A 41,987-nucleotide genomic window follows, 5' to 3' on the forward strand; every position below is an offset into this window, starting at 1 on the left:
CGGGCTTCCGGGAGCGACGGTGGGCCGCCAACTGCTCCCGGGCGGTCTGCCACCTCAGACGCGCGTGCGCGATCACCTCGTCCCATTCCCGGCGGACCTCGTCGTCGGCGGGGCGTTCCCCCCGCTTGATGCGGTCCAGCTCGTCCCGCACCTCCCGCCCGACCGCCGCCGAGCCGACCAGGACGAACATCACGCCGAAGAGGGCGGAGACCAGCGCGAAGACCGCGCCCATCGCGCCGTACTGGTTGGCGGACGAGCTGAACAGCCGGGGCAGGTAGACGGTGGCGCCCACCGAGTACGCGGCCTCCCCGACCGCCCCGACCAGACCGAACGGCAACAGCTCCCACCAGCTGACCCTTCCCGCGGAGAGGACCCGGCCGCTCCACATCAGGAAGACCGCGGTCACGGGAGTCTGGACGGCTACCGCTCCCAGGGACAGCCGCCCCTGCCCGAGGACGGCGGACAGCCAGGCCGTCACGGTGAGGTAGACCAGCAGCCCGGCGCTCCACCGCAGGCCGTTGAGCGTGTTGCGGACGCTCAACGGCGGCAGCTCCCAGGTCTGTTCGAACAGTCGTTGGACGGCGCGCGAGAAGCTCAGCAGCGACACCGCCAGGAACAGCAGCCCGAACACGCCCACCCCGGTGTCCACCCCGGCACTCGGCGAGAAGACGTACAGCACGGCCTCCGCGCCGCCTCCGGTGAGGCCGTACCGGTCGATGATCCGGTGGGCGGTGTCCTTGGAGCCGAGGTGGGCCAGGACGACGCCGGAGACGATCACCAGCGGGATCACGGCCGAGAACGCGCTGGAGGCCAGGGCCATCGAACGGTCGAAGCCCACGAGCCGCTGGAACCGGTTGACCAGGCGCAGCGCGAAGGCCGGCCGCAGCCAGAAGGTCAGGGCGCGCAGCAGACTCTCTCGGGTGACCAGCGCCTTGCCGCCCTCTCCGTCGTCCGGCCCGGCTGATTCGCGACTTAGCGCTAACCGCTGCCACCGCGCGGGAAACCCGCTTCACCCGTGCGGTGCAGCGACGTGCCGGCTCCCGGCCCGGCTGCCGTCAGGCCTTCGGCCAGTTGCGCAGCAGGGCGTCGAGGGCGTCCAGGATCCGCGACCAGGTCTGTTCGGTGGTGCGCGGGGTGTGCTGGAAGCTCCCCGCGCGCTCCAGGGCCACATAGCCGTGGAAGGTGCTGCCGAGCAGGCGGACGGCGTCGGTCTCGTCGGGTTCGGCGAGGTCGTAGCCGCGCAGGATCGCGCGGGTCATCTGCGAGTGCCGGACGGCCGCGCTGTTGAGCGCGGTCTCGTAGTCGAGTTCGAGCTGTGCGGCGGCGTAGCGGCCCGGGTGTTCGCGGGCGTAGTCGCGGTAGGCGTTGGCGAAGGCCGCCAGGGCGTCCTTGCCGGCGCGTCCGGCCAGGGCGGCGGCGACCCGGTCGGCGAGTTCCTCGAGGGCGAGCAGGGCGATCCTGGTCTTGAGGTCCTGCGAGTTCCTGACGTGCGAGTAGAGGCTCGCGTCCTTGACGCCGAAGTGCCGCGCCAGCGCCGAGACCGTGACCTTGTCGAAGCCGACCTCGTCGGCCAGGTCCGCTCCCGCCCTGGTGAGTCGTTCCGCGTTCAGTCCTACGCGTGCCATGCCCTGCCCTTCGATCGACTGAGGCCATTATACGTTTGCCTAATCCTCCTAGGTAATTTACGTTGCTCCCTATGAAGCCGATGACCGAACAAGAGATCCGCGCCGCCTTCGTCAACTGCAGCAAGGGCGAGGCCAAGCGCCTGCACGTGCCCCGCGACCTGGCCCAACAGCCCTGGGACGACCTGGACTTCCTCGGCTGGCGCGACCCGCAGGCCCCCGACCGCGGCTACCTCGCCGCCGAGGTCGACGGCCGCACGGTGGCGATCGCGCTGCGCTCCTCCGGCGCCGCCTCCTGGCAGGCCCGACGCAGCATCTGCTCACTCTGCGTGACCACCCACACCGGGGGCATCTCGCTGCTGGTCGCACCGCTCGCCGGGAAGGCCGGCAAGCAGGGCAACTCCGTCGGCGCGTACATGTGCACCGACCTCGCCTGCTCCCTCTACGTGCGCGGCAAGCGGGAGGTCGGCACCCGGCTCCACGAGTCGCTCACCGTCGAGGAGAAGATCGAGCGGATAGCGGCCAACCTGACCGCCTTCGTCGCCAAGGTCACCGCCTGAACGGGGACGCGCGACGGGGAGCCGCGGAGCCGCGAGAGCCCGCACTCGACGCGATCGACGGGCCGCTGCGCCGTTCGCCCGCCGGTCGCGGCGGCCGGCGGGCCACCTGTGACTCGGTGCCGGACACGCTCCGGAGGGCGAATCCGGCAGCCCCGCCCGAGCGCCTTGCCGATCACCTTCCGGCCATGAGGTCATCACCGTCGGTTCGGTTACCGCGGGTGACCGCGGCGTCGCTCGGGCGGCCGTCCCCCGTTCGGCCGACATACGCTGACCCTGACCACCCCGTCCCCCACGCCGCCGGAGGGTCGATGAGCCGACGCCGCCCCACCGATCGCCCGAGCGCGGACGACCTGCTGACCGAGCTCGGCCGGCTCACCGCGTCCGCGCTGGAGCAGGCCGAGCTCCAGCGGGCCCGGGTGGAGCTGGCCGAGGCGTTGCAGCGCGAGCTGCTGCCGGCCGCGCTCCCGCAGCCGCCCGGGCTCCGGGCAGCCGCCCGGTACGCGCCGGCCCGGCACGGGCTGAGCATCGGCGGTGACTGGTACGACGGCTTCCGGCTGCCGGACGACTCGGTGGCCTTCTCGCTCGGCGACGTCCAGGGCCATGACGTGGAGGCGGCGGCGATCATGGGCCAGGTGCGGGTCGGCCTGCGCGCCGTGGCAAGGACGGCCACGGACCCCGGCGAGGTCCTCGGCCGCGCCAATGACCTGCTGATCTCCATGGACAGTCGCCGCTTCGCCACCTGCAGCTTCCTGCGCTACGACCCGGCCACCGGGGACCTCTCGCACGCTCGGGCCGGGCACGTCCCGCCGGTCTGGGCGAACGCCGACGGCCGCTGGGGGCACTGCCCCGACGATGACGGCGGCCCGCCGCTGGGCGTGCTGCCCGGCCAGACGTACCCGGTGAGCCACCACCGCTTCTCCGGGACGGAGGTCATCGCGCTGGTCACGGACGGGGTGGTCGAGGGCCCGGAGTTCCCGATCGAAGCCGGACTGGCCCGGGTGGCGGCCGTGCTGCGGGAGCGGGTCGCGGACGACCCGGACGCCCTGGCCGCCGAACTGCTGGAAGTCGCCGACCTGACCGGCCACACCGACGACGCGGCGGTGCTGGTGCTGCGCCACGACGACTGAGCTACGACCCGGTCGACCGGGAGCCCGCGCGTGTCACGCCCGCACCGAGGTGCCCGAACGTAGTCAGATGACTACCATGCCGCCGACGACCGAGCCCCGTTCCCGCGACCCCCGCCAGCTGGCCGTGGCCGCCGCGCGCCTGCTCGCGGTCACCGCGGTCTACCTCGCGGCCGGCCGGATCGGCCTGCTGCAACAGGTGGTGGTCGGCGGGGCCAAGGTCACCCCGCTCTGGCCGCCGACCGGGATCGCGCTCACCTGTCTGCTCCTGTTCGGGCTCCGCGTCTGGCCCGGGGTGGCCCTGGGGGCCTTCCTGGTGATCCTCGTCACCGGGCCGCCGCGCTGGGGGTCGATCGGCATCGTCACCGGGAACACCCTGGCCCCGGTCGCCGCGTACCTGATGCTGCGCCGGGCCCGGTTCCGGATCGAGCTGGACCGGCTCCGGGACGGCATGGCCCTGGTCTTCCTGGGAGCGTTCACCGGGATGCTGATCAGCTCCGGCACCGGCACCGCCGTCCTGGTCCTGAACGGGACCCTGCCGGTCGACGGGTTCTGGTCCACCTGGTCGGCCTGGTGGACCGGCGACGCGATGGGCGTCCTCGTGGTCACCCCGCTGCTGCTGGCGCTGCGCACGGCTCGGCTGCCCGCCGGTCTCCGCGCGTTCGACTGGGTCGAGCCGGTCCTGCTGCTGGCCGGCACCGCCGCCGTGACCGTGATCGCCACCTCCACCACGCTGGGTCTGCTCTTCCTGGTCTTCCCGTTCCTGATCTGGGCGGCGCTGCGCTTCCAGTTGCCCGGCGCCGCGCCCTGCGTGCTCCTGGTCTCGGTGCTCACCATCACGGCGGCCACCCACCACTCCGGTCCGTTCGCCGGGCACGGGCTGGTCGCCGACATGGTGATCCTCCAGGCACTCAACGGCTGCGCGGCGCTCACCGGACTGCTGCTGTCCGCGATCGTCGCCGAGCAGCGCAACACCTACCGGCGGATCGAGCAGGCCTGCGTCGAACTCGCCGAGGTCGTGCACCGACTGGCCCCCGGCAAGATCGACACCAACCGGTGGCTGCCGCCGGACGGCGAGTGACGGGGGCGCTCACACGCCCGAACTCGGCACCGCCGTGCCCGCTTTCGGTGAACCGCCAGATCCCGCACGGAACGTACTCAGCGTCGCCGGGGCGGGCCGCGTTCAGCGCCGGAACAGACCGCGTCGCTTCGCCTTCACCGGCGGCGGAGGCGGCGGGTCGAGAAGGGCCACGACAGCCTCGATGAAGGGACGGGCCTCGGCGGTCATGCCCGTCCGGTGCAGCCGGTGACGGCTCGCCGTCTCCCACTCGCCCAGCACCGCCCCGCGCTCGCCCGTGATCGGGTCGACCGCGTACTCCAGGGCGAAGGCCCGTTGCCCGGAGCCGTCGCCCGGCCAGGCCAGCACGACCGCGAAGGCCTCCGTCGCCGCCCGCGGCACCGGGAGCGCGACCAGGAGCATCCGGTGCCGGCCCGCCTGGACGAATCCGCCCTGGAGGCCGTCCGGTGCCAGCCGCTGGTCCGCGGGCAGCGTCGCGCCGTGCTCCTCCCAGAGCCGCAGCAGCTCGGCGCCGATCCGCTCCCCCGGCACCGACCCCAGGTGGGTGAGCGAGGGCAGCAGGCGGTGCGCGAAGCCGTAGTGGTGCGGGCGCCGTCCGGACACCTCCCCTTCCCCGCCGGCCAGCCGGGTGACGGCGGCGATGACCTCGTCCGCGTTCACCAGCTCCAGCTGTCCACCCCCCGCCACCGCGGTGAGCGGGGTCAGCTCGCCGCCCCGCCACCAGTAGGTGTGCGGGGACAGCGGCGCACCGGACGCGTCGAACTCCCGGGCCGCCGTCTCGATCAGGACCTGCAGCACCTCCGGCACCCGCAGGTCGAACGGCGCGAACAGCAGGGAGAACGGCGTGGGGAACGCCACCACCGCGCCGTCCGGCGGCAGTTCCCGCCCCGTCAGCTCGCGGTGGATGGCGTCCAGGACGAGCACCCGGCTCCCGGTCAGCGCCGAACTCCCGGTGACGACATGGAGGTTGCCGCCCTGCCCGGTCGGCCGGACCTCGTGCCGCTCGACGGGCAGCCGGGCCAGCCGCGCCCGCGCGCCCCGGCGCAGGTACGACGCGTCGGCGAGTTCGGCGACGGCCTCGGAGGTCAGCACCTGCCAGCCGACGGGCGACTCCAGTGCGAGGAACTCCAGCATCCCGGGCGCGACTTCGAGCGCGTGCGGGTACTGCGCGGGGTCGGCCAGGGTCGCGGCGTCCAGGAGCAGCGGGTAGAGCCGGGCGACCGTCTCCTCCGGCGAACCGGCCCTGCCCGCCCCCGGGCCCTGGACGGCGGCGACCAGTTCGAGGACATGGGCGCGGACCAGCTCCGGCAACGGTGCGTCCGACCGCCGTTCCACCAGTTCGAGCAGCCCGCCGAGCCCGTAGTCGCGCCCCTGGGCGTCCCGGGCGACGTCCCCGTGCAGGGTCACCTCGCTCCCCGCCTCCGCGAACACCGCCCGCACCAGCGCGGCCAGTTCCGGCTCCAGCTCCCGACGTCCCATCGTCCCCTCCCGGCTCACGGTTCCCCTCCGTCCGTACCAAGACGCCCCCGGCCTGCGCCCGGTTGCCCCGCGCGGCGCTCCCGGTCCTCACCGTCGCCGCGACCGGCGGGTCCGGCCGGCGCCTGGGTTCGTACACATGACGGTCCGAAGGGGCCATCCTCGCCCGCGCACCGCGTCGTGTCCATGCGCCCGAGGTGCCGATGATGCGCGCGACGTGCCCGGATCATGACGGCCTCGTGACGGACCGGGGCAGGGTGGTGACCGCGCCGGACGGTGGCGTCGACCGCCGTCGTCCTCACCGCCGCCACCTCGCTCAGCCCGGCCGGCACCACCTCCGGCTCACTGATCGTTTCGGGTGTGAGGTTCGCGGACGGCGGAGCCGGACGAGGCCGCAGGCCGGCTCGGCCTCGGGGCTTTCGAGCCCCGCGACCGGCAGTACGAGCCGCCCGCCGCCACCGGCCGCGCGCCGCCCCGCGCTCAGGAACGCGGGACCCTTCACGGGCCGCTGCCGGCTCACGAGGCGAGAACCGCGGCGAGCTCGCCCGGCCGGGCTGCGAACGGGCTGTGGCTGCCGGGCAGGGTACGCACGGTGAACGGGCTACCGGGGAAGGCCCGGTCGGCTTCCGCGATCATCAGGTCCTGCGCGGCGGGTGCCAGCGCCCGGTCCTCGGCGCAGCGCAGGAAGGTTCGTGGAAGGCGTCCCCACCGTGCCGCGGTCAGGGTGACCGGAGCCGTCGGGAGCGCCAGCGGCAGATCAGGGCTCAGCGCGGACCGCCACCGGTCGAAGCGGTCCAGCGGGGTGTCGTGGTAATGGGTTTCCCGCAGTTCGTCGAGGTAGGCGGGATCCGTTGAGAGCGGATTGATCCGTACGGCGCCCAGGGCCTCGGGGTCGCCGAGGTTCAGGTTCCGGCCCAGCGCGGTGGCGTTCTCGGGTGAGCCCAGGTAGTCGAGGAACCGCGGCCGCCCGCCCGGGACGAACGCGGACAGGTAGACGATCCGGTCCACCAGCTCGGGCGCCCACTCCGCGGCCAGGGACGCGGGGCCGCCGCCCGCGCTGTGGGCGACGAGCACGACCGTGCGATGGTGACGCACCTGGCGCAGGACGCTCAGTACGGCCTCGGCGCAGTCGTCCATCGTCACGGGGGCCAGCCGTGACCTCTCGGTCAGTAGGCCCGGCTGGCCGGGCAGCAGGTATCCGGTGGGCAGGGGTGCGTCGAAGCCGTGCCCCGGCAGGTCGACGGCCACGCTCGCAGCGCCCAGTCCGGCCAGCGCGCGCTGCGTCGCCGCCCACTGTCCGGAGCTGTGCCAGGCGCCGTGTACGAGAACGAAGACGGTGCCGGTCAGAGATGCGTTCTTCATGGCTCCATTCCAGACAGGAACCACAGCGCCATCCATTCCTAGATCTGGTAAGTGGCGTGGCGATATCTTTGAGGTCTTGTCGGCGGCCGACGGGATCGATGGGATGGAGGGCGAGCCGTGGAAGCGCGACACCTGCGGTACGCGGTTGCTCTCGCCGAGCACGAACACTTCGGCCGGGCGGCCGGCGAGCTGGGCATCGCGCAGCCGCCGCTGTCCAAGCAGATCGCCGACCTGGAGCGCGAGGTCGGGGCCCGGCTGTTCGACCGCACACGTCAGGGGGTGTTCCCGACCGCCGCCGGTGAGGCGTTCCTCGCGCGGGCACGCCGGGCGCTCGACGAGATCGCGGCGGCCACGGTCGATGCGGGCCGGGCCGCGCGCGGCGAGACGGGACGTCTGCGCCTCGGCTTCATCGCCTCGGCACTGCTCGGCCCGCTGCCGGGCGTCCTGAGCCGGTTCGGCCGTGAACGGCCCGATGTGAGACTGGAACTGCACGAGATGGCGACCAGCCGCAGCAGCTCAGCTCTCGTCGCCGGGGAGCTGGACGTGGCCCTCACCCTCGGCCCGCCACGGGGCGCCGGAGCCGAGCATCTCGTGTCCGTCCCGATCGGACGCGACCACGTGATCGCCGTGGTGAGCACGGTGCACCCGTACGCGGGTCAACAGTCGGTAACGGCGGACCAGTTGCGGCGACAGCCACTGATCGTGTCGGCCGGCGAGGACGAGCCCGCCGTGGTCGCCGGACTGCGCACCCTGCTGGGCGCGGACTCATCGGCTCTCGGCGGCGCGACCGTCGCGAGGGACGTGCACACCATCATCGGCCTCGCCGCCTCCGGCGTGGGCGTCGGCCTGGGGCCGTCCCGCATGAGGGCGGTCCCGCGTCCGGGAGTGCGGTTCTGCGAAGTGACCCCGCGCACGCCCCTGCCCGATCTCGTCCTGTCCTTCGCGGGCCGCGATCACTCCCCGGTGCTGCGCGCCTTCCTCGACACCATCCGGGAGACCTGCCCCGACGTCGGTGCCGCACTCAACGACCGCCTCCGGCACCACACTTGATCCGGGCCGGTCCTCCCTTCGCATGCGGGTGTCCAGGGCGACGCGACCGTCCGCCGGCTCGGTTCCGTCCATGTGCTCGTGGGGTGCGTGGGCGGTATCGGCCCCCGCCCCCGGGTCCCGTCCCGGCGGACGGGACCCGGGGGCGGACCGCTCAGGTCAGCTTCACCGACGCGTCGTCGATCAGGAACGCCGTCTTTCCGCTCGTCGAGTGCGCGACCAGTTTGATGCCGACCGTCGAGCCGAACTCGGCCGCCACGTACGGGGTCAGGTCGAAGGACTGCTGCCGGTAGCCGTCGGTGGCGTCCAGGTTGGTCCAGGTCTTCACGGTCGCCAGGTAGTTGCCGCTCCACTGGTCGTACAGCTCCAGCGAGAGCGTGTCCGCCGCCGTGCCCCCGAGCGCGGATGCCCCCTGGGCGCTGCCCGTGATGTTCAGCCAGAAGGAGAGCTGCTCCTTCGAGTACCCCGGGGTCGTCTCCACCCACTGGGTGATGGATTCGTCGTTCGCGGTGTTCTGCCCGAGCCAGGCATAGGTCGCGCCGCCGTGCGCCTGGTGGGCGGTGGACGGCGTGATGACGTTGTAGCCGGACGCGTTCCAGACGCCGTGGTCGGCGGTGCCGTTCTCGAAGCCCGGGTCGTTGAGCTGCTCGATCGGGGTGCAGCCGCTCTGCGGGCCGTGGAAGAACCCGGCCTTGAAGGTCTGGCTCTGGCTGTTGCCCTGGTCGTCCCGGCCGACGACGGTGATCGTCTTCCAGCCGGTCGCGTGCGTGGTGCCGGTGATGCGGCCGGTCGTCGGGGCGATCCGCAGGCCGGCGGGCAGGCCCTTGGCGCTGTACGTGACCGGGCGCCCGGCGCGGTCGGAGGCGAGCACCGGGATGTCGACGGGCTTTCCGCTCTGGACCGTCTGCTCACACGGCTGGGTGACGAGCAGCGGCGCGTTCGCGAAGACCGGGTCGTCGCCCGTGCACAGGTGGTCGTAGTTGGACCAGGTGGTCTGCACCGGGAAACTGCCGGTGGACAGCTGGAGGTTGAACATCCCGCCGTTGCGGCCGACCGGGATCCAGGAGCACTTGTCGCCGTTCTCCTGGCCGGTCGCGTCCGTCCAGGCGCCGGAGGGGTTCTGGTCGGTGATGGTCTCGGCGTACTCGTGGCCGCCGATGATGCCGTAGCCGTCGAGGCGGCCGCGCGCGCCGGGGTTGATCCAGTTGGTGCCGCAGGCGGGCACGTCGGTCAGGTACGGCATCAGGGTGTAGGCGAGGGTGCCGGCCGAGCTGCGCATGAAGGTGTGCCAGGCGCAGTAGCCGAGTTCCTTCCACTTGTCGGAGTCCAGGCCCTGGCCGGTGTTGATGACGTACTGGACGTCCCGGTTCTGGGTCGGGTCGCCGTTGCCGAAGTGCTGGGCGGCGGCGATGACTTCGGCCGCGATCTCCGGCTCGGTGGCGGCCTTCGGCGCGGGCTTCGCGTTGTCCACCCAGACGCCCGCCAGGGTCTGGCCGGCCACCGGCATACCGACGTGGTTGGCCTCCGGCGGGCAGTAGGACGTGCCGGGGGTGATGCCCTCGCAGTACTGGGTCATCACCTTCGACCAGGTGTCGGTGGTGCTGCCCAGGCCCTTGAAGAAGTCCTGCTGGTAGGGCGCGGCGGCGTCCGGGTCGCCGGAGAGTGTGACGTTGCCGGTGGCCGGGTCGGTGCCCGGGGTGCCCCACTGGCTGCCCCAGTAGATCAGGTAGACCTTCGGCTGGCCGGTGGTGACGCCGATGGAGTCCTGGCCTCCCCGGTAGGTCATCTGGAGGTCGTAGTTGTTGCGCGGGGACGCGGTGACGCCGTGGGTCTTCGCGGCCTGCCGTTGGGCGAAGGTGTCGGCGTTGGGCATCACGTGCGGGCGGGTCGCCCCGACCTGCACCCAGGTGCCGTCGATCTGCTGCCAGCCTTCGGCGGCGGGGTGCGGGTCCTTGGGGGCCGGAGCCGTGGGCGAGGACGACGGCACCTGTGGCCGGTCCTGGGCGGAGGCGGTGCCGGTGCTGCCGGCGGCGGCGAGGCCGAGGGCGAGGGCGCCGAGCAGGAGCCGACGTAAGGCTCCACGGTGGCGTGGGCGTGCTGCGGGCACGGGCTGGTCCTGACTCTCTGTCGGGGAACGGCGAAGTGACAGCCGCCCGTGCGCCTTCCATTGACGGACGCCCGGTGCGGCATGTGAAATGACACATGTCACCGGTCACATGGGTCAAGAGTCATGGCCCGAGGTTCGTGTCCGCACCTACCGGCCCACGACTTTGAACGTTCAAATCCAGCCGTTCAGATCACCCGTCCCGTCCCGAGTTTGCCCCCGCCCGAGCCCGCTACCGCGCCGGACCGCCACGGTCCCGTTCCTGCTCCACACCGACCCGGCCACCGGTCGCCGACGCGTGCGCTACCGCCGCTTCGGCGGTCAGCGGCAGCCGCAGGGTGAAGACCGCGCCCCCACCCGGTTCGCTGGCCGCGGCGACCGTTCCGCCGTGGGCGTCGGCGAGCTGGCGCACGATGGCCAGCCCCAGACCGCTGCCACCGGTCTGCCGGCTGCGGGACTTCTCGGCGCGCCAGAACCGGTCGAAGACATGGGGGAGCTCATCGGGCCCGATGCCCGTGCCGGTGTCCGCCACCTCGATGACCAGCTCGTCGCCCACCGGGCGGGCTCCCACCGTGACGCTTCCGCCGCTCGGTGTATGCCGCACGGCGTTGTCCACCAGGTTCCCGACGGCCTGGCGCAGCCGCACCGGGTCGGCCACCAACTCGGCCTCCCCGGCCGCGGGCAGCACGCTCAACCGCACGCCGGCGGCCTCGGCCCGGGCCCGGTGGGCCTCGGCGACCTGGTCGAGGAGCTCGACGATCCGCACGGGACCGCGGTGCAGCCGGAAGCTGCCCGCGTCGGCCGCCGCCAGGTCCCGCAGGTCGTCGATGATGTGCTGCAGCAGCAGCGCCTCCTCCAGCAACGAGGCGATCAACGACTCGTCGGGCACGGCCACGCCGTCCTGGGTGGCCTCCAGCCATCCCCGGATGTTGCTGAGCGGCGTGCGCAGTTCGTGCGCGACATCGCTGACCATCGCTTTGCGCTGCTCCTCGATCCGCTCCCGGCGTTCGGAGAGGTCGTTGAACGCGGCGGCCAGGTAGCCGATCTCGTCGTCGCCGGTCACCGGGACGCGGGCGTGCGGTTCGGTGGGGTGCTGGGCGGCGTCGGTCAGCGCGCGCAGCGGCCGGACCAGGCGGGTGGCGAGGAGGACGGAGAGCGCCACGGTCAGGGCCAGGACCAGGCCGGTGACGCCGGCGATGCGCAGGGCGCCGGCCCGGGTCAGGTGGAAGGCGGGCGTGGTGGTCCCGTTGCTGTCGCTGATGAACAGCAGTGCGGCGGGGGCGACATAGGGGGCGAGCTGCTGGCGGCGGCTGGTGTCGATGCAGCTGACCACGGCCTGATCGGCGCTGCCGGCGTTCGGCTTCGGCACCGGGGCGGGCGTGACAGCCGGGGAGGTCGCGGGGCCGGGCGGGACGACCGCCGGCCCCGGGGAGTGCCCCGGGCTCCGCACCTGAGGGCCCTGGGGGCTCGGGCTCGGCACCACCCCGACGGGGCCGATGCCGAGCTTGACCGGCCCCAGCCCCGCGGGCGACAGACAGGCGTCGACCAGCTCGCCGAGCCCGCTCAGCGCCTTCTGCTCGCTCGGGGTGGGAGCGGACAGCTGTGGGAGGGCACAGGAGGTGGCGCTGCCGTCGTCGGGGGCGAGTCCGGCGACGGTCACGTTCGGCCGGCCGCTCAGGTCGGTGCCGGTCTCGGCGGCGAATCCGCGCGTACGCAGGCAGTCGGCGGTCGCGGCGGCCTCCGCACGCAGCTGAGCGCGCTCCTCAGGGGTGAGGGCGAACGGTCCCACCGCGCGCGGGTCGATCCGGGTGGTGCCACCGCCCGGGGCCAGGGTCCGGTCGACGGCGAGCGGGTCGATCACCGCCGACGCCTTGGGCGGGTCCGGCGAGGCGGGCGGGGCGGCGGATCCGGCCAGGGGCTGGCGGCCCTGGTCGGTCAGGGCGATGTGACGGCCCGTCCGCTTCGCCAGGTCCGCCAGTACGGGGCCGGCATCGTCCCAGGCCTGGTGGGTCGCCGCGTAGCCGAGCAGGGTCTCGTAGATGCCGGCGTCCTCGGAGAGGGTCTGGACCCGTTCCTGCTGGATCTCCTGTGACGTGGTGTTCACCGCCAGCCAGGCGGTGGCCGCCACCGAGCACACGGCGACCAGGATCGAGGCGGCCAGCAGCCGGACCAGCAGGCTCTTGCGCAGCGGTACCCTACGGCGCATGGCGGCGTCCGCCCGTGCCGTCGGTGAGCTTGTAGCCGACGCCGAAGACGGTCAGCAGGCGCACCGGGCTCCGGGGGTCGGGTTCGATCTTCCTGCGCAGGTTCATGACGTGCACGTCGATGGTGCGTTCGGATACGTAGTGGCCGAACCCGCCTGCACCACCCAGCAGTTGTGCCCGGCTGAAGACCTGTTCGGGGTGCGCGGCCAGGGTGCCGAGCAACTCGAACTCCCCTGGCGTGCAGGGCACCAGGGCGCCGGCGACCCGGACCTCGTGGCGGTCCGGGTCCACCGTGAGCTCGCCGACCCGCAGCACCCGGTCCTGCGCCTCCCGGACCTGCGACCGCTGCGAGCGCCGGAGCAGGACGCGCACCCGGGCCATCAGTTCCCGGGGGCTGAAGGGCTTGGTCATGTAGTCGTCGGCGCCCAGGTCGAGCCCGAGCAGCAGGTCGTCCTCGGCGGACCGGGCGGTCAGCACCAGGATGGGGAGTTCGGACTCACGGCGCAGGATGCGGCACACGTCGAGGCCGTCCACCCGGGGCATCATCACATCGACGATCAGCAGGTCCGGCTCACGCCGCCGGACTTCGTCGATCGCCGCGCGTCCGTCGTGGACGACGGCGGCGGTGTGGCCCTCCAGCTCCAGGTAGCGACGGATCAGTTCGGCCTGCTTCGGGTCGTCCTCGGCCACCAGGACATAGGTACTCACGTCTTCGATCATAGGTGGGCCCGTCCGGTGCTCCTTCCGGTGGCGTGAGCCCCCATCAGCCAGCGGATTCCACGGTCGTGGACCGAGCGGCAGGCCACGCCATCGGAATCGAAGAACATCCTGACAACTTCCGAACATCCGTTGGTGATCATCGCAGCCATGCCGAAGTCAACTGATGATCGTTCCCAGCGTCCGGACCGCTTGCCACTGAGGACCGCGGTCCTCTCCGCCGCGCTGCTGGTCCCGCTGGCCGCGCTGACGGCGTGCGGTTCCGGCCCGGGCGCGCAGAGCGGCGCACCCGGCGCGGCGGTGGCCTCGCTGGCGAGCAGCGCGCCTCCGGGCAGCCCCACCGAACCCCCCGCCGCGGGTGCCGCTGAGGCCGCGGGCGCGGGTACCACTCCGGCCGCGGGCGCGGCTTCCGGTACCCCGTCCCCCGGGTCCACCGCCGATCGCCCCCAGCAGCGGCTGGACGACACTCAAGAGCACGACGCCCAGCTCTGGACCGGCTACTACAACTGCCTGGGCGACAACGGAGTCCCCCTGACGGGCGGGATCGCCCCGGCCGGACAGCCCATGCAGAAGCAGCCGCCGCCGGGGACGTCCATCCCCCAGTCCGCCCTCACGGCCTGCCAGTCCAGGATGCCGCTGATGCCGCCGGAGATGGATCCGAAGCTCAACCCGAACTACAGCACCGATTTCAGCGCCTGGGTCAACTGCATCAACGGCAAGGGGCTGAAGGTCAAGGCCTACGGCACCCCGGGCAGCGGGAACAGCGGGTGGAGCTACGACGGGCAGCCGACGATGCCCCAGGCGCAGCAGACCCAGGTGATCGCGGCCTGCAAGACGGAGGCGTTCCGTGGCAACGGGCACTGACGCCGGCCACGTCGGCATCGACGACGTGGCCGCCACCGATCCGCCCCCGCGGCGCAGCCGCAAGCGGCGCGTGACCGTGATCGTCGCTCTCGTCGTGGCGGTCGGCGGGATCGGAGCGGGCGCGGTGGCGCTCCGCGGCCACCCGAAGCCGGCCGGGGCCGCGAGCAGCGGCGCACCGGTCCAGACGGTCGCCGTGGTCAGGACGGACCTGTCGAACTCCCAGACCCTGAGCGGCACCCTGGGTTTCGGCACGCCCCAGACCCTGATGGGCGCCAAGCAGGGCATCGTCACCGCACTCCCCGCCGTGGGAACCACCGTGACCAGGGGTCAGCAGCTGTACCGGGTGAACGACCAGCCGGTGCCGCTCTTCTACGGCGGGACCCCGCTGTTCCGGTCCCTCGACAAGCCCAACCTGGTGGGCCGGGACGTCCAGGTGGTCGCGAGCAACCTGCAGGCGCTCGGCTACGACGTGGGAGCGCAGCCGAAGGTCGGAACGGTGATCACCCAGCCCGTGCCCGACCCGGCACCCGGCGGCAGCACGCCGCCGCCGAAGGACGGGACGGGACCGGCGGTGCCGGCCGCCGGGACCGGCCCGGGACCGTCCGGCGGGGCGAGCACGAGGCCGACTTCGGGCAGCACGGGTGCGCCCGGCAGCGAGCCGGCCGCCCCCACCGCCCCGAGCGCCGGCGGCAGCACGCCGGCGGCGCCGACCAAGGTCACGGTGGGATCGGGCGACGGGGTCGTCACCGCCTCCCTGATCGCCGCCGTCAAGCACTGGCAGAAGGACGCCGGCCTGCCCCCGACCGGAAGTCTCGGCATCGGCGACGTGGTGGTGCTGCCGGGCGCGATCCGGGTCGGCGCCCTGCAGGCGCAGCTCGGCGGGCAGGGGGCCGGGGCGCTGATGTCGGTCACGCCGACCGACAAGGCGGTGACCGTGCCGGTGGATCCGGTCAATGTCGGTTCGATCAAGCAGGGCGACAAGGTCACCGTCAGCCTGCCCGACAGCTCGACGGCACCGGGCACCGTCGCCGGCATCGGCACGGCCGTCCAGGGCAGCCCCAAGGGCGCCTCCGGCGCGGGCGCCGGGCTGAACACCCCGCCCACGGTCGATGTGACCGTGGCCGTCGACGACCCCTCGAAGGTGAAGGACTTCGACTCGGCCACCGTCCAGGTGGCCTTCGTGTCGGCGACCGCGACCGGGGTGCTGGCCGTTCCGGTCGGCGCGCTGCTCGCGCTCAGCGGTGGCGGATACGCCGTGCAGCTCCAGGACGGCGGGCTGGCGGGGGTCCAGACCGGCATGTTCGCGAAGGGCATGGTGGCCATCACCGGCGACGGCATCGCGGCGGGCACCCGGGTGGTGACCACCTCATGACTCCGGTGCTGGTGGTGCGCGGGGCCGGGATGGCCTATCCGGGCGGAGTCAAGGCCCTGGACGACGTCTCGCTGACCATCGACGAGGGCGAACTGCTGGCGATCCTCGGACCGTCCGGCTCGGGCAAGTCCACCCTGCTCAACATCATGGGCACCCTGGACCGGCCGACCAGCGGCACGGTGGAGATCGGCGGCCACGACATCGCCCGGCTCTCCGACCGCCGGCTGTCCGCGCTGCGCGGACGCTGGCTGGGCTTCGTGTTCCAGCAGTTCCACCTCACCGACGGGCTCAGCGCCGTGGAGAACGTCGCCACCGGACTGCTCTACGCGGGAGTGCCCCGCCGCCGACGGGCCCCGCTCGCACTGGAGGCGCTGGGCCGGGTCGGTCTGGCCCACCGCGTCGGGCACCGCCCGCACCAGCTCTCCGGCGGCGAGCGGCAGCGGGTGGCGATCGCCCGCGCGCTGGTCAACGAGCCCGCGCTGGTGCTCGCGGACGAGCCCACCGGCGCCCTGGACACGGCCAACGGCAGAGCGGTCCTGGCCCTGCTGACCAAGCTGAACGACGAGGGAACCACCATCGCGATCATCACCCACGACCGGGGCATCGCCGAACTGATGCCGCGTCGGATCGAAATCCTGGACGGGCACCTGGTGTCCGACAGCCGGACGGGGGCCGGTGCATGAGCAGCGGCGGCACTCACCGATCCGTCGCGGACCGGACGAAACCGGTCCGGCTGGCCCCGGCCGACGTGCTCGGCCTCGGACTGCTGGGCATCCGCACCCGTAAGGCACGTGCGGCACTGTCGGCCCTGGGCATCTCCATCGGCATCGCCACGATGATCATCGTCATGGGCATCCCGGCCTCCAGCCAGCAGGCCCTGCTGGCGCGGCTCTCGGCGCTGGGCACCAACATGCTGCAGGCCACGGCCAACCCGGGCCAGAATCCTCCGGTGGTCTTCCCGCCCGAATCGCCCGACATGGTCGCCCGGATCGGCCCGGTGACCATCGCCAGCGCGGTCGCCAACACGCAGACCAGCGTCGCGCGTTCCGACCGGATCGACCCCGACCACGCCAACGGCCTCGCCGTCCTGGCCGGCCGGCTGAACCTGCTGCAGGCCGTCAACGGCAAGGTCCGGACGGGCCGCTTCCTCGACGCGGCCACCGAGAAGTTCCCCACCACGGTGCTGGGCGCCGCGGCCGCGACCCGGCTCGGCATCACCACGCTGCCGCCCGGTGCGCCCGGCCCGCAGGTCTACATCGACCACCACTGGTTCACCGTCATCGGGATCCTCGCCCCGGTGCCGCTGGCGCCGGACATCGACCGCGCGGTCCTGGTCGGCTGGGACGCCGCCAGGACCCAGCTGGGCTTCGACGGCAACCCGACGGTGATCTACGTCCAGGCCCGGGAATCACAGATCGAAGCCGTCCGCGCGGTGATGCCCGCCACCATCGATCCACAGCAGCCGGGCCTGGTGCAGGTCAGCCGCCCCTCCGACGCGCTGGCCGCGAAACGGGAGACCCAGACGGCCTTCTCCGCGCTGTTCATCGGCCTCGCGGGCGTGGCCCTGCTGGTCGGCGGGATCGGCGTCGCCAACACCATGGTCATCTCGGTGCTGGAGCGGCGCAGGGAGATCGGACTGCGCCGGGCGCTGGGCGCCAACCGAGGGCAGATCCGGGGCCAGTTCCTCGCCGAGTCGGTGGCGCTGTCCGGGCTCGGCGGCCTCGCCGGCACCGCCCTCGGCGCCCTGGTGACCTTCGGCTACACCACCTACCAGGGCTGGCCCCTGGTCATCCCGCTCCAGGTCCTGCTCGGCGGCATCGGCGGGGCCGTCCTGGTCGGCGTGGTGGCGGGCGTCTACCCGTCGATCCGCGCCTCCCGGCTCACCCCCACCAAGGCCCTGGCCTCCACCTGATCGGGCGGCCACGGGGGTCGGCGGCCACTTCCACCGCTCGGGTGGGGCGGCCCGCGGACGGCGCTCGGGCCCGTACGCCCCGTACGGCGCTCCGCGGCCCTCGCCGACCGGCGACACCCGATCAGCCTCCCGGAGCGGCCGGTCCCCCGGAGTGCGGAGACACTGGCCGGGTGGAAGCGGTGACCGTCGACGCCGTCGCCGACCACGGCCCGGCCGCCACCGCGGCCGGTGGTGGCCGGAACAACGCGTGAGCGGGCCCGTGAACCCTCCTGGAGGTGCCGTGAACCGGTGGAAGCCGCTGTACGTCCTCGGGCTGGCGCAGTTCCTCATGGTGCTGGACGCCTCGGTGATGAACGTGTCGATCAGCCAACTGGTCAGCGACTTCGACACCGAGGTCACGGCGATCCAGGCGGTCATCACCCTCTACACGCTGGTCATGGCCGCCTTCATGATCACCGGCGGGAAACTCGGCGACATGTTCGGGCGCCGCCGCGTGTTCGGCCTCGGGCTCGTCGTCTACGGCGTCGGATCGGCGCTGACCGCCGCCGCGCCCACGCTGTGGGTGCTGGCACTCGGCTGGTCCATCATCGAGGGCTTCGGGGCCGCCCTGGTCCTCCCAGCGCTCGCCGCCCTTGCGGCCGGCACCTACCGGGGCCGGGACCGGGCCATCGCCTACGGCGTCATCGGAGGCCTCGCCGGTGCGGGGATCGCCGTGGGCCCCCTGCTCGGCGGGTGGGTGACCACCTACCTGACCTGGCGCCTGGTGTTCGCGGGCGAGGTCGTGCTCGTCGTGGTCATCCTGCTCCTCATGCGGTGGATCGAGCCGCAGCCCGTGCCGGAGCACCGGCCTCGGCTGGACCTCGGCGGCGTGGTCCTGTCGGTCGCGGGACTGGCCCTGGTGGTGCTCGCCGTCCTGCAGAGCAGTTCCTGGGGGTGGCTCCGTCCCCGCAACCCTCCTTTCACGGTGTTCGGGTTCTCCCCCACGCTCTTCGTCATCGCACTGGGCATGACCCTGCTCGTCCTCTTCCACGCCTGGGAGGTACGCCGGGCGGAGCCGCTGGTGCGGTTCAGCCTGTTCGGCATCCCGAGCCTGCGCTCGGGCCTGTTCATGCTGTTCAGTCAGAACGTCATCCTGCTCGGCCTGTTCTTCGCCATTCCGCTCTACCTCCAGGTTGTCCATGGCCTGGACGCCTTCCAGACCGGACTGAGGCTGTTGCCCGTGTCGGTCACGATGCTCGTCGCGGCGATGAGCGGTCCCCTGCTGGGCAGGTTCGCGTCCCCGCGCACCGTGGTGCGGGCCGGCCTGCTGGTGCTCCTCGCCGCGACGCTGTGGCTGCTCGGCACGATCGAGCCCGAACTCAACGGCCTCTCCTTCGCACTGTCGATGGCACTCCTGGGCCTCGGCATGGGCCTGCTCGCCTCCCAGTTGGGCAACGTGGTGCAGTCGAGCGTCGGCGAGGCCGATCGCAGCGAGGTCGGCGGACTGCAGTACACCGCCCAGAACCTCGGATCGTCCCTGGGCACCGCACTGATCGGCGCCATCCTGATCGGTGCCCTGGCGAGCGCCTTCACGGCCGCGCTCGCGAAGGACCCGGCGGTCTCGGAGGCGGTCCGTCAACAGGCCGGCATCAGGATCGAGTCGGGGCTCAACTTCGTACCGGCCGACCAGGTCGCCGCCGCCCTCGCCCAGACCCCGATCCCCCCGGAGGAAGCGGACGCGGTGGTCTCGGCGTACCGGACGGCGCAGCTCGACGGTCTCAAGGCCGGCGTCCTGGCCGCCGCCGGAATCACACTGGCCGGCTTCCCCTTCACCCGCCGGCTGCCGGCCGACCGCACCGGCGGCGGACCGGCTCCCTCGACCCGCTCCTCCTCGCCCGGCGAGTGACACGGCTCCGAGCCGACAGGAAGCGACCTGTCCGGCGGCCGGCGGCAACGCCTCGTACCCCCGCTGCCGTCCGCCCTCGACGGGATGTGCCGCACCCTCGCCACCGGCCCGTCCTGACGGTCCCCGCCCCGGCCGGGCACCTGTGCCGTCACCCGGGTGCCGGGCCGTGCTGGCGGCGACGGCGGACGGCACCGACCGTGGTGGGAGGGGCGACGACCTACAGGACAGTGCACCTACAGGACGGTGCACCTACAGGACGGTGAAGTACAGATGGACGCGAATGACTCCGCTCCCCGCATCGTGGTCGGCGTCGACGGCTCTCCGTCGTCGTATGCCGCACTGCGCTGGGCGATCCGACACGCGACGCTCATCGGCGGGGTCGTGGACGCGGTGGGCGCCTGGGAACCGCCGAGCCGCTACGGCTGGTCCGCGCCGGTGGTCGACACGTCCTTCGACGAGAATCTCGCCCAGCAGCGGTTCGCCGACGAACTCGACGAGGTGCTCGGACCGGACCGACCGGTAGAGGTACGGGAACGCCTGGTGCTGGGCGACCCCTCCGACGTCCTCCTGCAAGCAGCCCGGGGAGCCGAGGTACTGGTGGTGGGCAGTCACGGGCGCAGCGGTTTCACCCGCGCGCTGATCGGTTCGGTGAGCATGCGCTGCGCTCAGCACGCCACCTGCCCGGTGGTCATCATCCGCCCGCAGTGACGCTCATCCCCGACCGGGAAGAGCGGTGGCTGCCTCGATGTCGACGTCGACAAGCGGGTGTTCCTCCATGCTTCCTGCACTTGCTCGCCTTCCCAGACCTGGCAGGCGGGTGGCGGGCAGATCAGCAACGACCGCTTCGGGGACTGCCTGGACGGGAACGTGAAGGCCGGCGAGCCGGTCTACCTCGACCCCTGCAACCAGACCCGGTTCCAACACTGGCGCATCCAAGGCCTTGCACGCTGAAAGAGCCGGGGAACCCGACGGCCGTACGGCTCTGTCCAGCGACCGGCGTGTCTCCCGTGGTGTCGTGGCCCGGCGCGGCGGCTCGGGTCGAGGGCGCGCCCGCTACCGCTCGTACACCATCTCGGGGAAGCGCCCGGACGGGCCGTCCAGGAGGTGGTCGTCATGGCCGCGCAGCCAGCGGTCGAAGAAGGAGGCGACGTACGAGCGGGTGGCGAGCACCGCGCGGTCGGGGCGGACGTCGCCGACGTCCTCGGTCAGCTGCGTCCGGCTGATCGCGCCCTGGCGGGCGAGCTGGGGCAGCAGCGATTCGGAGTCGGTGTAGGAGCCGTGGCGCGAGCCGGTGAGGGTGAGGTCGGCGTGCCAGCCGGTGCTGTGCTGCCAGAGGGCGGCCCAGCCGGGCTGCTGGTGGTAGCTGCCGGAGTCGGGTTCCTGGGTGCCCATGAGCAGGAACGGCCGGTCGAGGCCGTCCGCGGCCACGCTGGTCAGCTCGACGCCGGTCTGCCCGTCCGGGCCGGAGAAGTGCAGCGGGCCGTCGAGGTTGACGGCGGCCTTGAGGCGCGGGTCGTCGTGCATGGTCTGGAGGGCGGCCGAACCGCCCCCGGAGTGGCCGACCATGCCGATCCGGTCGAGGTCGAGGGAGGCGCCGAGACCCGCCGGCAGCCGCCCGTCGCACCGCAGCCCGGCCACCTGGTCCAGCACGAAGCGGGTGTCGTCGACCCGGTTCTGCAGCATCTTGCGCAGGAGGGCGCCCATGTCGGCGCCGGGGACGAACAGCGCGGGCATCACCGAGGTGGCCAGGCTGCCGTCGGGAAAGGCGACCTCGGAGGCCTCGTAGGTGTGGTCGACGGTGACGACGACGTAGCCGCGGGAGGCGAGGTCCTCGACCAGTTCGGTGTTCCAGGTCCGCGGGTCGCCGAAGCCCGCCTCGTACAGCAGGACGGGCCGCTTGCCCCCTGGCAGGGCGGGCGCGTCGGCGCGGGCATGGGTCCGGATCCCCGCCCAGTCGGTACGGCCGGGCTCGAAACGGTGCTCGGTCTGGGCGAGGCTGCCGGCGCTGCCGAAGTGCTCGGCGGCGGCGGGCACCATGTACGGCGCCCGGTCGGAGCCGGTGGCGGGCCGAGTGGTCGGGTACCAGAAGCTGATCATCAGCTCGCGGTGCCGCCCGGGCTGCCAGGGGTCGTCCCGGTGGTCGTCGGTGAGCCGCAGGGCCGTCGTACCGACCGGGTAGGGCCCGGTGGGCCCCGGCAGCGCGGCGCGGGCCTGCTGCCCGTTGCCCTGACCCGCCTCCGCTGCCACCGCCACCGCGCCCGGTGCGCCGGCCACGCCCAGGGTCACCGTCGCCGCCAGCAGCACCGCCGCCACGACGCGTCCGCGCCTGCTCATCGCTGATCCTCCTCGTTCCGGCGCCGTCCGGCGCCACGGGCACCGACGGTACGGGCGAGAAGCGGCCCGAGCCGTCATACCGGGGAGCCAAGTCAGGCTGTGGTACCCAGGTATGACGTTGCCTCGGCCCTTGGCCACTGCGGCGATGGCGGCCAGGGGTCTGTCGGTCCGGAGGGTGTTCTTCACGGGGACGCCTCCCGTGGCGAGCGGTCGGCGCTCGGCGCCGACTCGGACAGCATCTCTGGGTGGCCAAATTCACCTGACGGATCGTCGGTCGGTTCCGCCTGGACGGTGGTCGGCTGGGCCCGCCGCTCGAACGGGCGCCAGAACGGGGCCGTGGGGGCGGGTATTCGGCCGTGGTCAGCAGGGTGCGCCGGGCGGGTGCGGCCGGTGCGAGCGTTCGTAGGCTCCGGCAACGGGCCCGCGCGAGCAGCGGGCCCGGCCACGGCCGGGGCGCGAGGGGTGCTACGCCCGCGAGAGTTCCGCGATCTCGCCCACGGGCCGTCCGGTGTGCAGGGCGAGCGTCTGCGCGATGAGTTCGGTGAGGTCGGGCCAGGGCATGTTCCCGTGCGCGTTGTACAGCGCGACCAGGCCGTGCAGGGCGGTCCAGAGCAGCAGGCCCGCCTGCCACTCCTGCTCGGGACTGCGACGGTCCTCGTCTTCCTGACCCTCCGGCCGACCCCGGTGCTGCGGGTGCTCCGGCCGGTCCTGCCTGGCGGCGGCCAGCGCGGCGACGACGGAACCGAGCAGTTCCTCTCCCGCGCCGTGCGCGTTCGTCGGCACCAGCGCGGCGGGCATCCCGCCGCCGAAGAGCGTGCGGTACTCCCCGGGGTGATCGACCCCCCAGTGCACGTAGGCGGCGCACCGGCCCACCAGGTCGGCCAGCGGCCCGTCGGCGTCCTCCGCCGCCGCCCGCATCACGGCCGCGAGTTCGTCGTAGCGCTGCCGTAGCACGTGCTGGACGAGCGCGCCGAGGTCCGGGAAGTGCCCGTAGATGCTCGCGGGGGCGACGCCGACCTCGCGGGCGACCTGCCGGAGGGTGAGCGTCTCGGGGCGTTCGAGCGTGGCGAGCAGCCGCGCTGCGGCGGCCACCAGTTCGGCCCTGAGGGCCTGCCCCTGTCCCCGCGGGTTCCGTCGGCGGGGGGCGGCGTCTTCGCTGCTCACAGGCGTCCTCCCGGCGTTCGGCAACGGTCGCCCACTCTACCGCCGGCCCCGCACGCACCTCCAACACGCCCTTCCCGCTGCTCTCTTCGCGCCTTGACAGCAGTTACCAACACTTGTTCACTTAAGTAGCCAACAGGTGTTCAGTCATCGGGAGGAAGCATGCGCATCGCCGTACTCGGGGCGACCGGTAGGGTCGGACGCCTCGCCGTCGAGCAGGCCCTCGGACGCGGGCACGAGGTCGTCGCCCTGGTCCGCCGCCCCCAAGCCCACCCGCAGAACCGTCCGCAGACCCACCCGGTACCCGGACAGCGGCAGCCGGCCGTCGAGGTCCGCCGAGCCGACGTCACCGAGCCCGCCGCGTTCCCCGACCTGTGGGCCGGCGGCGTCAGCACCGGCCGCCGCACCGTCCCGCTGGAGGACTACGCCACCCCCCTCCTACCGCCGCACGCCTCCCGCGCCACCGTCGCCGCGCCGATGCTCGACGAGGCCGAACGCCCGGCCCACGGCGCGCGCATCCTCGTCCCGGTAGGACACGCCTGATGCGCGGCTACATCGCCGTCGAGGAGGCCATCGCGATCCCCGGCCTCGCCGACCGACGGCCGCCGTTCCCGGTCCCCGACAACCTCCAGCCCGCCTTCCTCGCCGACATGGCCGCACGGCTGCCCGACGTCACCCGGTTCCGGCTGCCCGACATGGACGCCAACGGCATCGCCCTGCAGGTGCTCTCCCTCACCGTCCCCGGCATCGAAGCCGACCCCGACCCGACCCGCGCGGTGGACAACGCCCGCTACGTCAACGACCACCTCGCCGAACTCGTCGACACCCACCCCGGCCGGTTCGCCGCCTTCGCCGCGCTCCCGCTTCAGGACCCGGCCGCCGCCGTCACCGAACTGCGCCGCAGCGTCGAACAGCTCGGCTTCAAGGGCGCGCTCGTCAACGACCACATCCAGGGCCGCTACCTCGACGACCCCGCCTTCGACCCCGTCTGGGCCACGCTCGGCGAACTCGGCGTCCCGCTCTACCTGCACCCCGGAATGCCGCCCGCGGACCGCTGGCACGTGCTCGACGCCCACCCCGAACTCGACGGCGCCCTGTGGAGCTGGCAGGCGGCCACCGGGGGCCACGCCATGCGCGTGATCATGTCCGGGGTGTTCGACCGGCACCCGGACACCACGATGATCCTCGGCCACGCCGGCGAGTTCCTCCCCTTCCAGCTCTCCCGCTTCGACTCGCGCTACGCGACCGTCACCGTCCCCCGGCCGCTGCGCCGCAAGCCCTCCCAGTACTTCGGGACGAACGTGCTCGCCACCACCAGCGGCGTGCTCTCCCCGGCCGCGATCGAAGCACTCGTGCACGTGCTCGGCGCCGACAACGTGCTGTTCGCCGTCGACTACCCCTACGAGCGGACCGACGCAGCCGTCAGCGCCCTCGAACGCACCCGCCTCCCGGACGCCGACAAGCAGAAGATCGCCTCCGGCAACGCCCGCCGCCTGCTGCGCCTGTGACCGCGACCCTCCACCCGCGACCGCCCGCTCCGGCAGCAACTGGCGGCTGAAGCAACGGAACCGGGAGAGTGAGGGGAGCGGGACGGGGAAGGGCTGCCGGAGCGTCGTCGGTCCGGTAGTGGGGTTGCGTGATGCGCGGTGGGCGCGCATCGAACCGTTGCTGCCGGACCGCTCGCCGCGCTTCGGACGGTCAGTTCGCGAGCGTGCGCGGTCAGGTGGTCCCGATGCGGACCTGCGCCGCCGGCACGGTCCTGCCGATCACGCCGGCGAGCACTGCGCCGAGGGCGCTGACGCCGATCAGCGCCAGCCAGATCGCTGTCGGCCCGGTGGAGAGCAAGCCCGAAAGCGTCATCGGGGCCACCGCTCCCGCGGTTGTCACGGCGAATTGGTTCAGGGCCAGGTAGCGGCCGCGGAGGGCGTCCGGGGCGCCTTCCGCGGCGACCGTCGACGTGATGGCGCCGCCGAAGACCTCGCCGAATGTGTAGACCCCCGCGCCGAGAAGAACAACGGCGATCGCAAGGGCGGCCGCGGTCACGTGGTCGGCGGCGAGGAACAGCAGGTAGCCCGTGGTGAAGGCGGCATGGCCTGCGATGAGGACGTGACTGCGGGTTCGTCCGCCGAGTCGGTTGACGACGAAGCTCTGACCGAAGCCGACTATCAGAGTATTGAGGGTGAAGACCGCTCCCGCTGTCCAGCCCGGCAGGCCCAGTATGTGCACCGCGTAGACGGGTATCGCGATGCTGAGGGCGAACAGCGAGATGGCGAAGCACAGTTGATGCGCGACGACCGCCAGGTACCGCCGGTCCCGGAGCACTCGCCGCCAGCCTCCGGCGGCGTCCCGGGCCGCTGCTTCCGGCACGACGTTCGGCACCGCCCGCATGAGGACGAAGGCGGCGACGTACGACAGGGCGTTGACGGCCACGATCGCGCTGAACACACCGCGTGTGCCGATACCCACGGCGACGGCGGACACCAGCCCGCCGACCGCGTAGCCGAGGTTGCGTATGGATCCGAGGGCACCGAACCAGCGCTCGCGTTCGCCCGGTGCGGCCAGTGCTGTGACGGTCACGCCGTAGCAGCCGAAGAACACCGCTCGGCCGGCGCTGTTCAGCCACGCGCAGGCCACGATCTGCCAGGGCCGATCCACGCCGAAGTAGCCGACGAAGCCGAGCGCCTGGGCCAGGTTCGCCGCCTGCAGCACCGGCTTGGCGCCGTAGCGGTCGACCAGGCCGCCGACCAGCGGGCCCGCGGGGAGGGCGAGCAGTCCGCCCGCTGTCAGTGCCGCGCCCACCTGCACCAGCGTCAGCGAGGTCGTGGCCAGGAAGTAGAGCATCGTCACGGGGATGAAGACCCCGGTGCCGATCGCGTCGATGACGATCGCCGCGACGAAGCGGCCATGGCGGGCCGTCACACGGCGGACTACCGTTTCGGAGATGATCATCGGGCGACGGTATAGATCGAATACCGGTATCCACAAAGCGTTTCTTTCGACGACGCGTTCCGTGGTGTTCGACTCGCTGCCGGGCAAGACCTGCGCCCGGCGGGCGCAGTGGTGTGCGGGAGGGGCTCCCCGGCCCGGGTGGCGGCCCGGGCCGGGGAGGTGAGGAGCGGTGCGGGAGGGGCTCAGCGGCGGGTGAACAGGAAGCCGAGCTTGTCGACCTCGTCGCCGGCGCGCCCGTGGAACCCGGCGAACTGCCAGCCGTCCGGCGCGGTGCGGGTCACGCAGTCGGCGGTGCCGGTGCCACCCGACAGGGTACGGCCCAGGTTGGTGCCGAACGAGGCGTGGAAGATGCGGGTGTGCCCGCCGTAGGAGCCCTGGCAGAGGGTGGCCGAGTTCACGAACTCGCCGCTGCCCAGGGTGAGCGAGGAGGCGGTGCCGCCGGAGCCACCGTGGGTGAGGGAGGTGCCGTCCGCGAGGGTCAGTCCGACCTGGTCGATCCGGGTGCCGCTGCGCAGGCTGACCGTGGTGGCCCGTGCGCCGGCCGGGACGCGGTCGACGTCGTCGTAGAAGTCGCCGTGCGGCCCGCCGAACTGATCGCTCGCCAGGTAGGCCGGGTTCCGGCTCCAGTCGAAGCCCACGGCGACCGGGTCGTGGTCGGAGAGCATCGTGCCGGAGCCGTCCAGGAAGTCGGCGTGCTTGTTCGCGTACGAGGTCGCGGTGAGCGTGACCATCGCGCTGCTGCGGTACAGGACCTTGTCGACGATCTCGCAGGTGTCGGTGGGCGCGTTCTGGTCGCACAGCAGCGGGTCGGCGCCGCGGGTCGGCGCCACTCCGCCGCGCTCCAGCTGCACCCACGCGTCGGTCAGGCCGTTGTCGGCGGCGAAGCCCGCGATGGTGTCGTCGGCCCGGGTGTAGCGGGTGTTGGTGTCACCCATCACGACGACGGCGTTCCCGGCCGAATGGGTCCTGATGTAGCCGGTGAGCTGCGCCAGGTTGGCGGCGCGGGCGGCCTCGTCGCCGGGCTCGGTACCCGCGTTCGTGTGGAGGTTGTAGAAGTCCGTGTACACGCCTTCGGCCAGCCGGGTCCGCATGAAGCTGAAGCCCTTGGGCGTGAGGCAGTCACCGGAGTCCAGCCGGCAGTCGTTCCACTTGACCCGCTCGAAGTCGTCGGTGTCGTAGCCGAGGCGGGACAGGGTGTTGAGGCCGCTGCCGATGCCGGCCCCGCCGCTGGTCGCCGTGCGGTTCGGGTGGGAGTCGGCGGCGTACAGCGCCGCGTGGTAGTTGAAGTCCTCCTGGACGTGCACGATGTCGTACGGCGCGAGCCGGCCGCCGATGGCGGTGGTGCTGCTCTGCCGTTCGGTCGAAGCGCTGTTCACCGCCTGGGGAAGGCCCGCCACGTTGTAGGTGAGCGCGGAGAACGACCCGGCCGCGGGGGCGACTTGCGCGCTCGGCGGGGCGGTGACGGCTTGCGCGCTCGGCGCACCGATCAGGCCGCCCAGCACGGTGGCCGCGCCGAGCGCGCCCACGAGGGTGGAGCGGAGGAAGGGATGGCGGGGGCGGGGCTCGGACATCGAGGCTCCGATCGGAGTACGGCCACGGGGATCCATCGCCGGGAGCGTATGAGCGAATGATGTGAGCGTCAACACTGTCTATGAGCAGTCAATACTTCGCTGGCCTGCAGATTTGTTGCCCTGTTTCGCGGTTTATTCAACGATTCCGTTAGCGTTAACAGACCGTTCTTGCCGATGCCGGAGGGCGGTGCCGAGATGCCGGGCACCCACTCCCGGCATAGCGTGACCGACGGCACCCCGCCCGGCCGGAGGCGGTGCGTGAGGCCGCAACACCACTTCCCTGGAGGTCAGTTCATGCGCGCCGTGACCTACGACTCGTATGCCCCGGACAACTCCCGGCTGCAGTACGGCGAGGTGCCCGACCCGAAGGTCGGCCCCGGGCAGGTGCTGATCCAGGTCCGGGCCGCCTCCGTCAACCCGGTCGACTGGAAGGTGATGGCCGGCGGCCTGGACGGCATGATGGACACGGTCTTCCCCGCCATCCCGGGTTGGGACGTGGCCGGCGTCGTCACCCGCACCGGGCCTGACACTCCCGAGTTCGCCCCCGGCGACGAGGTGATGGCCTACGCCCGCAAGGACGCGGTGCAGGCCGGCACCTTCGCCGAGTACGTCGCGGTCTCCGCGCCCGCGGTGGCGCGCAGGCCTTCCGGGCTCGACTGGGCCCAGGCGGCCGGACTGCCACTGGCCGGCCTCACCGCGTTGCGCTGTCTGGACCAGCTCGACGTCGGCTCCGCCGACGTCCTCCTGGTGCACGGCGCCGCCGGTGGCGTGGGCAGTCTCGCCGTGCAGCTCGGCCGCGACCGCGGGGCCCGGGTGATCGGCACCGCCTCCGAGCGCAACCATGCGTTCGTCCGCGAACTCGGCGCCGAACCGGTGACGTACGGGGACGGCCTGGCGGAACGCGTGCGTGCGCTGGCCCCCGGCGGCGTGTCGGCCGTCGCGGACTTGGTCGGTGGCCAGCTGGAGACGACGCTGGCCGTCCTCGCCGAGGGCGGACGGCACGTCTCCGTCGCCGATCCGGAGGTTTCCCAGCACGGGGGCCAGTGGATCTGGGTCCGCCCGGACGGCGCCAAGCTGGCCGAACTGGCAGCGGTCGTGGACCGCGGCGCGCTGACCGTGGAGGTCGCCCGGACCTATCCGCTGGAGCGGACGGCCGAGGCCTTCGACGCCAGCCGCACCGGTCACACCCGCGGGAAGCTGGTCGTGGTGCCCTGACCGAAGGTCACGACGCCCGGACACCGGAGGCCGTACGGCTCGGATCCCGGCGATGGCCGGTCACCCCTGACCGGTGTCGAAAGGCGTGCCGTCGCACCGGAACCCCCAGAGTCCCGGAACCCCAGAGTCCCGGACCCCCCGGAACCCCGGTGCGGCGGCACGCCGCGCGGCCCGTCCGCGGCGCTGTCCGTCAGGCCGTGGGAACGCCGCTGGCCGCGATCACTTCGGGCCGCAGCAGGGCGGCGAGCCGCTCGGCCGGCAGCAGCCCCCTCTCCAGCACGAGTTCGGCCACGCCCCTGCCACTGGCAAGGGCCTCCTTGGCGATGTCGGTGGCCGCCGTGTACCCGATGTGCGGATTGAGCGCGGTCACCAGGCCGATGGAGCTTTCGACGGTGGCGCGCAGTCGCTCGGTGTTCGCCGTGACGCCGGCCACGCAGCGTTCCGCGAGGGTGAGGCAGGCTGCGCGCAGGTGGGTCACGGACTTCGACAGCGAGTGCAGGATGATCGGCTCGAAGGCGTTGAGCTGGAGCTGGCCCGCCTCGGCGGCCATGGTGATCGTGACGTCGTTGCCGATCACCTCGAAGGCGACCTGGTTGACGACCTCCGGGATCACCGGGTTGACCTTGCCGGGCATGATGCTCGAACCTGCCTGCACCGGCGGCAGGTTGATCTCGCCCAGCCCCGCGCGCGGCCCCGACGACAGCAGCCGCAGATCGTTGCAGGTCTTCGACAGTTTGACGGCGACGCGCTTGAGCACGCCGGACATCTGCACGAACGCCCCGCAGTCCTGGGTGGCCTCGACCAGGTCGGCGGCGGTGACCAGACGCAGCCCGCAGATGTCCGCGAGGTGGCGACGGGCAGCCTCGGCGTACCCGGCCGGAGCGTTGAGGCCGGTGCCGATCGCCGTGGCACCGAGGTTGATCTCGTGGAGCAGCTCGACGGCCTCCGCGAGCCGGCAGCGGTCCTCGCCCAGCATGACCGCGAAGGCCGAGAACTCCTGGCCGAGGGTCATCGGCACGGCGTCCTGCAACTGCGTGCGGCCCATCTTCAGGACGTCGCGGAACTCGACGGACTTGCGGGCGAAGGCGTCCTGGAGGACGGCCATCGCGTCGAGCAGACCACGCACCGCGTAGACGGTGGCGATCCGGACGGCGGTCGGGTAGACGTCGTTGGTGGACTGGCCGAGGTTGACGTCCTCGTTGGGGTGCAGGTACGAGTACTCGCCCTTGGCACGTCCCATCAACTCCAGCGCCCGGTTGGCGATGACCTCGTTGGCGTTCATGTTGGTCGAGGTCCCGGCGCCGCCCTGGATGACGTCGACGACGAACTGGTCGTGCAGCTTCCCGCCGCGTATCTCCCGGCAGGCGGCAACGATCGCCGCGGCCTTCCGGGGCTCCAGCAGGCCGAGTTCCTCGTTGGCGAGGGCGGCGGCCTCCTTGACGGCGGCGAGGGCGTCGATCAGGTGCGGGTAGGTGGAGACGGGCGTGCCCGTGATGGGGAAGTTCTCGGCGGCGCGCAGGGTGTGAACGCCCCAGTAGGCGTCGGCGGGGACGTCACGGTCTCCGAGCAGGTCGTGTTCGCTCCGGGTGGCGGTCGACATCGTCTGCGGGTTCTCCTCTTGAGATGGGGTGGTCGTGGGGCCGGGGCCGGTCACGAGGGACGGGCGAGGGCGTGGGGCGCCAGGGCCGGCACCGGCCTTACCCCGCCGACGCGCCGGCCGCCGCCCGCCGTCGCCTCACCGGTGCAGTCCACCAGCAGGCCGGGGTCGACGCCGGCCAGCGCCAGGGCGGCGGCCACCACCGGGATCCTCGCCCGGTTCGCCCCGTCCGCGATCTTCACCGCAATGGCGCGACCGTCCGGCAGCGCGGCGATCTGCACGCCCTCGAACCCGTCCTTGGCGAGCAGCCCCGGCACCGCACGCATCAGCGCAGCCGTGTCGCGTCCGGTCCCCGACGCCATCTCCGGGTGGCCGCGTAGCGCGTCCGCGACCCGGAACTCCGCAGTGCCCGGCAGCGCCGTGGCGATGCGGGCGGCGGCCCGGGCGAGGCCGTGCAGGGAGACGGCGAACAGCGGGGTGCCGCAGCCGTCCACGCTGACGTGGGCGGCAAGCTGGCCGGTGAGCTCCTCCACGACCTCGGCGATCGCGGTCTGGAGCGGGTGTGCGGGGTCGAGGTAGGTCGCCAGGGGCCAGCCGTTGAGCTTGCAGAGGTAGAGCATCGCGGCGTGCTTGCCGGAACAGTTCTGGGCGAGACGGGACGGCGGACGCCCACCCCGCACCCAGGTGTCCCGCACCGTCGGGTCGTACGGGAGGTCGGGGACGTTGCGCAGGTCGTCCTCGCCGAGACCGGCCAGTTCGAGGATCCGCCGGGTGCCCGCGAGGTGGCGTTCCTCCCCTGAGTGGCTGCCCATCGCGAGGGAGAGGAGTTCGCCGTCGAGCGGCAGCCCGGCGCGCACCATGGCGACCGCCTGCAGCGGCTTGAGGGCCGAGCGCGGGTAGCAGGCGACCTCGATGTCGCCGAGCCCGAACCGGGCTTCGCCGTCTGGGTCGAGGACGACGACGGAACCGTGGTGGACGCCCTCGATCACGCCGCCGCGGGTGACGTGGGCGACCGGGACGTGCCGGGGTTCGCGGATCGCGGGTGCGTCCGCGAGGGAACTTCTGTGCATCACTGCCTCGATCGGTGGTGGGTCACTGGTGGTCCGGCGGCCGGCGGCGGCCCTCGACAGTCGGCGTGACCGTCCCGGTGTCGAGGGCCGCCGCCGGTGTCAGCCGTCGGACCCGGCGGCTGCGCGCGCGAGGCGCCCGCGGATCGCGTACCAGCCGGCGACCAGCGCCGCGGCGATCAGCGGCACGCAGAGCACGGTGGTGCGTCCGGCGCCGCCGTCGGCGTACATCAGGATCAGGACGGTGGCGAGGAAGGCCAGCGTCACGAGTTCGGTCCAGGGCGATCCCGGCAACCGGTAGGCGGGGCGGGTCAGTTCGCCGGCCCGGGTCTTCCGCCAGAAGAAGAGGTGGCAGACCATGATCATGCCCCAGGTCGCGAGGATGCCGATCGCCGCGAGGTTGAGCACGATCTCGAACGCGTCCGCGGGCACGACGAAGTTGAGGCCCACGCCGAGGACGCACATGCCGCTGGTCAGCAGGATGCCGCCGTAGGGCACCTGGCTGCGGCTCATCCGGGCGGTGAAGCGCGGGGCGGAACCGCTGACGGCCATGGAGCGCAGGATGCGGCCGGTGGAGTAGAGACCGGAGTTGAGCGAGGACATCGCCGCGGTGAGGACCACCAGGTTCATCACACTGCCGGCCGCCGGGACGCCGATGTGCGAGAGCACGGTCACGAAGGGGCTCTGGCCCGCGGTGTACCTGTCCCACGGCAGCAGCATCGAGAGCAGCAGCACCGAACCGACGTAGAACAGGCCAACCCGCCACATGATCGAGTTGATCGCCTTCGGCATGATCTTCTCGGGGTTCTCGGTCTCGCCCGCGGTGACGCCGACCAGTTCGACGGAGGCGTAGGCGAAGACGACGCCCTGGATGATCAGCAGCATCGGCAGCAGACCGTTGGGGAAGACGCCGCCGTTGTCCGTGATCAGGGAGGGGCCGGGCACGGCGCCGTCCACCGGGTGCCGGGTGACCAGGAGGAAGACCGCGATGCCCATGAAGACGACCAGCGCGCTGACCTTCACGATGGCGAACCAGAACTCCAGTTCACCGAAGACCCGCACCGATATGAGGTTGACGGTGAGGACCACCGCCAGGGCCACGAGCGCGATCACCCACTGCGGGACGTCGGAGAACAGGTGCCAGTAGTGGGTGTACGTGGCCACCGCGGTGATGTCGGCGATACCGGTGGTGGTCCAGTTGAGGAAGTACATCCAGCCCGCGGTGTACGCGCCCTTCTCGCCCAGGAACTCCCGCGCGTAGGAGACGAAGGCTCCGGAGGACGGCCGGTACAGGACGAGTTCGCCGAGCGCGCGTACGACGAGGAACGCGAAGAGGCCGCAGACCGCGTAGGCGACGAACAGCGAGGGGCCGGCCTGGGCGAGACGGCCCCCGGCCCCGAGGAACAGCCCGGTGCCGATGGCACCGCCGATGGCGATCATGCTGACATGCCGGGGTTTCAGGGACTTGCTGTAGCCGGTGTCCCCGGCGTCGACGTGACGGGTGGAGGGGCGCTTCTCATCCTTGAGGAATTGCTCGCTCACGCCTCGGGTCTGCCTTCTGTCGGGGTGTCCGCGCGCTGGGGGCGCACGATGTCGGTGAGGGTCGCCTCGACGCGGCGCAGGTGGTGGGACATGGCCTCCACCGCGTCCGGCTCGGAACCGTCGGCCAGCGCCTCGACGATCGCCCGGTGCTCGCAGTTGGACTGCTCACGGCGATCGCCCAACTCGTTGAGGAAGGCCGACTGACGCGCCAGTGCGTCGCGGATCTCCTCGATGACCCGGCGGAAGACCGGGTTGCCGGAGGCCTCGGCCACCGCCAGGTGGAAGACGGTGTCCAGTGCGACCCACGCCGTGGTGTCGGTCTCCCGCTCCATCCGGTCGAGCAGATGGGCCAGGTGGTCCAGGTCCTCCGGGGTGCGGCGCAGCGCCGCGTACCCGGCCACCGGAATCTCGACGTGTCGGCGGACTTCCAGGAGGTCGCGGGCAGCGTAGTCCCCGAAGGTGGGGTCCTCGACCGTGTTCGCCACCACGAAGGTGCCCCTCCCGGTCTTCGAGACGGTCAGTCCCATGGTCTGGAGCGCCCGGAGGGCCTCCCGCAGCACGGGACGGCTGACCTCCAGGGTGCGGCACAGCTCCGCTTCGGAGGGGAGCTTGTCCCCCACCACGTACTCGCCGCGCTCGATGGCACCGCGGAGGTGGCCGAACACCGCTTCCATGGCACTCACACGCCGGGGCATCGGACTGGCTGTCTGGCTGTCTGACAGGTTCACGGGCTGAATCCTGCGGGGTGCCGCGCGGTGCTGTCAAGACCCCTCGCCACCGGGACAACTCCCCTGAGGTGAACTTCTGTTGACGCTCCCCCGCCGGAAGCCGCCCCGGACCGGCCTTCGTGGACCTGGCCGCGTTCATCAGTGCGTACACCACCACCGAGCCGGACCCCGGCCCGGTGCGCCAGTGCACGCCCACGGCGAAACGGTGCCTCGTGCTCCCGCCCGCCCCACCGGGCGTCGGTGAGGTCGGCGGTGGGTCCGATGAGCGGTGTGCGCATCCCACGTCCTTACAGGGCTGGAACCGGCGGTCGACGGCCGTCTCCTCCACAGCCCGCCGGCCCGGCGCACGCCGGCGGAGAGGCCGGCGGGCAGGCCGGCGGGCTGTGGAGGAGGGGGTGCACGGCGCGGCGGCGCACGGATGCGCCCGCGATGGCGATCGGCCACGGCGCGGAGGCGGAGACTTGCGCGTCCGGGCCGCAAGCAAGAATCCTGCTGCCGTTCACCTCCGAGCACAAGAAACGACGTCTTCGCGACAGATAAGTGAGCGTTAACTCGATGCAGAAGCTCGACCCCCGCCTGCTCGCCACTCTCGAAGCGGTGGTCCGCCACCGTTCCTTCAACTCCGCGGCCCGCGAGCTGGGTTACAGCGCGCCCGCCGTCTCGCAGCAGATCGCCGAACTCGAACGCCGCGCGGGTCTCCGGGTGCTCGAACGCCGGCCCGTACGGCCCACCCCGGCCGGCCAGGTCCTGCTCGACGCCGAACAGGGGGTCAGGACCGCACTGGCGGCGGCGTCCGTGGAACTCGACGCCATGCGCGCCGGCACGGCCGGACGGATCCGGCTGGGCGCCTTCGCGTCCGCCGCCACCGGCATCGTCCCGAAGGCGTTGGCGCAGCTGCAGGCGACCTACCCCGACGTGCAGGTCAGCCTCTCCCAGCTGGAGCCCGAAACGGGCTACGTCCGTCTCAAGCGCGGAGACATGGACCTGGCCCTCACCTACGACTACGACTTCATACCGCTGCCGCCGCCCCGCACGCTGCGCCGGACGCTGGTCGCGCGGGACCCGGTCGTGGCGGTGGTCCCGGTCGGCCATCCCCTCGCCGACCGCGAGGTCATCGACCTGGCGGACCTCGCGTCCGAGACCTGGATCGCGGCCCCGGAGGCCGCGCTGCGCCTGGAACTGCTCGCCCAGATCGCCAAGACCCCGGGATTCCGGGCGCGCCTGGAATACGAGGGGGACGACTTCAACACGGTGCTGGGCTTCGTCGCCGCGGGCCTCTGCGTCGCCGTCATGCCGCAGCTGGCACTCCCCCGCGGTGTCACCCAGGTCGTGGCACGCCCACTGGCCGACCCGGAGCTGACGCGTTTCCTCTACTCCGTCCGGCTGGACACCCGGCACACCCCGCAGGCCCTGTTGGCGCTGGAGCAGCTGCTCGCCGCGCAAGCGCTGGCCGCGCTCTCCTGAGGCCTTCGTGACGCACCGGCCGCCGTCGAGCCCCCTGCCCTCGGGGACCGGTTCCCGGGGCCTCCCCTCCCGCTACACCGGCCGGCCGCTCTGGTTGGCCGTGAGCCGCTCACGCCAATCGGCCACGACCTTCGGGGACGTCGCGGCCAGAGCGGCGATCGCCTCGTCGTCCCGCCCGTCGTTCCAGCTGAGGACGCGGGTGAGGACGGTGTTCCGCACGCGCCGGATCTCCTTGACCAGTTCCTCGAGGCGGTTCAGCTCCTCGCCGGTGGCGGCGAGCGTCTCCTCGACCGCCGCCCGTTCCTCGGCCCGCTGTCGCCACAGGTAGGCCGGCAGACCGGTGAGGACCGCGCCGTCGTCGGCTGCGGCACTGCGGAAGGTGTCGACGAGGTGGTCCAGTACGCAGTCCGTGGCATCGGCGAGACTTGCGCCCACGACCTTGGCGGCTTCCCACGCACTGCGTCCGGCGTCGGTGGTCCGGAGCCAGCTCCCGGCTTCGACCGGCGTGCGGTCTCCGCAAGCCGCGGCCCGGTAGGCGTACAGGGCCGCGCGGTGGCCGTAGAACGTGTAGCCCTCCTCGATGTGGACGCGCGCCGAAGCGCACATCCGTCCTGGAACGCCGCCGTACCCTGAACCGGGCTCGTACGCGGCATAGGCATCCAGCTCCGCGTCCGTGGCCGTCGGCCAGGACGGGTCGCACAACTCCGGGTTCCGGGCCAGAAAATCCGTCACTTCGACTCTGCTGCCGGGGACCGGGCTCGTGCGGAAGTCGGCCCAGACCACCGTTCCCGTCGTGTCGGACGTGTACTCACAGGCTCGTTCGAGGTCGGACCAGGCCGTGGCGGCCTCGGCGGACCACTCCAGGTCGCCGCTCGGGCCCACCCGGTGCAGGGAGTCGACCACGCGTTGAACCGTGGGCAGCAGCCGCCGGGCCAGCGCATGGAGGTCCTCGGACGTGGGGAACCGCCAGGAGGACGCGCCCTCGCCGTCGGCGACGCGATGGGTGAACGGGTGGAAGAGCACGGCGGGCGAGGGCAGGGCCCCGTCTCCGACCTCGCCCCGCCGGTGCCCCGGGAGTCCGGCGGCGGGGTCGTCGTCCGGCTTCCGCCAGTCGGTGTCCCCGAACCACACGGCGCCGGTGCCGACGTCGACGGCCAGCCACTGCTGATAACGGTTCCCCGGCCCGAACCGCTCCCGCCGGTGCTCGGCCCGCCGGTCGTGCCACACGTACTCCGCCGGCGGCGGGCTGAGTTGGACGGCGACGAATCCTTCCTGAGGGGTGTATCCGACGACGACGTGTGCGGTCGGCTCGTCGTGCTCGGTCCCGGACATGCGGCTCCCTCCGTGTCGCACAGTGGCGGATCCGCCACTGTGCGCACCGAGCCTGCCTCGCGAAAGCCCTCTGATCAAATCCGATCACTTACGGACTTGTCCCCCACCGAGAGTCCGTACACGAGCGGAATCGACGCGGCGGATCACGGGGGCGGTCAGGGAACGCCATCACGGCCGAACGGTGAACAGAAAGCGAATCAGGACTTGACACGACGTCACCGAGGGTCGCAGGATCGGCTCTCGGACCTGTCAGACAGCATGGCGGACGCTTCGGCTCCGACGCCGCTCGGGAACCGACCGGCCCACTCGGGAACCGACCGGCAGGATGCACGGGGGCTCGGTGGTCGCCGACAGCTCGCCGGCCAGGGCCAAAGCCCCGGACGACGGATCGAGGCGGAAGGCCGTCAGCGAATCGGACCTCTGGTTCGCACAGAACAGGAGTCGCCCGTCCGGAGCGAGAACGATGCCCCTGGGCCAGGCCCCCGCACGCAACGGTGACGATCGGCTCGACGGAGGTGCGTCAACGGGCCGCTCCCGCGACGAGGGAAGATCGGCGGCCGCGGTCCGGCCGCACAGGCGGTTGCGGGCGAACGCGATGGCGTCCGGGTGGAGCCGAACACCCGGCCGTCGGCGCGGAGTTGGTCGAGGTTCACCCCGTGCCGATCCGGCGGCCGGTGACCTCCACGGGGCGGATGCGCACCCACAGGGGCCGGGAGCCGCCGGCCCATGGCTCGGCGCCGGGCAGGGTGGAGAGCCGTTGCTGCTCGTCCGGGTCGTCGATGTGGTGGGCCTCGCCGAGGATCAGGACGCTCCAGCCGAGGCTGCGGTGGTCGTCGATATGGTCCACCTGGAAGGAGGCGGGCGAGCCGTCGGCCGGGGCCGCCGCGCCGTGCGGCGCCGTACGGTAGACGATCGTCCGGGTGTCCACCGCGTAGTTCACCGGGAGCACGACAGGTGCCGGCCCGATCGGCAGGCCGATCCGGCCGACGCCGTGGGTGCCGAGCAGTTCCCAGCACTGCGGTTCGGTCAGGTGGAACAGCAGGGGGCGGGGGGCGGCGGCGTCGGGCTGTCCCGGTGGGGCGTCGGGGTTGCGGCCGGTCAGCAGCTGCGGCCAGGTCGTCCCGAGCGCGGTGGCGAGCCGGACGAAGGCGGGCGGGTCGAGCTCCGGCCCGGTCTGCAGGAGTTGGCGCAGGTAGGCCGGTGCCATGTTGGCCCGGTAGGCCAGCATCCCTTCACTCAGGCCGAGTTGGTCGCGGCGCTGGAGGATCCGGCGGGCGATGGCGGTGGGGTCGGTGCGGTCGGTGATCATGGTCGCGGCTCCTCGGCACGCACGGGTCAGGTCCGGAAGAGCGCGACCTTGAGGGCTCCGGTGTCGGCGGCGTCGGCGAAGACGTCGTACGCGTCCTGCATCTCGTCGAGCCCGAAGCGGTGGGTGACCAGCCCTGCGACGTCCAGCCGGCCGACGGCGAGCATGTCGAGCAGCAGCGGGGTGGAGTTGGTGTCGACCAGGCCGGTGGTGATGGTGACGTCGCGGATCCAGAGGTCCTCCAGGTGGAGCACCGCCGGCTTGCCGTGCACGCCCACGTTGGCGACCCGGCCGCCGGGGCGCACCAGGCGGGTGCACAGTTCGAAGGACTCGGGGACGCCGACCGCCTCGATCGCGACGTCCACGCCCAGTCCGTCCCGGCTCAGTCCGCGGACGGCCTCCGGGGTCGCCTCGGCCACGGTCAGCGTCCTGTCGGCGCCGAAGCGCTCGGCGGCGTCGAGGCGGCTCTGCGCGAGGTCGATCGCGATGATGCGGGACGGGCTGTAGAGGCGGGCGGTGAGGATGGCGGCGAGGCCGATCGGTCCGGCGCCGACGATCGCGACGGTGTCGCCCGGCCCGAGGCGGCCGTTGCGGACGCCGACCTCGTAGGAGGTGGGCAGGATGTCGGCGAGCAGCAGGGCGTCCTCGTCCCGGACGCCGTCGGGCAGCTTGTACAGGGAGGTGTCCGCGAAGGGGGTGCGGACGTACTCGGCCTGGCAGCCGTCGATCAGGTGGCCGAGGATCCAGCCGCCACCGCCGGTGCACTGGCCGTAGCTCGCGGCCCGGCAGTAGGCGCAGCGGCCGCAGGCACAGATGCAGGAGACCAGCACTCGGTCGCCGGCCGTGACGGTGCGCACGCCCGGTCCGGTCTCGGTGACGGTGCCGACGGCCTCGTGCCCGAGGACGCGGCCCTCGGTGACCTCGGGGACGTCGCCCTTGAGGATGTGCAGGTCGGTGCCGCAGATGGTGACGGCGTCCACTCGGACGACGGCGTCCTCCGGGTCTTGGACGGCCGGGTCGGGGGCGTCGCCCCAGGTGCGGCGGCCGGGTCCGTGGTAGGTGAGCGCTTTCATGCTGCGATCGCTCCTCTCGGAGGGCGGAGACGGCGGTTCCGCTCGTACTTCCAGCGTCTCCCGGGCCGCGCCCTTTGCCAGGGGCCCGGTGGGGTGCTCCCGCTGGGCCGATGGACCCCCTCCTCGCACCCGCCGGGCCGGGGCGATCACGCCTACGCTGGTCAGTGGGACATGGGGGGCGAGGCAGGGAGGACCCCTTGGGCAGCGTGTCGGAGACCAGCCCGTCGGAGGCCAGCGCTTCGGAGTCGGGCGTCCCCGTGCCGAAACTGCGACTGGACGAGCTCCTGGAGGAACTGCAGGCCCGGCTGGACGCCGCCCGCGGCACCCGTGACCGGGTGCACAGCCTGCTGGAGGCGGTGCTGGCGGTCGGGCGCGACCTGGAACTCTCCCAGGTCCTGCAGCACATCGTGGAGGCGGCGGTCACCCTGGTGGACGCCGAGTACGGTGCGCTCGGCGTGATCGGCGAGGACCAGCGGCTGTCGCAGTTCATCCCGGTCGGGGTCACCGACGACCAAGTCAAGCTGATCGGCAACCTGCCGTCCGGGCACGGCATCCTCGGCGAACTGATCCGCCACCCCGAACCGCTGCGGCTCAGCCGGATCTCCGGCCACCCGGCGTCCTACGGATTCCCGGCCGGACACCCCCCGATGAGCAGCTTCCTGGGCGTGCCGATCCGGATCCGCGGCAAGGTGTTCGGCAACCTCTACCTGACCGAGAAGCGCGGCGGCGGCGACTTCGACGACGAGGACGAGTCGGTGCTCGCCACCCTGGCCGTCGCCGCCGGGGTGGCCATCGACAACGCCCGGCTCTACGACCGGGCCCGGCGGCGGCAGCGCTGGCTGGAGGCCAGTGCCGAGGTGACCAGCGCCCTGCTGTCGGGCAGCGCGGAGCAGGAGGTGCTGGACCTGCTGCTCGCCCGGGCGACCGAGATCGCCGGCGCGGACCTCGCCGTCGTCGCCGTGCCCCTGCCGGAGACCGGCGAGCTGGAGGTGCGGATCGCCGTCGGCCTGGGCGATCAAGAGCACCGCGGCCTGGTGCTGCAGATCGAGGGCTCGTTCATGGGGGCGGCCTTCCGTACCGGCGGCCTCGTGGTGAGCCCCGACGTCCAGCACGACCCGAGGATCACCGCCGGTCCGCCGCGCTGGCAGGGCCTGGGCCCGGCCCTCGCCATCCCCATCGGCACCAGCGAGAACGGGATCCGGGGCGTGCTGCTGCTGGCCCGGGCGGCCGGTGCGCCGCTGTTCGAGGAGGGCGAGTCCGGGCCGCTGCTGGGCTTCGCCGGCCAGGCGGCGGTGGCGATGGAACTCGCGGAGCGCCGCCGGGACTCCGAGCAGGTGGCGTTGCTGCAGGAACGCGACCGGATCGCCCGCGACCTGCACGACCTGGCCATCCAGCGGCTCTTCGCCACCGGAATGACCCTCCAGGGCGCCACCCGCTTCATCGAGCACCCCGAGGCCACCGACCGGGTCCTGCGCGCGATCGACGACCTGGACGAGACCGCGAAGACCATCCGCGCCACCATTTTCGGCCTGCGCCTTCGGGAGAAGGGCCCGGCGGCGAGCGGCCTGCGCACCCGCGTCGTCGAGGTCGTCGAACGCGCCGCCCGGTCCCTCGGCTTCGCCCCGGCCCTGCGGATGACCGGCCTGCTCGACGTCACCGTCCCCGTTGAGGTCGCGGACGCGGCCGTCGCCGTCCTGGAGGAGGCCCTGGCCAACGCCGCCCGCCACGCCCGGGCCGACGCCGTCGACATCTCGGTGGCCGCCGGGACCGACCTGACCCTCACCGTCACCGACGACGGAGTCGGCCTCCCCGAGGACGGTCGCCGCAGTGGGCTCGCCAACCTGGCCGACCGCGCCGCCGCACTGGACGGCACCTTCACCGCCCGCCCCCGCCCCGAAGGCGGCACCGAGCTGGTCTGGCGGGTCCCGATCCCGGGCGAGTGAACGCGGCAGCACCCTCGTCATTGCCGGTCCACGACATCCTTGGCTCCGAGGCGGGGTGTGGGGGCGCCCTCGGGGCCGTAGCCGAGGCGGATCAGGATCTGGACGTAGCCGGGGCCCCGATGCGGGTCACGGGCTTCCCACCGCAGGTAGGGCCACTCCATGGCCTGGTGCAGCTGGGAGGCCCGGACCCCGTGGACGGTGGCGGCGAGCAGGACGTGTTCCAGAGCGAGGCCGGCGCGCAGCCAGTCCCGCGGGGTGTCGTGCTCGGTGGTGAGGACGGCGACGCGGGGCTCGGCTTCGAAGGTGGCGGGGGCCTGGTGCTCGGCGGCGTGGAGGGCGGAGAAGTCGCGCATCGGCAGGTGGCCGGACACGTCCTGCGGACCGAGCGCGCCGACCGGGATGCCGTAGGGCGGTGCGTCGCCGGTGCGGATCCAGCTGCGGCTCTCGGTGCGCTGGGCCTCGTCGGTGGTGCTGCGGCGCTCGGCCTCGGCGGTGAGGTGGAGCAGTCGGGCGGTCTCGTCGTGGCCGGGCAGGTGGAGCACGGCGTCCTCGGCCCGGGCGCCGGCGACGAGTTCGTCGAGGACGGCCGGGGGCACGGGCCTGCCGGTGAACGGTGTGCGGATGGTGTGCCGGTGCCAGATCGCCTCGTACAGCCTGTCCGTGCCCGGGAGCGGCACGACAGCCGCCGTGTCCAACCGGACGGCGGCGAGCAGGTCCGGTTCGGCCGGGTCGGGCACCAGGCGCACGTCGGGTGCCCAGCCGAGGTGGCGGGCAGCGATCCGCAGGTTGAGGACGGCCGCGCCGACGGAGATGTGCAGCGCCCGGCCCTGCGGGTCGGCGGCCGGGACGGCGCGGCTGCGGTCGGCCCGCACCTCCAGGGTGGAGGTGTCCGGCTGGAGCCGGAAGCGCCAGGGCTGGCTGTTGTGGATCGAGGGTGCGGCGACCGCCGCGGAGACGAGCTTCTCCAGCGTGGGGGCGTCGAGGGTGAGGGTGGTCATGACCGCCTCCATGACGTCAGGCGGGCGGGTCGCCGCCGCGCAGGGTGTCCGGACGGGTGCGGCGCTCGTCGGGGTGGATCTCGCCGCGGGCGAGGCCCACGGTCATCAGGCCGATGCCCCAGCCGTTCATGCCGTGGCCGTTCCAGTACGTCATCGCCGTCTTCTCAGCCGCGACGGGAGGTCCGTCCCTCCACGATGCGGCCGGGACCGTGCACGCCGCTTGGGCCGTTCGGCTCTAACTCCGGGCCCACCCGGGCTCCCGTCCGGGCCCTGTCGGCTCAGTGGGGGCGCTGGTGGTGCTGCCCGGACTCGTCCGCGTGGGCGGCGATGACGGCGGCCTGGAGGCGACGCTCGACACCCAGTTTGGCGAGCAGCCGCGA

The 41,987-nt window shown here is 72.6% G+C and carries 36 protein-coding genes and 1 pseudogene (1 of these 37 only partly in view); 15 read left to right on the plus strand and 22 right to left on the minus strand.

Annotated elements, in window-relative coordinates; all coding sequences use genetic code 11:
- Both ACZ3YL_RS05755 and ACZ3YL_RS05760 read right to left on the minus strand, forming a co-directional pair.
- A protein-coding gene (locus ACZ3YL_RS05755; protein ID WP_465655669.1) for a YhjD/YihY/BrkB family envelope integrity protein crosses the window boundary here: on the minus strand, positions 1-838 show its 5' portion. 8 nt of this gene lie to the left of the window's left edge; 838 of the gene's 846 nt are visible here — the first part of the coding sequence; its start codon is at positions 836-838; the stop codon falls past the left edge of the window.
- A 217-nt stretch (positions 839-1,055) separates the two neighbouring features.
- A complete protein-coding gene (locus ACZ3YL_RS05760) occupies positions 1,056-1,625 on the minus strand; it encodes a TetR/AcrR family transcriptional regulator (RefSeq protein ID WP_465655671.1) in 570 nt (189 codons plus the stop codon).
- A 71-nt stretch (positions 1,626-1,696) separates the two neighbouring features.
- On the opposite strand from ACZ3YL_RS05760, the gene ACZ3YL_RS05765 reads away from it, so the two are divergent.
- The 3 genes from ACZ3YL_RS05765 (at position 1,697) to ACZ3YL_RS05775 (ending at position 4,387) form a co-directional block, all read left to right on the plus strand.
- On the plus strand, positions 1,697-2,182 hold the full coding sequence (locus ACZ3YL_RS05765; protein WP_465655672.1) for an FBP domain-containing protein: 486 nt from the start codon (positions 1,697-1,699) through the stop codon (positions 2,180-2,182).
- A gap of 308 nt (positions 2,183-2,490) precedes the next feature.
- Positions 2,491-3,309 carry a PP2C family protein-serine/threonine phosphatase gene (locus ACZ3YL_RS05770; RefSeq protein ID WP_188307336.1) on the plus strand — a complete coding sequence of 273 codons (819 nt, stop codon included), beginning with the start codon at positions 2,491-2,493 and terminating at the stop codon, positions 3,307-3,309.
- A gap of 76 nt (positions 3,310-3,385) precedes the next feature.
- Positions 3,386-4,387, plus strand: a complete 1,002-nt coding sequence (locus tag ACZ3YL_RS05775; protein WP_465655733.1) for an MASE1 domain-containing protein — start codon at positions 3,386-3,388, stop codon at positions 4,385-4,387.
- Positions 4,388-4,489: 102 nt separating this feature from the next.
- Here the strand turns inward: ACZ3YL_RS05775 and ACZ3YL_RS05780 are convergent, their stop codons facing one another.
- Both ACZ3YL_RS05780 and ACZ3YL_RS05785 read right to left on the minus strand, forming a co-directional pair.
- Positions 4,490-5,863 carry a hypothetical protein gene (locus tag ACZ3YL_RS05780; protein ID WP_465655674.1) on the minus strand — a complete coding sequence of 458 codons (1,374 nt, stop codon included), beginning with the start codon at positions 5,861-5,863 and terminating at the stop codon, positions 4,490-4,492.
- 513 nt (positions 5,864-6,376) lie between these two features.
- Positions 6,377-7,222 carry an alpha/beta hydrolase gene (locus ACZ3YL_RS05785; RefSeq protein ID WP_465655676.1) on the minus strand — a complete coding sequence of 282 codons (846 nt, stop codon included), beginning with the start codon at positions 7,220-7,222 and terminating at the stop codon, positions 6,377-6,379.
- A 117-nt stretch (positions 7,223-7,339) separates the two neighbouring features.
- On the opposite strand from ACZ3YL_RS05785, the gene ACZ3YL_RS05790 reads away from it, so the two are divergent.
- Positions 7,340-8,272, plus strand: a complete 933-nt coding sequence (locus ACZ3YL_RS05790) for a LysR family transcriptional regulator (protein WP_465655678.1) — start codon at positions 7,340-7,342, stop codon at positions 8,270-8,272.
- Positions 8,273-8,423: 151 nt separating this feature from the next.
- On the opposite strand, the gene ACZ3YL_RS05795 is transcribed toward ACZ3YL_RS05790, so the two are convergent.
- From ACZ3YL_RS05795 to ACZ3YL_RS05805, 3 genes are all read right to left on the minus strand, one after another.
- The gene (locus ACZ3YL_RS05795) at positions 8,424-10,376 is read right to left on the minus strand and encodes an Ig domain-containing protein (protein ID WP_465655680.1); all 1,953 of its coding nucleotides are present in this window, start codon (positions 10,374-10,376) and stop codon (positions 8,424-8,426) included.
- Positions 10,377-10,605: 229 nt separating this feature from the next.
- A complete protein-coding gene (locus tag ACZ3YL_RS05800; protein WP_465655682.1) occupies positions 10,606-12,579 on the minus strand; it encodes an ATP-binding protein in 1,974 nt (657 codons plus the stop codon).
- The gene (locus ACZ3YL_RS05805; RefSeq protein ID WP_465655684.1) at positions 12,569-13,285 is read right to left on the minus strand and encodes a response regulator transcription factor; all 717 of its coding nucleotides are present in this window, start codon (positions 13,283-13,285) and stop codon (positions 12,569-12,571) included. Before ACZ3YL_RS05805 ends, ACZ3YL_RS05800 begins: the two co-directional genes overlap by 11 nt.
- A 201-nt stretch (positions 13,286-13,486) precedes the next feature.
- Here ACZ3YL_RS05805 and ACZ3YL_RS05810 point away from each other — a divergent pair, with 201 nt between their 5' ends.
- The 6 genes from ACZ3YL_RS05810 to ACZ3YL_RS05835 all read left to right on the plus strand — a co-directional run bounded on the left by ACZ3YL_RS05810 (position 13,487) and on the right by ACZ3YL_RS05835 (position 20,035).
- Positions 13,487-14,158 (plus strand): hypothetical protein, encoded by a 672-nt coding sequence (locus ACZ3YL_RS05810; RefSeq protein ID WP_188307329.1) that lies wholly within the window; start codon positions 13,487-13,489, stop codon positions 14,156-14,158.
- Positions 14,142-15,530, plus strand: a complete 1,389-nt coding sequence (locus tag ACZ3YL_RS05815) for an efflux RND transporter periplasmic adaptor subunit (protein ID WP_465655686.1) — start codon at positions 14,142-14,144, stop codon at positions 15,528-15,530. The genes ACZ3YL_RS05810 and ACZ3YL_RS05815 overlap by 17 nt, the downstream gene beginning before the upstream one ends.
- The gene (locus ACZ3YL_RS05820; RefSeq protein ID WP_465655687.1) at positions 15,527-16,213 is read left to right on the plus strand and encodes an ABC transporter ATP-binding protein; all 687 of its coding nucleotides are present in this window, start codon (positions 15,527-15,529) and stop codon (positions 16,211-16,213) included. The genes ACZ3YL_RS05815 and ACZ3YL_RS05820 overlap by 4 nt, the downstream gene beginning before the upstream one ends.
- Positions 16,210-17,442, plus strand: coding sequence for an ABC transporter permease (locus ACZ3YL_RS05825; protein ID WP_465655690.1), 1,233 nt, complete (start codon positions 16,210-16,212; stop codon positions 17,440-17,442). Before ACZ3YL_RS05820 ends, ACZ3YL_RS05825 begins: the two co-directional genes overlap by 4 nt.
- A 280-nt stretch (positions 17,443-17,722) precedes the next feature.
- A complete protein-coding gene (locus ACZ3YL_RS05830) occupies positions 17,723-19,327 on the plus strand; it encodes an MFS transporter (RefSeq protein WP_465655692.1) in 1,605 nt (534 codons plus the stop codon).
- Between the two features lie 270 nt (positions 19,328-19,597).
- On the plus strand, positions 19,598-20,035 hold the full coding sequence (locus ACZ3YL_RS05835; RefSeq protein WP_188307324.1) for a universal stress protein: 438 nt from the start codon (positions 19,598-19,600) through the stop codon (positions 20,033-20,035).
- Positions 20,036-20,380: 345 nt separating this feature from the next.
- Here ACZ3YL_RS05835 and ACZ3YL_RS05840 read toward each other — a convergent pair whose 3' ends face one another.
- Together ACZ3YL_RS05840 and ACZ3YL_RS05845 are read right to left on the minus strand one after the other, a co-directional pair.
- Positions 20,381-21,661, minus strand: a complete 1,281-nt coding sequence (locus tag ACZ3YL_RS05840; protein ID WP_465655698.1) for an alpha/beta hydrolase family protein — start codon at positions 21,659-21,661, stop codon at positions 20,381-20,383.
- A gap of 465 nt (positions 21,662-22,126) precedes the next feature.
- Positions 22,127-22,825 (minus strand): TetR/AcrR family transcriptional regulator, encoded by a 699-nt coding sequence (locus tag ACZ3YL_RS05845; RefSeq protein WP_465655700.1) that lies wholly within the window; start codon positions 22,823-22,825, stop codon positions 22,127-22,129.
- Between the two features lie 159 nt (positions 22,826-22,984).
- Between ACZ3YL_RS05845 and ACZ3YL_RS05850 the strand changes: the two genes are divergently transcribed.
- A complete protein-coding gene (locus ACZ3YL_RS05850) occupies positions 22,985-23,365 on the plus strand; it encodes an NAD(P)H-binding protein (RefSeq protein WP_465655702.1) in 381 nt (126 codons plus the stop codon).
- The gene (locus ACZ3YL_RS05855) at positions 23,365-24,330 is read left to right on the plus strand and encodes an amidohydrolase family protein (RefSeq protein ID WP_465655705.1); all 966 of its coding nucleotides are present in this window, start codon (positions 23,365-23,367) and stop codon (positions 24,328-24,330) included. Before ACZ3YL_RS05850 ends, ACZ3YL_RS05855 begins: the two co-directional genes overlap by 1 nt.
- Positions 24,331-24,541: 211 nt before the next feature.
- Here the strand turns inward: ACZ3YL_RS05855 and ACZ3YL_RS05860 are convergent, their stop codons facing one another.
- Both ACZ3YL_RS05860 and ACZ3YL_RS05865 read right to left on the minus strand, forming a co-directional pair.
- The gene (locus tag ACZ3YL_RS05860) at positions 24,542-25,771 is read right to left on the minus strand and encodes an MFS transporter (RefSeq protein ID WP_465655707.1); all 1,230 of its coding nucleotides are present in this window, start codon (positions 25,769-25,771) and stop codon (positions 24,542-24,544) included.
- Between the two features lie 182 nt (positions 25,772-25,953).
- Entirely contained in the window at positions 25,954-27,342 is a 1,389-nt protein-coding gene (locus ACZ3YL_RS05865; protein WP_465655709.1) for a jacalin-like lectin, read from the minus strand.
- A 294-nt stretch (positions 27,343-27,636) separates the two neighbouring features.
- Between ACZ3YL_RS05865 and ACZ3YL_RS05870 the strand changes: the two genes are divergently transcribed.
- Positions 27,637-28,557, plus strand: coding sequence for an NADP-dependent oxidoreductase (locus tag ACZ3YL_RS05870; RefSeq protein ID WP_465655711.1), 921 nt, complete (start codon positions 27,637-27,639; stop codon positions 28,555-28,557).
- 190 nt (positions 28,558-28,747) lie between these two features.
- Here the strand turns inward: ACZ3YL_RS05870 and aspA are convergent, their stop codons facing one another.
- The 4 genes from aspA to ACZ3YL_RS05890 form a co-directional block, all read right to left on the minus strand.
- Complete coding sequence (gene aspA, locus ACZ3YL_RS05875; RefSeq protein ID WP_465655713.1) at positions 28,748-30,157, minus strand: aspartate ammonia-lyase; 1,410 nt, start codon at positions 30,155-30,157, stop codon at positions 28,748-28,750.
- Between the two features lie 50 nt (positions 30,158-30,207).
- Positions 30,208-31,224 (minus strand): asparaginase, encoded by a 1,017-nt coding sequence (locus ACZ3YL_RS05880; protein ID WP_188307316.1) that lies wholly within the window; start codon positions 31,222-31,224, stop codon positions 30,208-30,210.
- Between the two features lie 99 nt (positions 31,225-31,323).
- Entirely contained in the window at positions 31,324-32,763 is a 1,440-nt protein-coding gene (locus tag ACZ3YL_RS05885) for an amino acid permease (RefSeq protein ID WP_188307315.1), read from the minus strand.
- On the minus strand, positions 32,760-33,437 hold the full coding sequence (locus ACZ3YL_RS05890; RefSeq protein WP_188307347.1) for a FadR/GntR family transcriptional regulator: 678 nt from the start codon (positions 33,435-33,437) through the stop codon (positions 32,760-32,762). The genes ACZ3YL_RS05885 and ACZ3YL_RS05890 overlap by 4 nt, the downstream gene beginning before the upstream one ends.
- Before the next feature lie 609 nt (positions 33,438-34,046).
- On the opposite strand from ACZ3YL_RS05890, the gene ACZ3YL_RS05895 reads away from it, so the two are divergent.
- Positions 34,047-34,955: a LysR family transcriptional regulator gene (locus ACZ3YL_RS05895; protein WP_188307314.1), complete on the plus strand. Its 909-nt coding sequence runs from the start codon at positions 34,047-34,049 to the stop codon at positions 34,953-34,955.
- Positions 34,956-35,027: 72 nt separating this feature from the next.
- Here ACZ3YL_RS05895 and ACZ3YL_RS05900 read toward each other — a convergent pair whose 3' ends face one another.
- The 4 genes from ACZ3YL_RS05900 to ACZ3YL_RS05915 form a co-directional block, all read right to left on the minus strand.
- A complete protein-coding gene (locus tag ACZ3YL_RS05900) occupies positions 35,028-36,287 on the minus strand; it encodes a hypothetical protein (RefSeq protein WP_188307313.1) in 1,260 nt (419 codons plus the stop codon).
- 249 nt (positions 36,288-36,536) lie between these two features.
- On the minus strand, positions 36,537-36,779 hold the full coding sequence (locus tag ACZ3YL_RS05905; RefSeq protein WP_188307312.1) for a beta-propeller fold lactonase family protein: 243 nt from the start codon (positions 36,777-36,779) through the stop codon (positions 36,537-36,539).
- Between the two features lie 157 nt (positions 36,780-36,936).
- A complete protein-coding gene (locus ACZ3YL_RS05910) occupies positions 36,937-37,596 on the minus strand; it encodes a helix-turn-helix domain-containing protein (protein WP_188307311.1) in 660 nt (219 codons plus the stop codon).
- A 26-nt stretch (positions 37,597-37,622) separates the two neighbouring features.
- Entirely contained in the window at positions 37,623-38,666 is a 1,044-nt protein-coding gene (locus ACZ3YL_RS05915) for a zinc-dependent alcohol dehydrogenase family protein (protein WP_188307310.1), read from the minus strand.
- Between the two features lie 110 nt (positions 38,667-38,776).
- Between ACZ3YL_RS05915 and ACZ3YL_RS05920 the strand changes: the two genes are divergently transcribed.
- Positions 38,777-40,609 carry a sensor histidine kinase gene (locus ACZ3YL_RS05920; RefSeq protein WP_465655716.1) on the plus strand — a complete coding sequence of 611 codons (1,833 nt, stop codon included), beginning with the start codon at positions 38,777-38,779 and terminating at the stop codon, positions 40,607-40,609.
- A 17-nt stretch (positions 40,610-40,626) separates the two neighbouring features.
- On the opposite strand, the gene ACZ3YL_RS05925 is transcribed toward ACZ3YL_RS05920, so the two are convergent.
- From ACZ3YL_RS05925 to ACZ3YL_RS05935, 3 genes and pseudogenes are all read right to left on the minus strand, one after another.
- The gene (locus tag ACZ3YL_RS05925) at positions 40,627-41,607 is read right to left on the minus strand and encodes an Acg family FMN-binding oxidoreductase (protein ID WP_465655718.1); all 981 of its coding nucleotides are present in this window, start codon (positions 41,605-41,607) and stop codon (positions 40,627-40,629) included.
- A 16-nt stretch (positions 41,608-41,623) separates the two neighbouring features.
- Entirely contained in the window at positions 41,624-41,761 is a 138-nt protein-coding gene (locus ACZ3YL_RS05930) for a hypothetical protein (protein WP_465655720.1), read from the minus strand.
- A 124-nt stretch (positions 41,762-41,885) separates the two neighbouring features.
- Positions 41,886-41,987, minus strand: a pseudogene (locus tag ACZ3YL_RS05935) (DNA-binding response regulator); the annotation flags it as partial.

The sequence above is a fragment of the Kitasatospora sp. NPDC023176 genome (assembly GCF_055560495.1).

What these genes read in the sequence shown, in the direction of transcription:
- ACZ3YL_RS05760 (WP_465655671.1), bottom strand. Translation starts at nt 1,625, where the DNA reads ATGGCACGCGTAGGACTGAACGCGGAACGACTCACCAGGGCGGGAGCG.
- ACZ3YL_RS05765 (WP_465655672.1), top strand. Translation starts at nt 1,697, where the DNA reads ATGAAGCCGATGACCGAACAAGAGATCCGCGCCGCCTTCGTCAACTGC.
- ACZ3YL_RS05770 (WP_188307336.1), top strand. Translation starts at nt 2,491, where the DNA reads ATGAGCCGACGCCGCCCCACCGATCGCCCGAGCGCGGACGACCTGCTG.
- ACZ3YL_RS05775 (WP_465655733.1), top strand. Translation starts at nt 3,386, where the DNA reads ATGCCGCCGACGACCGAGCCCCGTTCCCGCGACCCCCGCCAGCTGGCC.
- ACZ3YL_RS05780 (WP_465655674.1), bottom strand. Translation starts at nt 5,863, where the DNA reads ATGGGACGTCGGGAGCTGGAGCCGGAACTGGCCGCGCTGGTGCGGGCG.
- ACZ3YL_RS05785 (WP_465655676.1), bottom strand. Translation starts at nt 7,222, where the DNA reads ATGAAGAACGCATCTCTGACCGGCACCGTCTTCGTTCTCGTACACGGC.
- ACZ3YL_RS05800 (WP_465655682.1), bottom strand. Translation starts at nt 12,579, where the DNA reads ATGCGCCGTAGGGTACCGCTGCGCAAGAGCCTGCTGGTCCGGCTGCTG.
- ACZ3YL_RS05820 (WP_465655687.1), top strand. Translation starts at nt 15,527, where the DNA reads ATGACTCCGGTGCTGGTGGTGCGCGGGGCCGGGATGGCCTATCCGGGC.
- ACZ3YL_RS05825 (WP_465655690.1), top strand. Translation starts at nt 16,210, where the DNA reads ATGAGCAGCGGCGGCACTCACCGATCCGTCGCGGACCGGACGAAACCG.
- ACZ3YL_RS05835 (WP_188307324.1), top strand. Translation starts at nt 19,598, where the DNA reads ATGGACGCGAATGACTCCGCTCCCCGCATCGTGGTCGGCGTCGACGGC.
- ACZ3YL_RS05840 (WP_465655698.1), bottom strand. Translation starts at nt 21,661, where the DNA reads ATGAGCAGGCGCGGACGCGTCGTGGCGGCGGTGCTGCTGGCGGCGACG.
- ACZ3YL_RS05850 (WP_465655702.1), top strand. Translation starts at nt 22,985, where the DNA reads ATGCGCATCGCCGTACTCGGGGCGACCGGTAGGGTCGGACGCCTCGCC.
- ACZ3YL_RS05855 (WP_465655705.1), top strand. Translation starts at nt 23,365, where the DNA reads ATGCGCGGCTACATCGCCGTCGAGGAGGCCATCGCGATCCCCGGCCTC.
- ACZ3YL_RS05860 (WP_465655707.1), bottom strand. Translation starts at nt 25,771, where the DNA reads ATGATCATCTCCGAAACGGTAGTCCGCCGTGTGACGGCCCGCCATGGC.
- ACZ3YL_RS05865 (WP_465655709.1), bottom strand. Translation starts at nt 27,342, where the DNA reads ATGTCCGAGCCCCGCCCCCGCCATCCCTTCCTCCGCTCCACCCTCGTG.
- ACZ3YL_RS05870 (WP_465655711.1), top strand. Translation starts at nt 27,637, where the DNA reads ATGCGCGCCGTGACCTACGACTCGTATGCCCCGGACAACTCCCGGCTG.
- aspA (WP_465655713.1), bottom strand. Translation starts at nt 30,157, where the DNA reads ATGTCGACCGCCACCCGGAGCGAACACGACCTGCTCGGAGACCGTGAC.
- ACZ3YL_RS05880 (WP_188307316.1), bottom strand. Translation starts at nt 31,224, where the DNA reads ATGCACAGAAGTTCCCTCGCGGACGCACCCGCGATCCGCGAACCCCGG.
- ACZ3YL_RS05890 (WP_188307347.1), bottom strand. Translation starts at nt 33,437, where the DNA reads ATGGAAGCGGTGTTCGGCCACCTCCGCGGTGCCATCGAGCGCGGCGAG.
- ACZ3YL_RS05895 (WP_188307314.1), top strand. Translation starts at nt 34,047, where the DNA reads ATGCAGAAGCTCGACCCCCGCCTGCTCGCCACTCTCGAAGCGGTGGTC.
- ACZ3YL_RS05900 (WP_188307313.1), bottom strand. Translation starts at nt 36,287, where the DNA reads ATGTCCGGGACCGAGCACGACGAGCCGACCGCACACGTCGTCGTCGGA.
- ACZ3YL_RS05910 (WP_188307311.1), bottom strand. Translation starts at nt 37,596, where the DNA reads ATGATCACCGACCGCACCGACCCCACCGCCATCGCCCGCCGGATCCTC.
- ACZ3YL_RS05915 (WP_188307310.1), bottom strand. Translation starts at nt 38,666, where the DNA reads ATGAAAGCGCTCACCTACCACGGACCCGGCCGCCGCACCTGGGGCGAC.
- ACZ3YL_RS05920 (WP_465655716.1), top strand. Translation starts at nt 38,777, where the DNA reads ATGGACCCCCTCCTCGCACCCGCCGGGCCGGGGCGATCACGCCTACGC.
- ACZ3YL_RS05925 (WP_465655718.1), bottom strand. Translation starts at nt 41,607, where the DNA reads ATGACCACCCTCACCCTCGACGCCCCCACGCTGGAGAAGCTCGTCTCC.
- ACZ3YL_RS05930 (WP_465655720.1), bottom strand. Translation starts at nt 41,761, where the DNA reads ATGACGTACTGGAACGGCCACGGCATGAACGGCTGGGGCATCGGCCTG.